This window comes from Faecalibacillus sp. TM498 (genome assembly GCF_020589955.1).
Lineage (GTDB): Bacteria > Bacillota_I > Bacilli_A > Erysipelotrichales > Coprobacillaceae > Faecalibacillus > Faecalibacillus intestinalis.
In genome coordinates, this window is the sequence record NZ_JAJDKB010000023.1 from 1 (window position 1) to 42,994 (window position 42,994).

41 protein-coding genes, 4 pseudogenes and 1 other annotated feature are annotated in these 42,994 nt (G+C 30.4%); of the genes and pseudogenes, 33 read left to right on the plus strand and 12 right to left on the minus strand.

Going from position 1 to position 42,994, the window contains the following annotated elements; all coding sequences use genetic code 11:
- The first annotated feature begins 73 nt into the window (after positions 1-73).
- A complete protein-coding gene (locus LJD32_RS08400) occupies positions 74-460 on the plus strand; it encodes a hypothetical protein (protein ID WP_227392150.1) in 387 nt (128 codons plus the stop codon).
- 23 nt (positions 461-483) lie between these two features.
- On the opposite strand, the gene gdhA is transcribed toward LJD32_RS08400, so the two are convergent.
- Positions 484-1,827, minus strand: a complete 1,344-nt coding sequence (gene gdhA / locus LJD32_RS08405; protein WP_032090200.1) for an NADP-specific glutamate dehydrogenase — start codon at positions 1,825-1,827, stop codon at positions 484-486.
- Positions 1,828-2,273: 446 nt separating this feature from the next.
- Between gdhA and LJD32_RS08410 the strand changes: the two genes are divergently transcribed.
- The 17 genes from LJD32_RS08410 to LJD32_RS08490 all read left to right on the plus strand — a co-directional run bounded on the left by LJD32_RS08410 (position 2,274) and on the right by LJD32_RS08490 (position 18,260).
- Positions 2,274-3,239, plus strand: coding sequence for an ATP phosphoribosyltransferase regulatory subunit (locus LJD32_RS08410; RefSeq protein ID WP_119363490.1), 966 nt, complete (start codon positions 2,274-2,276; stop codon positions 3,237-3,239).
- A 1-nt stretch (position 3,240) separates the two neighbouring features.
- Complete coding sequence (hisG, locus tag LJD32_RS08415) at positions 3,241-3,870, plus strand: ATP phosphoribosyltransferase (protein WP_032090198.1); 630 nt, start codon at positions 3,241-3,243, stop codon at positions 3,868-3,870.
- Position 3,871: 1 nt separating this feature from the next.
- On the plus strand, positions 3,872-5,170 hold the full coding sequence (gene hisD, locus LJD32_RS08420) for a histidinol dehydrogenase (RefSeq protein ID WP_175301716.1): 1,299 nt from the start codon (positions 3,872-3,874) through the stop codon (positions 5,168-5,170).
- A 2-nt stretch (positions 5,171-5,172) separates the two neighbouring features.
- Positions 5,173-5,760 carry an imidazoleglycerol-phosphate dehydratase HisB gene (gene hisB, locus LJD32_RS08425; RefSeq protein ID WP_032090196.1) on the plus strand — a complete coding sequence of 196 codons (588 nt, stop codon included), beginning with the start codon at positions 5,173-5,175 and terminating at the stop codon, positions 5,758-5,760.
- A complete protein-coding gene (gene hisH, locus LJD32_RS08430) occupies positions 5,761-6,369 on the plus strand; it encodes an imidazole glycerol phosphate synthase subunit HisH (protein WP_227392151.1) in 609 nt (202 codons plus the stop codon). It begins immediately after the preceding gene.
- Complete coding sequence (gene hisA / locus LJD32_RS08435; protein ID WP_032090194.1) at positions 6,363-7,088, plus strand: 1-(5-phosphoribosyl)-5-[(5-phosphoribosylamino)methylideneamino]imidazole-4-carboxamide isomerase; 726 nt, start codon at positions 6,363-6,365, stop codon at positions 7,086-7,088. Before hisH ends, hisA begins: the two co-directional genes overlap by 7 nt.
- A complete protein-coding gene (gene hisF / locus LJD32_RS08440; RefSeq protein ID WP_032090193.1) occupies positions 7,070-7,837 on the plus strand; it encodes an imidazole glycerol phosphate synthase subunit HisF in 768 nt (255 codons plus the stop codon). The genes hisA and hisF overlap by 19 nt, the downstream gene beginning before the upstream one ends.
- A complete protein-coding gene (gene hisIE, locus LJD32_RS08445; RefSeq protein ID WP_032090192.1) occupies positions 7,837-8,475 on the plus strand; it encodes a bifunctional phosphoribosyl-AMP cyclohydrolase/phosphoribosyl-ATP diphosphatase HisIE in 639 nt (212 codons plus the stop codon). Before hisF ends, hisIE begins: the two co-directional genes overlap by 1 nt.
- 92 nt (positions 8,476-8,567) lie before the next feature.
- Positions 8,568-10,052, plus strand: coding sequence for a family 1 glycosylhydrolase (locus LJD32_RS08450; RefSeq protein WP_227392152.1), 1,485 nt, complete (start codon positions 8,568-8,570; stop codon positions 10,050-10,052).
- 81 nt (positions 10,053-10,133) lie between these two features.
- A complete protein-coding gene (locus LJD32_RS08455; protein ID WP_227392153.1) occupies positions 10,134-10,919 on the plus strand; it encodes a histidinol-phosphatase HisJ family protein in 786 nt (261 codons plus the stop codon).
- Positions 10,920-10,977: 58 nt separating this feature from the next.
- Positions 10,978-11,319: a hypothetical protein gene (locus tag LJD32_RS08460; RefSeq protein WP_032090190.1), complete on the plus strand. Its 342-nt coding sequence runs from the start codon at positions 10,978-10,980 to the stop codon at positions 11,317-11,319.
- On the plus strand, positions 11,316-12,482 hold the full coding sequence (locus tag LJD32_RS08465) for a cation diffusion facilitator family transporter (RefSeq protein ID WP_227392154.1): 1,167 nt from the start codon (positions 11,316-11,318) through the stop codon (positions 12,480-12,482). Before LJD32_RS08460 ends, LJD32_RS08465 begins: the two co-directional genes overlap by 4 nt.
- 76 nt (positions 12,483-12,558) lie before the next feature.
- The gene (locus LJD32_RS08470) at positions 12,559-13,728 is read left to right on the plus strand and encodes a MupG family TIM beta-alpha barrel fold protein (protein ID WP_227392155.1); all 1,170 of its coding nucleotides are present in this window, start codon (positions 12,559-12,561) and stop codon (positions 13,726-13,728) included.
- Between the two features lie 78 nt (positions 13,729-13,806).
- The gene (rho, locus tag LJD32_RS08475) at positions 13,807-14,973 is read left to right on the plus strand and encodes a transcription termination factor Rho (RefSeq protein ID WP_175301708.1); all 1,167 of its coding nucleotides are present in this window, start codon (positions 13,807-13,809) and stop codon (positions 14,971-14,973) included.
- Between the two features lie 34 nt (positions 14,974-15,007).
- Positions 15,008-16,117 carry a metallophosphoesterase gene (locus LJD32_RS08480; protein WP_227392156.1) on the plus strand — a complete coding sequence of 370 codons (1,110 nt, stop codon included), beginning with the start codon at positions 15,008-15,010 and terminating at the stop codon, positions 16,115-16,117.
- 75 nt (positions 16,118-16,192) lie between these two features.
- On the plus strand, positions 16,193-17,095 hold the full coding sequence (locus LJD32_RS08485) for a LysR family transcriptional regulator (RefSeq protein WP_032090186.1): 903 nt from the start codon (positions 16,193-16,195) through the stop codon (positions 17,093-17,095).
- On the plus strand, positions 17,085-18,260 hold the full coding sequence (locus tag LJD32_RS08490) for a polysaccharide deacetylase family protein (RefSeq protein WP_227392157.1): 1,176 nt from the start codon (positions 17,085-17,087) through the stop codon (positions 18,258-18,260). The genes LJD32_RS08485 and LJD32_RS08490 overlap by 11 nt, the downstream gene beginning before the upstream one ends.
- Before the next feature lie 12 nt (positions 18,261-18,272).
- Here LJD32_RS08490 and LJD32_RS08495 read toward each other — a convergent pair whose 3' ends face one another.
- Positions 18,273-18,551: a hypothetical protein gene (locus LJD32_RS08495; protein WP_032090184.1), complete on the minus strand. Its 279-nt coding sequence runs from the start codon at positions 18,549-18,551 to the stop codon at positions 18,273-18,275.
- 137 nt (positions 18,552-18,688) lie between these two features.
- Positions 18,689-18,921: a binding site (T-box leader), on the plus strand.
- 60 nt (positions 18,922-18,981) lie between these two features.
- Between LJD32_RS08495 and LJD32_RS08500 the strand changes: the two genes are divergently transcribed.
- Entirely contained in the window at positions 18,982-20,682 is a 1,701-nt protein-coding gene (locus LJD32_RS08500; RefSeq protein ID WP_048923931.1) for a carbon starvation protein A, read from the plus strand.
- A 40-nt stretch (positions 20,683-20,722) separates the two neighbouring features.
- Here LJD32_RS08500 and LJD32_RS08505 read toward each other — a convergent pair whose 3' ends face one another.
- A complete protein-coding gene (locus tag LJD32_RS08505) occupies positions 20,723-21,466 on the minus strand; it encodes an SDR family NAD(P)-dependent oxidoreductase (protein ID WP_227392158.1) in 744 nt (247 codons plus the stop codon).
- A gap of 174 nt (positions 21,467-21,640) precedes the next feature.
- Between LJD32_RS08505 and LJD32_RS08510 the strand changes: the two genes are divergently transcribed.
- Positions 21,641-22,837, plus strand: coding sequence for a pyridoxal phosphate-dependent aminotransferase (locus LJD32_RS08510; protein ID WP_032090181.1), 1,197 nt, complete (start codon positions 21,641-21,643; stop codon positions 22,835-22,837).
- Here the strand turns inward: LJD32_RS08510 and LJD32_RS15640 are convergent.
- Positions 22,834-22,962, minus strand: a pseudogene (locus tag LJD32_RS15640) (hypothetical protein); the annotation flags it as partial. The gene LJD32_RS08510 and the pseudogene LJD32_RS15640 sit on opposite strands and share 4 nt — an antisense overlap.
- Before the next feature lie 260 nt (positions 22,963-23,222).
- On the opposite strand from LJD32_RS15640, the gene LJD32_RS15645 reads away from it, so the two are divergent.
- Positions 23,223-23,528: a transposase gene (locus LJD32_RS15645; RefSeq protein WP_412113425.1), complete on the plus strand. Its 306-nt coding sequence runs from the start codon at positions 23,223-23,225 to the stop codon at positions 23,526-23,528.
- Positions 23,519-24,097 (plus strand): transposase, encoded by a 579-nt coding sequence (locus LJD32_RS08525; protein ID WP_175301702.1) that lies wholly within the window; start codon positions 23,519-23,521, stop codon positions 24,095-24,097. The genes LJD32_RS15645 and LJD32_RS08525 overlap by 10 nt, the downstream gene beginning before the upstream one ends.
- Before the next feature lie 43 nt (positions 24,098-24,140).
- Here LJD32_RS08525 and LJD32_RS08530 read toward each other — a convergent pair whose 3' ends face one another.
- The 3 genes from LJD32_RS08530 to LJD32_RS08540 all read right to left on the minus strand — a co-directional run bounded on the left by LJD32_RS08530 (position 24,141) and on the right by LJD32_RS08540 (position 26,224).
- Positions 24,141-24,629 carry a hypothetical protein gene (locus LJD32_RS08530; protein ID WP_032090178.1) on the minus strand — a complete coding sequence of 163 codons (489 nt, stop codon included), beginning with the start codon at positions 24,627-24,629 and terminating at the stop codon, positions 24,141-24,143.
- Between the two features lie 124 nt (positions 24,630-24,753).
- Positions 24,754-25,107: a diguanylate cyclase gene (locus tag LJD32_RS08535; protein WP_081918930.1), complete on the minus strand. Its 354-nt coding sequence runs from the start codon at positions 25,105-25,107 to the stop codon at positions 24,754-24,756.
- The gene (locus LJD32_RS08540) at positions 25,100-26,224 is read right to left on the minus strand and encodes a hypothetical protein (protein WP_227392159.1); all 1,125 of its coding nucleotides are present in this window, start codon (positions 26,222-26,224) and stop codon (positions 25,100-25,102) included. Before LJD32_RS08540 ends, LJD32_RS08535 begins: the two co-directional genes overlap by 8 nt.
- A 114-nt stretch (positions 26,225-26,338) precedes the next feature.
- Here LJD32_RS08540 and LJD32_RS08545 point away from each other — a divergent pair, with 114 nt between their 5' ends.
- The 5 genes from LJD32_RS08545 (at position 26,339) to LJD32_RS08565 (ending at position 32,266) form a co-directional block, all read left to right on the plus strand.
- Positions 26,339-26,944 (plus strand): TetR/AcrR family transcriptional regulator, encoded by a 606-nt coding sequence (locus LJD32_RS08545; protein ID WP_227392160.1) that lies wholly within the window; start codon positions 26,339-26,341, stop codon positions 26,942-26,944.
- Positions 26,945-27,012: 68 nt separating this feature from the next.
- Positions 27,013-28,800, plus strand: a complete 1,788-nt coding sequence (locus tag LJD32_RS08550) for an ABC transporter ATP-binding protein (RefSeq protein ID WP_227392161.1) — start codon at positions 27,013-27,015, stop codon at positions 28,798-28,800.
- Positions 28,800-30,533, plus strand: coding sequence for an ABC transporter ATP-binding protein (locus LJD32_RS08555; RefSeq protein WP_227392162.1), 1,734 nt, complete (start codon positions 28,800-28,802; stop codon positions 30,531-30,533). The genes LJD32_RS08550 and LJD32_RS08555 overlap by 1 nt, the downstream gene beginning before the upstream one ends.
- 134 nt (positions 30,534-30,667) lie before the next feature.
- A complete protein-coding gene (locus tag LJD32_RS08560) occupies positions 30,668-31,909 on the plus strand; it encodes an ammonium transporter (RefSeq protein WP_227392163.1) in 1,242 nt (413 codons plus the stop codon).
- Positions 31,910-31,921: 12 nt separating this feature from the next.
- A complete protein-coding gene (locus tag LJD32_RS08565) occupies positions 31,922-32,266 on the plus strand; it encodes a P-II family nitrogen regulator (RefSeq protein WP_227392164.1) in 345 nt (114 codons plus the stop codon).
- Between the two features lie 209 nt (positions 32,267-32,475).
- Here the strand turns inward: LJD32_RS08565 and LJD32_RS08570 are convergent.
- Positions 32,476-33,378: pseudogene (locus LJD32_RS08570) on the minus strand (aldo/keto reductase); the annotation flags it as partial.
- A gap of 135 nt (positions 33,379-33,513) precedes the next feature.
- Between LJD32_RS08570 and LJD32_RS08575 the strand changes: the two are divergent.
- The 4 genes and pseudogenes from LJD32_RS08575 (at position 33,514) to LJD32_RS08590 (ending at position 36,947) form a co-directional block, all read left to right on the plus strand.
- Positions 33,514-33,693 (plus strand): helix-turn-helix domain-containing protein, encoded by a 180-nt coding sequence (locus LJD32_RS08575; RefSeq protein WP_227392165.1) that lies wholly within the window; start codon positions 33,514-33,516, stop codon positions 33,691-33,693.
- Between the two features lie 85 nt (positions 33,694-33,778).
- Positions 33,779-34,567 (plus strand): LysR substrate-binding domain-containing protein, encoded by a 789-nt coding sequence (locus LJD32_RS08580; RefSeq protein WP_227392166.1) that lies wholly within the window; start codon positions 33,779-33,781, stop codon positions 34,565-34,567.
- Between the two features lie 114 nt (positions 34,568-34,681).
- Positions 34,682-34,912: pseudogene (locus LJD32_RS08585) on the plus strand (TetR-like C-terminal domain-containing protein); the annotation flags it as partial.
- 91 nt (positions 34,913-35,003) lie between these two features.
- On the plus strand, positions 35,004-36,947 hold the full coding sequence (locus LJD32_RS08590) for an oleate hydratase (RefSeq protein WP_227392168.1): 1,944 nt from the start codon (positions 35,004-35,006) through the stop codon (positions 36,945-36,947).
- Between the two features lie 8 nt (positions 36,948-36,955).
- On the opposite strand, the gene LJD32_RS08595 is transcribed toward LJD32_RS08590, so the two are convergent.
- From LJD32_RS08595 to LJD32_RS08610, 4 genes are all read right to left on the minus strand, one after another.
- Positions 36,956-37,474 (minus strand): TetR/AcrR family transcriptional regulator, encoded by a 519-nt coding sequence (locus tag LJD32_RS08595; protein ID WP_032090169.1) that lies wholly within the window; start codon positions 37,472-37,474, stop codon positions 36,956-36,958.
- 238 nt (positions 37,475-37,712) lie between these two features.
- Complete coding sequence (locus tag LJD32_RS08600; RefSeq protein WP_227392169.1) at positions 37,713-38,633, minus strand: alpha/beta fold hydrolase; 921 nt, start codon at positions 38,631-38,633, stop codon at positions 37,713-37,715.
- Between the two features lie 120 nt (positions 38,634-38,753).
- Positions 38,754-39,752: a GGGtGRT protein gene (locus tag LJD32_RS08605; protein ID WP_022001700.1), complete on the minus strand. Its 999-nt coding sequence runs from the start codon at positions 39,750-39,752 to the stop codon at positions 38,754-38,756.
- Positions 39,753-39,769: 17 nt separating this feature from the next.
- Positions 39,770-40,462: an iron-sulfur cluster assembly scaffold protein gene (locus tag LJD32_RS08610; RefSeq protein WP_022001699.1), complete on the minus strand. Its 693-nt coding sequence runs from the start codon at positions 40,460-40,462 to the stop codon at positions 39,770-39,772.
- A 396-nt stretch (positions 40,463-40,858) separates the two neighbouring features.
- Here LJD32_RS08610 and eno point away from each other — a divergent pair, with 396 nt between their 5' ends.
- Together eno and LJD32_RS08620 are read left to right on the plus strand one after the other, a co-directional pair.
- A complete protein-coding gene (gene eno / locus LJD32_RS08615; RefSeq protein WP_032090167.1) occupies positions 40,859-42,148 on the plus strand; it encodes a phosphopyruvate hydratase in 1,290 nt (429 codons plus the stop codon).
- A gap of 480 nt (positions 42,149-42,628) precedes the next feature.
- A pseudogene (locus LJD32_RS08620) lies at positions 42,629-42,994 on the plus strand (PTS sugar transporter subunit IIC); the annotation flags it as partial.

A 42,994-nucleotide genomic window follows, 5' to 3' on the forward strand; every position in this document is an offset into this window, starting at 1 on the left:
ACTGAAAATCCTCGTGTCGGTGGTTCGATTCCGCCCGGAACCACCATTTTTTTATCTTTAAAGGAGAAAAGTTATGTTTAAATATAAAGATTTAAGAATGGTCGTTATTTCAATTATTTTGGTTATTTTATGTGCGTTTAGTGGAATTTATTTTCGCTATGATCGAATGAAATTAGTGGTTGTTTTATTACTAGCGTTAGGGGTACTTCCTACTTTATTAATACGTTTTAACGCTTCTGTTTTTGAAGATGGTTTATTAGTATATTTCTTTAAGGGAATCGGTTTTATGCCTCAAATGATTGAATTTAAGGATTTAACAGCATATTCACTTAACTCAAAACATCGAATTGAATTACAATTTAATAATCATACAAAAAATATTTATTTAATAAACGCTACATCATTTTATGAAGAATTAGATAAAAAATTTAATCAATATAAAAATGGACAAGAGATTTAATCTCCTGTCCATTTTTTTGTTTATTAATAGATTCCTTGAGAAATCATAGCTTCTACTACTTTTTCAAAACCAGCAATATTAGCACCTTTGATTAAGTCAAATCCTAATCCATATTTTTCAGCAGCAGCAACAGAGTTGTTGAAAATTGATTTCATGATATTATGCAATTTTTCATCAACTTCTTCACTTGTCCAGTTATATCTCATAGAGTTTTGAGACATTTCTAATGCTGAAACAGCAACACCACCAGCGTTAGCAGCTTTTGCAGGTCCTAAAGTACCACCATTTGCTGTAAAGTAAGCAATTGCTTCAGGTGTACTTGGCATGTTAGCACCTTCGATGATGTATTTACATCCATTAGCGATCAATTGTTTAGCTTCTTCTTCACCAATTTCATTTTGAGTAGCGCAAGGGAAAGCCATATCTACTTTTAATCCCCATGGTTTTTCACCAGGATGGAATTCGCATCCGAATTTTTCAGCATAGTCTTTTAATTTAACATCATTTGATGAACGAATTTTTAATAAGAAATCAATTTTTTCATCAGTATTGATTCCATCAGGATCATAAACGTATCCATCTCTACCAGAAATAGAAACAACTTTTGCTCCATATTCTTTAGCTTTGATACATACACCCCAAGCAACGTTACCATATCCAGAAACAGCAATTGTTTTTCCTTCATAAGTATCGTTGAAATGAGCTAATACTTCTTTACCATAGTATACAGCACCAAATCCAGTAGCTTCTGGTCTAATTAATGAACCACCATAAGTCATACCTTTACCAGTTAAAACACCGTTTTCATAAGCATCTTTAATACGTTTGTATTGTCCAAATAAATATCCGATTTCTCTACCACCAACACCGATATCTCCAGCAGGTACGTCAACGCTAGGTCCAATGTGACGATATAATTCAGTCATGAATGATTGACAGAATCTCATAACTTCAGCATCTGATTTACCTTGTGGGTCGAAATCAGAGCCACCTTTACCACCACCGATAGGAAGTGTTGTTAATGAGTTTTTGAAAATTTGTTCGAATCCTAAGAATTTAATAATTCCAAGGTTAACAGAAGGGTGGAATCTTAAACCACCTTTATAAGGTCCAATAGCACTAGAGAATTGAATACGATATCCTCTGTTTACTTGAACTTTACCTTGATCATCCATCCAAGGTACTTTAAACATTAAAGTTCTTTCTGGTTCAGTTAATCTTTCTAAAATAGCCATATCTTCATACTCAGGATGAGCTTTGATTACTGGTTCTAAGCTTTCTAATACTTCTTCAACGGCTTGGATAAATTCAGGTTGATCAGTATTTTTAGCTTTTAAGTTTGTTAATACTCTTTCAATATATTCCATTGTTATATCCTCCTAGGGCTATCATACATCTTTAATAATAATAAATGAATAAATTAAGAAAAAATTATCATATAAATAAGTTATCGTGATAATAAAAATACTACACAACGTGTTTTATCACGATAAAAATTGTATACAATCATTATCAAAAAATAAAAAATTACAACTTATGATTTGTATACAATAAAGTGTTTAAAGTATAAAATATTTCATAAAAATACATAATTATCTTTTCTTTGTATACAATCTATGCTAGAATAAAGCACAACAAGAGGTGATTACTATGAAAATACTAAATAACACACAATTACATCACCATCATTGGAAAAAGTAGGGTTATATCATTTATGATACAGCCCATTTTGTCTATCACAATTAAGCTGTATCTAATGATGTTGAAACGAGTCATTAGATGACTCGTTTTTTTAGTAATAAGGGGGATTTTTATGGAAGAGTTTAAATATTTGATACCTGAAGAAAGCATAGATGCAATTATTACAAATGTAGAAAAATTAAGGGAAATTGAAAATCATTTACGACATGTTTTTTCAAATCATGGGTACAATGAAGTGTTGATGCCATCATTTGAATATGTTGATTTATATACAAAATTGGATTGTGGTTTTACGGTTGATAAGATGTTTCAATATATCAATCACGAAGGTAAAAACGTTGCCATGCGTTTAGATTTTACAATACCACTAGCTAGATTATATGCTAATAGTGCAAATGAAGGGGAAGCGCGTTACAGTTATTTTGGAAAAGTGTATCGTAAAGAAACAATGCATAAAGGAAGAAGCAGTGAGTTTTTTCAAGGTGGTGTAGAATTAATGAATAAGCCAGGACTTCAAGGAGATAAGGAAGTTATGACAATGATTCAAGAATCTTTACCAGGAATTTCATTAAAAAATATTCTTTTAGAATTGGGCTCTGCTAAATTCTATAATCGTTTATTAGAATTGGTGGGAAATCAAAGAAATGAATTAGAAGATATTTTAAGATTAAGAGATATTAGTGAAATGAAACGTTTTGTTTCTAAAAATGATTTTGAAGAAAGCTTGAATCAATTGCTGTTATCTTTACCAACATGTTTTGGAAATATTGATTTACTTCATCAAATGATGGATAAATGTCAAGATTCTGTTTTGTTAGGGGCATTACAAGAATTAAAAGATCTTTATGAATCATTAGATAGTAAAGAAGGAATTATTTTTGATTTAGGAATGGTTCCAACCATGAAATATTATACAGGCTTTATGATTAAAGGATATAGTGATCAAAGTGCAAATCCAATTTTATCAGGAGGACGTTATGATGATTTGCTTCCTAGATTTAATGTTGATAAAACAGCTGTTGGGTTCTGCTTTCATATGAATCATATTTTAAAAGCCATTGAAAAAGAGGGAGAGTAACATGATTAAAATAGCTATTACTAAAGGAAGAATCGAAAAACAAGTATGTAAACTGCTTGCAGAAGCAGGTTTTGATATGGATCCTATTTTTAATAAAGATCGAGAATTATTAATTGAAACAAAAGATGGAATTTCAATGATTTTTGGTAAACCCAATGATGTTGTTACATTTTTGGAACATGGGATTGTTGATATTGGTTTTGTAGGAAAGGATACGTTGGATGATGTAGATTTTGAAGATTACTATGAACTTCTTGATCTGGAAATAGGAAAATGTTATTTCGCAGTAGCTGCTTATCCAGAATATCGAAATAAAGTATTTAATCGTCGTAAAAAGATTGCCAGCAAATATACAAATGTTGCGAAGAAATATTTTGCTTCTAAACAAGAAGATGTGGAAATTATTAAATTAGAAGGTTCTGTTGAACTAGGACCAGTGACAGGAATTTCTGATGCAATCGTTGATATTGTTGAAACAGGTTCAACTCTTAAAGCAAATGGTCTAGAAGTAATTGAAAAAGTAAGTGATATTTCAACAAGAATGATTGTTAATAAGGTAGCTTTTAAATTTAAGAAGGATGAAATTATGAATATTGTAAATCAATTAGAAAAAGTAATAGGGGGAAATTAAGATGCTTAAAGTAATTGAATATGATGGGAATTTAAAAGAAATTGCACAAAAATTAAATAATCGAAAAGAAGAAATTTCGATAGAAGTTAATAATGCCGTAAATGATATTATTAATGATATTAGAAAAAATGGAAATCAAGCCTTGATCAACTATTGTCGAAAATTTGATGGTTATCAAATTAAAGATGAAAATGATTTCGTTGTTTCAAATCAAGAAAAAGAAGAAGCTTTAAAACAAGTGGATCAAGATTACATAAGAATCCTTGAAAGAACAAAACAACAAATTACAGAATTCCATAAAAATCAAATTGATAAATCATGGTCATTATATAAAGATAACGGAGTGATCATGGGACAAATGGTAAGACCAATTGAAAGAGTTGCTTTATATGTTCCAGGTGGAACAGCTGCCTATCCTTCAACAGTTTTAATGAATGCCATTCCTGCAAAACTTGCTGGAGTTAAAGATTTAGTCATTATTACACCGGTTAAAGCAGATGGCAAAGTTAATCCTGTTATTGTTGCAGCTGCAAAAGTATCAGGTGTTGATACTATTTATAAATTTGGTGGAGCACAAGGGGTTGCTGCTATCGCTAATGGAACAGAAACAATTGAAAAAGTAGATAAAATCGTAGGACCAGGAAATATCTTTGTTGCGACAGCTAAAAAATTAAGCTATGGGGTTGTCGATATTGATATGGTGGCAGGTCCAAGCGAAGTTTTAGTTATTGCTGATGAAAATGCGAATCCTAAATATATTGCTGCTGATTTAATGTCACAAGCAGAACATGATAAACTTGCTAGTGCAATGCTTGTAACAACAAGTAAAGAACTTGTTGAAAAAGTCAATGTTGAACTCAAAAGACAAATGGCTTATTTATCACGTAAAGAAATTATTGAAGAATCTCTTCAAAATTATGGAGGAGCAATTCTTGTAAAAGACTTAAAAGAAGCTTTTGAAGTATCTAATTATTTAGCGCCAGAACATTTAGAAGTTTTAGTTGAAAACCCAGTCAATACACTTCCTTATATTAAAAATGCAGGTTCTATTTTCCTTGGAGAATACTCACCAGAACCTCTAGGTGATTATATGTCAGGAACAAACCATGTTTTACCAACAGGAGGAACAGCTAAATTCTATTCAGCGTTAGGTGTTTATGATTTCGTTAAATATTCATCTTATAGTTATTATCCAAAAGATGTTTTAGAAACATTTAAAGATGATGTCCAAACTTTCGCAAAAAGTGAAGGTTTAGATGCTCATGCAAATAGTATTGCTGTACGTTTTGAGGAGGAATAATCATGAGAGAAGCCAAACTAGAAAGAAATACAAATGAAACACAAATTAGTTTAGAAATTAATTTAGATGGTACAGGGAAAGCAGAGATTCAAACAGGGATTGGTTTTTTTGATCATATGTTGACCTTGCTTGCTTTCCATAGTGAAATGGATATCAAAATGATTTGTCATGGTGATTTAGAAGTAGATAGTCATCATAGCGTTGAAGATATGGGAATTGCTTTAGGTAAAATTATTTTAGAAGCTTTAGGTGATAAAAAGGGTATTACACGTTATGGGCATTTTACAATTCCTATGGATGAAGCACTAGTAACATGCAATTTAGATATTTCAGGAAGAAGTTTCCTTGTTTTTAATGTAGATATTCCTAAAGTTAATTTAGGAAATTATGAAAGTGAAATGACAGAAGAATTTTTTAGAGCGGTTGCTTACAATATGAATGCAACATTGCATTTAAATGAGGCTTATGGAAATAATGTTCATCATGTAATCGAAGCATGTTTTAAAGCTTTTGGAAGAGCTTTAAAAGAGGCGGTACGCATTGATGAAAAAAATAAAGATAAGATCGTTTCTTCAAAAGGAGTTTTATAAATGATTGTTATTATTGATTACAATGTAGGAAATTTAAAAAGTGTTGTCGGTGCTTTTAAAAGAATTGGACTTGAAGCTGTTGTTTCTAGAGATGAAAAAGTTATTAAAGAAGCTAAGGGAGTTGTTTTACCTGGAGTAGGAACTTTTCCTACTGCAATGAAAAATTTAGAAAAGTATCATTTAGTTGATATTTTAACAGAGCGAAAAGAGGCAGGAATTCCTATTCTTGGGATTTGTTTAGGAATGCAAATTTTATTTGAAAAAGGGTGTGAAGTAAAAGAAACAAAAGGACTAGGATTTATTCCAGGTTCAGTACGTTATATGGATATTGATGAAAAGATTCCTCATATGGGATGGAATCAATTACATATAACAAATCATCAACCAATTTTGAAATATGTACATGAAAATGATGATGTTTATTTTGTACATTCATATATGGCACATTGTAAAGATGAAAATCTTGTAGCGTATACAGATTATGGAACTACTAAAGTTACAGCTTTAGTGCAAAATAAAAATGTCATTGGGTGCCAATTCCATCCTGAAAAATCAGGAATGGTTGGACATAAAATATTACTTGCGTTTAAGGAGATGGTCGAATGTTAGTTATTCCAGCAATAGATTTAAAAGATGGACAAGCAGTACGTTTATTTAAAGGAGATTATAATCAAAAAACGGTTTATAGTGATCATCCAGAAGAACTTGCTCAAACTTTTGAAAAAGCAGGAGCTATTTATTTACATGTTGTAGATTTAGATGGCGCTAAAGATGGTTTTGCTAAAAATTTAGAAACGATTAAAAAAATTAGAAATAGCACAAAAATGAAAATAGAACTTGGTGGAGGAATCCGTGATTTAAAAACAGTTCAACTCTATTTAGATGAAGTAGGAATTGATCGTGTTATTTTAGGAACGGCAGCTTTAAAAGACCCCAAATTTTTAAAAGAAGTATTAAGACAATATGGTAGTGAGAAAATAGTTGTCGGTGTAGATGTTAAAAATGGTTTTGTTTCTACAGCAGGATGGTTAGAAACAAGTCAAATGCCTTATATTGAATTTATTCAATATTTGGAATCTATTGGTGTTGGCTATATTGTAGCAACAGATATTTCTAAAGATGGAACTTTGACAGGACCTAATTTTGAAATGTATGATGAAATCGCTAAAAACAGTCAAATTCAATTTGTTGTTTCTGGAGGAATTAAAGATTTTGATAATATCCAAAAAGTTGCTCAAAAAGATTATTATGCATGTATCGTTGGAAAAGCTTATTACGAAAAGAAAATTGATTTAAAGGAGACAATCAAATGCTTACAAAACGTATAATTCCTTGTTTGGATATCAAAGATGGGAAAGTGGTTAAAGGAGTCAATTTTGTTGGATTAAAAGATGTTGGAGACCCTATTGAACTTGCTAAAAAATATGACGTACAATGTGCAGATGAAGTTGTCTTTTTGGATATTACAGCTTCTTATGAAGATAGAGGCATTATGAAAGATATTATTGAACGCGGGGCTTCAGAACTAACAATTCCTCTAGCAGTAGGAGGTGGAATTAGAACATTAGATGATTTTAGAATGATTCTTGCCTCAGGTGCTGATAAAGTTTCTATTAATTCTGCAGCAATTGCTAATCCTCAACTAATTAAAGAAGCAGCTGATGAATTTGGGGTTCAATGTGTAGTAATTGCTATTGATGCCAAAAAAAGAGAAGACCAAAGTGGATGGGATGTCTACGTTAAAGGTGGAAGAGAAAATACAGGTTTAGATTTAATTGAATGGGTAAAAAAATGCGAAAGTTTAGGTGCTGGAGAAGTATTGCTTACTTCGATGGATGCTGACGGAACTAAAGCGGGTTATGATATTGAAATGCTTAATGTTGTTTGTAAGGCTGTTGATATTCCAGTTATTGCTTCAGGTGGTTGTGGAAGTATTCAAGATATTGTTGATGTTTTTGAAAAAACAAATGTTGATGCAGCATTAGTGGCTTCACTTTTCCACTTTAATGAAGCAACTGTTGAAGATGTAAGAAATGAATGTAAAAAACATGGTATAAATGTAAGGAGAACAAGATAATGAGACCAGATTTTAATAAAATGGAATTAATTCCAGCAATTGTCCAAGATTATCAAACAAAAGAAGTATTAATGTTAGCTTATGTCAATGAAGAAGCTTATGATAAAATGTTAGAACTTAAACAAACTGTTTTTTATTCAAGAAGTAGACAAAAGTTATGGCATAAAGGAGAAGAATCAGGACATTTTCAAGATATTAAAGGAATGTATTTAGATTGTGATTTAGATACTTTATTGATTTATGTCAAACAAACAGGAGCGGCTTGTCATACTGGGGCTTATTCATGCTTCTTTAATGAAGTACAAGCTTATGATGCAAGAGATATTTTTAGAGAATTGGAAAAAACAATTGCTGATCGTAAGATTCATCCAGTTGAAAAATCTTATACAAATTACTTATTGAATGAAGGGGTTGATAAGATTTGTAAAAAAGTGGGTGAAGAGGCAAGCGAAACAATTATTGCAGCAAAAAATGATAATAAAGAAGAATTGGTTGGAGAAATATCTGATTTATTATTCCATACTTTTGTTTTAATGAATGATCGAGGTGTCAGTTTAGAAGATATTCAAAATAAACTTAAAGAAAGACATCAAGTAACTGGAAACAAAAAAGAATTTCATACAAGAGGAGATTATTAAATCTTCTCTTTTTATGTTTCATATTATGAAAAAATGTAAACGAATACATGAAAATGAATATAATAATAATCAATGATAAAGGAGGAATTCAAATGGGATTTAAAGAAGGATTTTTTTGGGGAGGAGCAACAGCTGCAAACCAATATGAAGGTGGATGGAATGAAGGTGGACGTGGTCCAGCCTTAACAGACTTTACAACAGGTGGAAGTGTTAAAGAGCCAAGAAAAGTAACTTGGATCGATAAAGATGGAAATGCACATGCAACACCACAAGTTCATTTTGATGATGCTTTACCAGAAGGTGGAGATCATTATGCTTGTTTAGATGGATACTTATATCCAAATCATGAAGGTACTGATTTCTATCATCATTATAAAGAAGATATTAAATTATTTGCAGACATGGGATTCAAGATGTTTAGAATGTCTATTTCTTGGTCAAGAATTTATCCTCGTGGAGATGAAGAAACACCTAATCAAGAAGGTATTGAATTTTATAGAGATGTTTTCAAAGAATTAAGAAAATATAATATTGAACCATTAGTTACGATTCATCACTTTGATACACCAATTTATTTAGTAGAAAAATATGGAGATTGGCAAGATCGTCAATACATTGATTTCTTTGTAAAATACTGTAAAACAGTCTTTACTGAATACAAAGGACTTGTTAAATACTGGCTAACATTTAATGAAATCAATAATACTTTAAATGTTATTAATATGTTTGGTGATGGGACAACTGATGAAGATTACAAAAAACGTTTAACACATTTACATTATCAATTTGTGGCAAGTGCAAAAGCCGTTAAATTAGGACATGAAATTGATCCTGAAAACAAAATTGGATGTATGCTTGCAGGAGCAATCACATATCCACATACATGTGATCCAAAAGACATGTTATTAAATCAACAAACAATGGAAGAAAACTTCTGGTATTGTGGAGATGTTCAATGCTTTGGTGCTTATCCTCCATTTGCAAAGAGAATTTGGAAAGAACATAACATTACAGATTTAGATATCACTGAAGAAGATTTAAAAGTCTTAAAAGAAGGTGTTGTTGATATGTTTACATATAGTTACTATATGACAAACAATGTGACAACTCATGAAACAGAAGATACAGTACAAGGTAACTTTGCGGCAGGTATTCGTAACCCATATTTAACTTATTCAGATTGGGGATGGGCTTTAGATCCATTAGGGCTTCAATATTCATTAGAAAAAATCTATGACCGTTATAGAATTCCACTAATGGTCGTAGAAAATGGACTAGGTGCTTATGATACAGTAGAAGAAGATGGATCAATCCATGATGATTATCGTATTGATTACTATAGACCACATATTGAAGCAATGTCAGCTGCTTGTGATAATGGGGTTGATTTAATTGCTTATACAACATGGGGATGTATTGATTTAGTTTCTGCTGGAACTGGAGAAATGAGAAAACGTTATGGTTTCATTTATGTAGATAAACATGATGATGGAACTGGAGATTTATCAAGAAGACCAAAAGATTCATTCTATTGGTATAAAAAAGTAATAGAATCAAACGGAACTGATTTAGATTAATTTAACAGATAATTTATGAATAAGAGAAAATAGCAATATTTTCTCTTATTTGTTATAATAAGGAAAAATGGAGGATAAAATATGAGAGTTATAGATTATCATATGCATACACATTTTTCAGGGGATAGTGAGGCAAATCCTAGAGAACATGTTTTAAAAGCAATAGAAATGAATTTAGATGAAATCTGTTTTACAGATCATCGTGATTTTGATTATCCAATAGATTCTTTTGAATTAGATGTTGAAAACTATTATCAAGAGATTCAAAGTTTAAAAGAGGAATTCAAAGATCAAATAAAAATTAAATGGGGTATTGAAATGGGATTGGATTTAGATCATCAAGAAGAAATTGAAAATTTAATTCAACAATATCCTTTTGATTTTGTTATTGGATCTATTCATGTGATTCATCATACAGAATTTTATTATGGTGAATTTTTTAAAGGAAAAACAAAGGAACAAGCACATCGTGAATTTTTTGAAGAAACATTAAAATGTGTAAAAGCTTTCGATTGTTTTAATGTTTTAGGCCATTTAGATTATATTGTAAGATATGGACCTTATGAGGATAAAACTGTTGATCATCAAAAATATCAAGATATTATAGATGAAATCTTTAAAACACTTGTTCAAAAAGGAAAAGGTATTGAAGTCAATACATCGGGATATCGAGATTTAAAAACATGTGGATTTCCTAATTTTGAACAGGTACAACGTTACTATGATTTAGGAGGACGTATTATTACCATTGGTACTGATAGTCATACAAGTGAACGTGTTGGTGAAAATTGTTTAAATGTAGCAAAAAAATATCAGGAAATTGGTTTTGACGATGTCAGTACATTTACGCAAAGAAAAAGAGATTAACACAATGTTCTTTTTTTCTAGATATGGTATAATATAAAAACAAAAGGAGTGAAGAAGTATGGAATTATATACTAAAGAAAGTTTAAAAGAAGTTATTGAAAAATCAAAGGATGAATTTTATATGCCAAAGGTATTATTTGATCATTATAAAAGTTTAAGATTAGAAACAAAACTTGCTTATGTTTCAATTCTAGAAACAATGAAAAATAAAGCAGGTTATACAACTGAAAATACAGCTTATATTAAAGTGGATAATCCCCAAATTCAAGTAAATCTTGCAATACTTGCTAATAAAGAAGTTGATCAAGAAAAAGTAAATAAATATTTAAAAGAATTAGAAGAAGTTGAATTAATAAAGGTAGATAAACAAAATATTTTTGTTTATGATGTTTTATCATGATTCATTTTTTAACACAAAGATTTATTGAAAATTATGATGATTATAAAAATCAAAAAGTAAGACAAGCTTATGGAACGTTATGTTCCATTTTGTCCATTATATGCAATATTGTTTTAGTTATTTTTAAAATAACAATTGGTTTAATTGTTCATTCGGTTGCTATTCAAGCAGATGGTTTAAATAACTTATCGGATGTAGGAAGTAATTTAGCTTCTTTATTTGGCTTTAAACTTGCTAATAAACATCCTGATAAAGATCATCCCTATGGTCATGGACGTTATGAATATATTGCAGGAATGGTGATTGCTTTTTTAATTTTAGTAGTAGGTATTCAATCTTTAAAAGAATCAGTTGTTAAGATTTTTAATCCTGAAAAAGTTATGTTTTCATTTGTTGCAGTAGTGATTTTAATATTTTCTATTTTAGTGAAGCTATGGATGTATTATTTTAATAATCAAATTGGTAAAAAAATTGATTCATCATCTTTAAAAGCTGCAGGACAAGATAGTTTAAATGATGTTGTGACAACATTTGCAACACTTGTTTCTTTAATACTTACATTGATAACTGATTTACCAGTTGATGGAATTATTGGGACAATTGTTTCTTTAATTGTTATTTTTGCAGGAATTAATGTATTTAAAGATACAATCAATCCTTTATTAGGATTGGCACCTGATAAAGCCTTGATAGATGACATTGAAAATTTTATTATGTCATATGATAAACCTTTAGGTATTCATGATTTAATGATGCATGATTATGGACCAGGAAGAATGTTTATGACACTTCATGTGGAAGTAGATTGTCAAGAAGATGTTATGAAAATTCATGAAGAAATCGATGATATTGAAAGAGCAATTCAAGAAAAATATCATATTCATACGACCATTCATTATGATCCAGTGGATGTGCATAATCCAAGGTTATTAGCTTTAAAACAACAAGTTTTAGAAATTGTAAAAGGAATAGATGAACATTATTCGATTCATGATTTTAGAATGGTTCCAGGAAAGAATCATACAAATTTAATATTTGATGTTTTAATACCAGCTAATGATCAAATTAGTCATCAAATTTTAAAGAATAAAATAAGTGCTGAAGTCAAACAAATCAGTGACGAATATCATTGTGTCATTGAAATTGATCATGCTTTTGTTTAAAGAGGAGAAATCCTCTTTTTATTTATTGTGATACTTGTATATACATGATAGAATAATGTTTATGAGGAGGATGTTTATGAAAAAAGTAATGTTAGGTGTTTCTTTATATCCAGAACAAGAAACATTAGAAGAAATTGATGCCTATTTAAAAAAAGCATCGACTTATGGTTTTAAAAAAGTATTTACAAGCATGTTTTCAGTACCAGGGACAAAAGAAGAAATTATTGCTTATTTTAAAGATTTTACAAAAATCGTTCATAAATATGGCATGATTGTTTCTGGTGACTGTAATAGTGAGTTATTTCATAGATTAGAAGCAACAGAAACAGATCTTTCGGTTTTTAAAAATATTGGGGTAGATATTTTAAGAATGGATTTTAGTTTTAATGATGAAAGGGATGCCACTCTTATTAATAATAAAGAAGGCATTAAAATTGAAATGTCTACAAGTTTTATTGATGTCATTGAAACAGCTATTAAAAATGGAGCTAAACCAGAAAATATTTCTACATGTCATAATTTCTATCCAGAAAGATATACGGCTCCAAGTTTAGAAGCTATTAATGATATTAATAATTATTGGAAAGCTAAAAATATTCCGGTAGCTATCTTTATTTCAAATTTAGTTAAAGGAAGTCATGGACCATGGCCAGTGAGTGATGGTCTTCCAACCATTGAAGAACATCGAGATATGCCGATAGAAATTCAATTAAAACACTGTTTAGCTTTAGACAATGTAGATGAAATAATCATTGGAAATGCCTATGCTAGTGATGAAGAATTTAAAGCAATCGATCAAGTAATGAAACAAGTATATGTAGATATTCCTAAAAATGAATCTTTAGGTTTTTTAGCAGATTTTGTGCCCCATGGTTTAACTAAAAGAATACCTTTTAAGATTCATTTAGATAAGGGTATTACTGCTTTGGAAAAAGAAATTTTATTTAATTATCCAAGTCATAGTGATTTAGGTGATTGTATGAATTATATGTTACGTTCACGTTGGACAAGAATGATTTATAAAGGAAAAGAAATTCCATGTCGTCCTTGTGATAAAGCGTACTATACAAGGGGTGATGTTGTAATTGTCAATGACAATCTTGTACATTATCGAGGAGAAATTCAAATCGTTTTAAAAGAAATGAAGGTAGATGGTCAAAGAAATTTATTAGGACATATTGATGAAAATGAAATCTTTATTTTAGAACATATTAAAGCAAAAGATGTTTTTACCTTTGTTGAATAAAGTAGATAGAAATCTACTTTTTCTTTTGTTTTTATAGCTAAAAAGAAGAAAATATGACATAATGGTTGAGGTGATATTATGGAAAATACAAAAAAAGAAAAGAAAGAATATACAAAAGATTCATTAGATGATGGAATCATTACAACAGGTTTTTTAGAAGTATTGCCTGATGGATTTGGTTTTATTAGAAATGCAAATTATTTATCAGATCCTCATGATGTCTATGTCTCTCAATCACAAATTTATAAATTTAAATTAAAAACAGGTGATTTTATTACAGGTGTTGTTAGGGAACCAAAAGCATCTGAAAAGTTTAGATCTCTTTTACATATTCAAAAAATCAATCATTATGATTTAGAAACAGCAATGAAAAGAAAATCCTTTGAAAGCTTAACACCAATTTTTCCAAATGAAAAAATTAGTGTTGGCAAAAATGGAAAAATAGCAATGAGAATGATAGATTTACTTGCTCCTATTGGTAAAGGTCAAAGAGGAATTATTGTTTCTCCTCCAAAAGCAGGAAAAACAACGCTTTTAAAAGATATAGCTTTAGCTGTTAAAGAAAATAATAAAGATATACATATTTTAATTTTATTAATTGATGAAAGACCAGAAGAAGTAACGGATATTAAAGAAGCTGTTGAAGGAGATAATGTGGAAGTTCTTTATTCAACGTTTGATGAAACACCAGATCGACATAAAAAAGTATCAGAAATGGTCATTGAAAGAGCAAAACGTCTTGTTGAACATGGTCAAGATGTAATGATTTTATTAGATAGTATAACACGTTTAACACGTTCTTATAATTTGATTTGTTCGCCATCAGGAAGAACACTTTCAGGGGGATTAGATCCAAACTGTCTTTATATGCCAAAGAGATTTTTTGGTGCGGCCAGAAATATGAGAGAAGGGGGAAGTTTGACGATTCTTGCAACTGCTCTTGTAGATACAGGAAGTCGTATGGATGATGTTATTTATGAAGAGTTTAAAGGAACAGGAAACATGGAACTTGTATTATCTCGTGCAATGCAAGAAAAACGCATTTTTCCAGCAATCGACATAGCTAAATCTGGAACAAGAAGAGAAGATTTATTATTAAGTGAAAAAGAACTACAAGTGAACCATATGATTCATTATTCATTAAATGGGACACGTGCGAGTCAAAATTTAGATGATGCGCTTTTATTATTTAGAAATACTAAAAATAATGATGAACTTATTGAAACAATGTTAAAAAGAAAGTAGGATAGAATTTCTATCCTTTTTAAATAGGTGATATATGATAGAAATAAGACATGAAAAACTAAATATAGAAAAACCTTATAGATGTATTGTCGTTTCTGATATTCATAGTCATTTAGATCGTTTCAAACAGCTTTTAAAAGAAGCACGATATACTACACAAGACTATTTGATTATTGATGGAGATTTTGTAGAAAAGGGAACACAAGCCATAGAAACAGTACACTATCTTCAATATTTACAACAAAAAAGCCCAAGGGTATATGTTTTACTAGGTAATTGTGAATATGCTTTAGATGCATTGATTAATGATGATGGTCTTTGCCAAGAAATGTTACATTACTTACGTAAAATTGGTAAAAGTGGAATGATTGATCAAATTGTTTCTCGAAAACATTTAGATTTGAAGAAAGAAAAACCACAAATCTTACAAAAAATTGTAAGAGAATCTTTACAAGAAGAACTTAATTATATAGCGAGTTTGCCTACTTCAATAGAAACCGATGATTTTTTATGTATTCATGCTGGGATTGAAAACAAAAATGATTGGCAAAATGCACCGCTTTCTTCATTTATCGAAAAAAGAGATTTTCAAAAAGTAGGTCATTGTTTAAAAAAATATGTCATAGTAGGTCATTTACCAACGTCAAATTTTTATCAAGATCAAATTAAAAATGATGTTTTGATGGATTTTGATAAAAAAATAATTAGTATTGATGGTGGAACAGGGGTTAAATTTATCAGTCAATTGAATGCACTTATTATTGAAAATGATGGTAAGAATTTAACTTTTAAGAATCATTTTGTACAACCTTTACCAATCTATAGAATAAAACAAGACAAATTTGTAGAAAATAAGGAAAATCATAAGGTTTCCTGGCCAAATTTTGAAATAGAAATTTTAGAAAAAAGAGAAGAATTTTCATTTTGTAAAGTTATTCATACAAACCAAATGTTATGGATCAAAAATGAATTTATTTATTTGAAAAATAAACACTTTTATTGTTTAGATGATTATATTGATCATTTTATAACGGTTCATGAAAATGAAGATGTTAAAGTAATAGGATTATATGGAAAATTTGCCTATATTATCAAAAATAAAGAAATAGGCTGGATAGAAAGCGGATATTTAGAAAAAATATAATTCTTTAGAAATCTTTAGAATAATTTAGATTTTTTTTAAGAAATATGGGTTAAAATAAAAAGGAAGGTAAAAATCATGGAACTTAGAATACTTCAGTATTTTTTAATGGTTGCGCGTGAGAAAAATATTACACGTGCAGCTAAGCAACTACATATGACACAACCTACATTATCAAGACAATTAATGCAGTTGGAAGATGAATTAGGGAAGCCTTTATTTATTCGAGGAAAAAGAAAAATAGAACTCACAGATGAGGGTGTTTTACTTAGAAGAAGAGCAGAAGAAATTTTATCACTTGTTAATAAAACAGAACAAGAGATTACTCAAAGTGAAGAAGAAATGGTTGGTCAAATTATGATTGGAACGGGTATTTTTTCATCTTCACAAACGGTTCTTTCGCAAGTGATTGAAGAGTTTCATGATGAATACCCTCTTGTAAAATTTGATATCTATGTAGGAAATGCGGATTTGATTAAAGAAAGAGTTGATCAAGGATTAGTAGATATTGGGATTTTGTTGGAACCAGTAGATATTTCAAAATATAATCATTTACGTATACCGCTTCAAGAAAAATGGGGAATCATTGTTTCAAAAACTAATTCTTTGGCTAATAAGCCCTATGTTAAAAAAGAGGATTTAAAAGAATTACCATTGTTTTTAACAAATAGGGAAATTGTTCAAAGTGAAATTTCTAATTGGTTAAAAGGGGATGTTTCGTTGCACAGCATGTTTTCTTATAATTTTGCTTCAGCAATTCTTCCTTTTATTCAAGATGATCAAGGAGCAGCGATTACAGTAGAAGGAGCCTATCAGGTGTTAAATCAAAAGAATATTTGTTTCATTCCTTTTTATCCAGAACTATCAACAAATACCGTTTTTATATGGAAGAAATATACACGTCTTTCACCAGTTATTGATAGGTTTATTAAAAAAGTACAAGAATATTTAGAAAAGAGTAGGAGTCTATATGAAAAATAGAAAAAAATTAGTGATTACTTTGATTGGAGCAATCGTCTTAGGAATAGGTTTATTTGTTTATCAAACATTTATAAAAAAACAACTGCATTTTAAAGAAAATCTGACAGTAGAAATTAATGGGAAGTTTAATCCCAATAGCTATATTAGTGAAGTTGAACATGGAAGTGTTAAAGATGTAGCATGTCAAAGCAAAAATTTAAATATTAAAAAGCTAGGAAAATATGAAGTGACATATACATATAAAAATAGAGAATATACAACAACGATTCAAGTTGTAGATACACAAAAACCTGTATTTAAGGGATTGGATGATTTGACGGTTTCTTTAAATACAACACCTGATTTAAAAGCTGGTGTGGAAGTAAGTGATAATAGTTTAGAAGATATCCAATATAAAATTGATGATAAAAATTTAGATACTTCTAAAGAAGGAACGTATGAAGTTACTTATGTGGCAAAAGATAGTTCTGGAAACAAAATAACTGTTAAAAGAAAAGTAAATGTAATTAAAAAAATTGGTAGTGATAAACAATCTAATGAAAAAGTTGTTTATTTAACATTTGATGATGGTCCATCAGAAAATACTAAAAAAATCATGGATATACTTGCAAAATATGATGCTAAAGCAACATTTTTTGTAACAGGAAGAAATCAAGATTATAATTATTTGATTAAAGATGCTTATAATGCAGGACATACGATTGCTCTTCATACGTATAGTCATGAATATTCAACTGTCTATGCTTCAGTTGATGCTTATTTTGATGATTTAAATAAAATAGGTCAAATGGTAAAAAAAGAAATCGGTTTTGTACCACATTATATTCGTTTCCCAGGTGGAAGTTCAAATACAGTGTCAAGAAGATATTGTCAAGGAATTATGTCAACTCTTACAAAAGAAGTTGTTGAAAAAGGATATCAATATTATGATTGGAATGGAGATTCAACAGATGCTTCAGGAAATCATGTAGCTGTAGATAAGTTGATTAGAAACGGGACATCATGTCATGATAATAATGTCATGATTTTATGCCACGATACACAAGCTAAGGATACCACTGTTCAAGCCTTACCTGCTATTATTGAACACTATAAAAATTTAGGCTATACTTTTAAAGGAATTGATGATGCGACATATGCCCCACATCAAAGTGTTAATAATTAATAAAAGTAATGTTCATTTTTGGACATTACTTTTCATTTTATTAAGTTCTACTTTTATTTTTTCAATACTTTTTTCTAATAAATCATAATCATTTTGATTTTGTTTAGAAAGGGAATTTTGATCTTGTAAATAAGAGATATAAGCACTATTTAAAGAGAGCATATCTCCTAGAGTTGTTAAAAAAGCGCCAATAATGGCCTGTTCATCATTTGAAAAACATTCATTAAATGATTGTGAAATGATAACAATCATCTGATTAAGTAAAACAGTATTCATGTAAGGTAGAGACATATAATCACCAATATATTATATGTATCAAAAGATGAGTTGACTGAACGAAATAAATATTTATTGATAAAAAATATAGTTATTAAAATAAAAAACTATTGACAAACAAAAAAAGAGGTATAATATATAGACATACATATAAATGAGCGATGAACAAGATACGATTTTACATCCGCTTCCTATAGAGAACATTCGGTTGGTGGAAAGAATGTAGGTAATGATATAAGACCATCACTTGTGAGCTATTATCTTGAAATAAAAGTAGGGAAATCGTAATTTCTGCGTTAAAGAAATAGCATTATAAAAAGATGTGAAGGGGCGATTAAATATCGCAATCTAAGTGGTACCGCGGAACAAGGTTTTCGTCTTAGCGTAAAGTTAAGCGAAAACCTTTTTATATGTGATGATTGATTTAAAAGAGGGGGATTCATTTATGAATGGTTTACTATTACTTGGATTAAGTGCTTTAATTTTAGTAGTGGCTTATTTATTCTATGGTCGTTACTTAGTTAAAACATGGGGAATTGATCCAAAAGCAACAACACCTGCTGTTGCAAAAGAAGATGGGACAGACTTTGTACCTACAAACAAATGGTCAGTCTTTGCTCATCAATTCTCATCAATTGCAGGAGCTGGACCTGTAACTGGACCAGTTATGGCAATGATGTTTGGTTGGCTACCAGCCTTTTTATGGGTTATCGTTGGTGGTGTATTCTTTGGTGCTGTACAAGATTTTGGAGCACTTTATGCTTCTGTTAAAACAGAAGGAAAATCAATGGGACAAATCATTGAAAAATATATTGGACGTAAAGGTAAAAAATTATTTTTCTTATTTTGTTGGATTTTTACATTAATTGTTATTGCAGCTTTCGCTGATATGGTTGCTGGAACATTTAATGGAATTAGTGCTGATGGAGCTAAACTTGCACCAAATGCGAGTGCTGCTTCAATTTCAATTTTATATGTTTTCGTAGCAATGGCCTTTGGTTTATTCTTGAAAAAAGTTAAACTAGAAGGTTTACCAAAAGTGATTCTTGGTATTGCTTTAATTATTGCTATGTTAGCACTTGGAATTATGTTTCCAGTATATGCTACTAAAACAACTTGGATTTATGTTGTCTTTGTATATATTTTCTTTGCTTCAGTTACACCTATGTGGTTACTTAAAACACCACGTGATTATTTAACAACATTCTTATTCATTGGAATGATCGTTGCTGCTGTAATTGGTGTATTTGTAAGCAATCCAACAATTACAACACCTGCTTTTGTAGGATTTAAATCTGCTTCAGGAAGTTATATCTTCCCAACATTATTTGTTACAATTGCTTGTGGTGCCGTTTCTGGTTTCCATTCACTTGTCTCATCTGAAACAAGTTCAAAATTAGTAGAAAACGAAAAAGATATGTTACAAGTTGGTTATGGTTCTATGTTACTTGAATCATTACTTGCTATCTTAGTTATCGTTATTGTTGGTGCTTTACCAAACTTAAAAGCATCGGGTGTCTTAGATAGTACACTTGCTAATATGGCTTTAGCTGATACAGCGACACCATTTACTAAATTCTCAGCTGGTGTTACTGGTTTAGTTGCTCAACTTGGTTTACCTCAATCATGGGGATTATGCATTATGACAATGTTTGTTTCAGCTCTTGCTTTAACTTCATTAGATGCTGTTGCAAGAATTTCAAGAATGTCTTTCCAAGAATTCTTTGAAGTAGAAGAAGGACAAGAACCAAGTGGTTTAGTTAAAGTTTTAACTAATAAATACGTTTCAACAATTATTTCTTTAGTTTGTGGATATTTATTAAGTTTAGGTGGATATGTTAATATTTGGCCATTATTCGGATCAGCTAACCAATTATTAGCTGCAATGGTTTTAATTTCATTAGCTGTTTTCTTAAAAGTTACTGGAAGAAAAGGATTTATGTTATATATCCCAATGGTATTAATGTTTATCGTTACAATGACAGCATTAGTACAAGCTATCTATGGAATCGTTATGAAATTATTTGTAACAGGTGGATTTGTTTTAATGGTTGATGGTTTACAATTAGTAGTCGCAATCTTACTTGTTGCATTAGGATTAATGATTGGTTTCAACTCAGGAAGTAAACTTGTTAAAGAAAAATAAAGATAATAAAAAAGCTTCATGATGAAGCTTTTTTTGTGTTTTAGTTCATATAAGAACCACCATTTATATCTATACCTTGACCAGTAATATATTTAGAGGCATCACTTGCTAGAAAGGCAATAACTTCTGCAACATCCTCTGTTTCACCTAAACGTCCAAGTGGGATACCAGCAGCACTGTAATTTGTATTAGCTGTCATATTTGTGTTGATGACACTAGGACAAACAGCGTTAACATTAATATTATAAGTTCCTAAAACTTTTGCATAACTTTTTGTAGCAGATAAAAGACCACCTTTACTTGCAGCATAACTTACAGAAGAAGCGATACCTCCAATTCGTGCAGCCACAGAAGAAATGTTTATGATCTTTCCATATTTTTGTTTTTTCATAGTTTTGATGGCTTCTCTCATACATAAATGAGCACCTCTTAAATTAATATTCATGCACCAATCCCATTTATCAGCATCCAAATCTTCAATAGGGGTTGTTGGACAAACACCAGCTCCATTAACTAAAATATGAAATGTTGGCATTTTTTCTAATGCAAATTCAAATAGATGTTCAATATCTTCAGGATTAGAAACATCTACTTTGCATGGATAACAGTGACATCCTGTTCCTTCTTCTAGTTTTTTAGCACTTTCTGTTGCTTGCTCAATATTTAAATCAGCTAAAACAACACCAGATAATCCTTTTTTTGCAAGTGCTTTTGCAGCTTCGTAACTGATTCCGCCAGCTCCTCCAGTAACAACAGCATATTTTCCTTCAAATTCTTTATTCATAAATATAATCCTCCTTATCTTTATTATAAAAACAAAAAATAGATAAATCTAATAGATATTAAGAAGAAAATTTATAGATATATTTTATAGAAATTAGGTATTTTTATTTAAGATGTTTTGTTGTGTATTTGACGATAATTAGTATATAATAGTTATCAAAAAGGAAGTGTCAAAATGGAAAAAGAAAATATATACGCTAAAAGAATAGATCAAGTACAAATGTCATCTATTCGTGTTGTTATGGAAAAGGTTGAAAAATTAAAAAGTCAAGGGAAAAGTGTTGTATCTTTATGTGCAGGAGAACCTGATTTTAATACACCAGAAGGCATCAAAAAAGCAACAATTGAGGCTTTAAATGATAACCAAACACATTATAGTTCTAATCGAGGATATTTAGGTTTAAGACAAAAAGTATCACAACTTTTAAAACAACAAACAACCATTGATTATGATAGCGACCAAGAAATTATTATGACATGTGGTTGTAGTGAAGCCATCAATAATACGTGTCAGGCTTTTATTGATGAAGGGGACGAAGTTATTATTTTTACACCAGCCTTTGTTTCTTATCAAAATACAGTTTTATTATGTAAAGGAATTCCTGTAGAAATTCCTTTAAAGCCAAGCAATGGATTTCAAATAGATCTAGATGAAGTTAAAAATAAAATAACAGACAAAACAAAAATGATTATTATTAATAATCCAAATAATCCAACTGGAGCTGTTTATCAAAAGGAAACATTAGAAAAGGTATGCCAACTAGCTCGAGAAAACAATATTTTAATATTAGCTGATGAAATTTATAATCAACTCGATTATGAAAAGCAATATGTTTCTATTGCCTCATTTGAAAACATGAAAGATTATACAATTATTGTTAATGGTTTTTCTAAAGCGTATGCTATGACAGGGTGGCGAATGGGATATATTGCTTCTAGTCAAGAAAATATAGAGCCTATTTTAAAAGTACATCAATATACAACAACATCACAAATGACATTTGCGCAAATAGGAATGGCAAAAGCAATTGATCAAGAAGATGTAAAAGAAGAAGTTCAACATATGGTAGATACTTTCCATGAAAGAAGAACATTTATTATGGAACAATTAGATCAATGTGAAAGTCTTTCATACATTAAACCTCATGGGGCTTTCTATATTATGGTTGATGTTTCTAAAACGGGGCTTAATGGGCAAGAATTTGCGGATAAGTTACTTGATTATGGCGTAGCTGTTGTACCAGCAAGTGGTTTTGGTAAGGACTTTATTGATTTTGTTAGAATTTCTTTTGCTTCATCTAAAGAAAATATTGAAGAAGCATTTGTTAGAATTAAAAAACTTTTATCAGATGTAAAAAAAGCTCAAGATTAATTTCTTTGAGCTTTTTTGTCTTTCTTTATCTGATACATTAAAGCATCCGCTTGATTAATAGCTGTTTCAAAATCATCATTTTGATGTGCTAAATAATATCCAATACTTGTTGAAAGTGAAAAAGGATATTTTTTTGTTTTATTAAAAGAAAATTTGAATACCTACAGGTTAGTGAAAATTAAATTCTATAAGCACCGATTGGACGGCGTTCATGAAGCTGAATTGAATACATGGATTTTCCATCCGTTCTATAATTAGATTAGAAATCAGATGGAGGTATAACCACATGTCAAATAAAGTATTAAAGCCAAAGAAAGCTTCTCTTTATCAGTTCACTCAAAATTATTCAAACAATATTGGTAACTGTATTGAATTCTTCAAATCCATGAAATGGCCTGGGGGATTTTCATGTGACCGTTGCGGATGTCATAAGTATTACCTAGTCAAGCGTGTAGGAAAGACCAAGACTTCATATGTTCTTGAATGTAGCTCATGCCATAAGCAACATTCTCTGCTTTCAGGCACTATTTTTCAGAGCTGCAAACTTGATCTATACAAACTTCTGTTAGGTGTTTTCCTTTTCCTTAATGAAAATAAAGGAATCAGTGCAATAAATTTATGTTCAATACTAGATGTTAACCACAAGACTGCACTTCTTCTAGAGAACAAGTGTAGAATCTTATGTCACTAAGCAATTCAGAGAAGCTGCTCAACAGCCTTTTCTATGAGGCGGATGTCTTTAATATTGGTGCAAAATCCAAGAATAATGCGGGTCGTGCAAGTGAGCAACAGCCTATTCTTGGTATTCTATCTACAGATAAAGGGAATAACTATCCCCGATTTATTAAGTTAAGACGCATCAATGATTATACTGGTCTGTCACTTAAGAAAAATATAGAACAATGTTGTATATTAACACATGCTGCATTGCTTAATACAGATGGCGAGAAAGGCTTTAATACATTAAATGAAGAGATTCAGGTAAAGAACGAGAAGATCAGCTACGAAGAAAAGAATCATAGACTACTCTGGTTAAATATAATAATCGGTAATATTAAAAATAATATTACTGGTATATATCATGGAATAACTAAAAGAGAGATGCCTTTATTCCTGAATGAACAGGAGTATAGATTTAACCACAGAAATATGCGAAAGACTGTTATGGATAAAATCAAGAAATACCTACAGAAATCATTTCCTATCAGTCATAGACAGATAGTATATATCCTGAATATTTCTGCTCCACATTTCTCTTAAATCGTCACCTGTTGATTATGGGGATTCAAAAAACATTATCATTTTATAATTTATAACTGTCAATCCGCCTTACAAAAAATGCGTTTTCGATTTGATACACATCTACATGGTGACTATCCTCTAACCAAACTACATTTTCAACATATATTTTATCACTTCTAAAATCTATACTTACACTATCAATGTTAAATGATGATTTATTAAAGAAAGAGTAAACAAAAATAACCGTAAAAGATAACAGTCCTATACCAATTCCTGATAAAATAATTTGAAAAAATTTTATAATAGAATTTTTTTGTGCTTTTAATATATCAATTGCTATAAAAGTAATAGGTATAAAAAATAAATCTATTAAGAGAACTATATTTATTACTATACTAATGAACGGATGAAAGTAGACAAATTTGTCTAGTCTAGAGTTAATAAGATATTCTATCAAAACAATACTCAATGATATAATATACCACACTAAAGTTCTTCTTTTATTATTCATATGACTAAAATAAGCAATTATTTCTTTAAAAACTTTCATCAAAAATTTCCTCCATATATATCATATTCAAAATTAGATCTTTTTAAGAAAAACGTAATTAATATAATTAATTTTGATTAAATTACCCATAATCAACAGGTCAATCCAATTATTGAAACCATTTTTACACATAAAAGCCAAAAAAATTTAAACTATCATTTCTTATTTTGATAATCACCTGTGGAATGTGGGTATTCAAAAAAGAAAACACTTCATCAGTTATTTTTGTAGAAAGATCTTTCGATGAATAATTGGTAATGATAACAAATTCATCACCACCATAACGAATCGCAATATCTTCTTTAGAAATGACTTTTAAAATAATAGAAGCAATTTCTTTAATAGCACTATCACCCATATCATGTCCATAAAGATCGTTTGTTTTTTTCATAAAATCCATATCAATAAAATAAATCAATGCTTGTTGATCTTTTTCAATGAGTTGATAATAAAGTTTTTTTCTAGTTGATTCATAAATTAAATCCTTTCGTTTGCCATAGGCGGAAACCCACTACCTTCAGATGGGTTAATGAATCTTTAACATAAAGATTTTCTAATTCCTTGTTTAATAAACTTAAAACATGTTTTTTTCGTATACTTTTAATAGTAAGACCTAATAGCTTTAAGATAATTGTCATATAATTAATAGAAATATTTTTTGAGTAATTATCAAAAGCTAAATAACCAATAGCGACACCATTATTACTTAAAGAAGTATAAATCATATAACGTGATTTATATTCTTGAGGAAGAACTTCTTTTTTAGAAAATTCTTGATAGATATGTTTTTCATCAGGTGAATTTTTGTGATAAGTCATACCCATTAAATACATTTTATCAGAAAAATGAATAATATTTTCAGACATTTCATCAATATATTTTGAATTCATAACCAGATAAATTTGTTTATATCCAAAATTTTGTGATTCTTTTTCAAAAACATCAAATAAATCATAAAAATGAGATGTCTGAGATAAGAGTGTTTCTAAACGTTCTGTTGATTCAAAAAAACAATTACTATGATAAGTATAAGATAAATATTCTTTTTTTAATTCAGGATCATCTTTTTCATTTGTTGGATAACCACAACTCGCACCTTCAATGATTTGAATATCTTCTAAATCTTTAGTTGCTTGTAAAAAGTCTGCTTTTCTAAGTCGTGCTTCTCTTGAAGACATAGGTCCAGAAACATAAGCTACTTTTTGACAATTTCTTTCAGCTGAAATTGTTTGAGTAAGTTTATAAATGGCTTGTTGATTGTCTGTTCCTACATAAACGCAATCTTTAATAGGATCGTTAATAGAAACAACAGGAATATGATATTTATGAGCTTCATCAATCATTTGTTGGCGATAATCTTTATAAAAATTGGAGTTTGTTTGAAAAATCAAAACGTCATAATCTTTAATATCGGGAAGCTTATAGAGTTTTAATAAGCTATCCATAGGGTGAACAAGACCGTAATTTCCAAAGATTTCAAACATATCAATGGATATATCTTGATAATCATTTAAAAATTGATTGATCGCATTTTGTTTTTCTTGGGCAATTTCAAAAAGCCAATCAGATGAAAAAAAAGCAATTTTATAAGTCATAGAAATGCCTCCTTATCTATAATTATATCATCTTTTTGGTAGCGAAAGAATATTGACGGTTTTAAAATAACAGTGTTATAATAACAGTGTTATTTAATGATGGGGGGGCAATCTATGAGGCAAGAAACCGTAGGTGTTACAGAAAACCTATTAAAAAGTGCAACAGAAGAATTTTTAGAAAAAGGATTTATGAAAGCAAGTCTAAGAAATATATCTGCCAAAAGCGGAGTTAGTACAAATTCTATTTATACTTGTTTTAAAGATAAAGAAGGTTTGTTTTCAGCAATCGTCAAAGAAACAGCGGATGGGTTGATGGATATTTATCTCGAGAGTATTCAAAAAGCAACTTATAGTCCTGATCTTAATCAAGCTAATTATGAAGGAGAGGAAGGCACAGATTTTGTTTTAGATTATATTTATCAACATTTTACAGAGTTTAAATTGATTTTTTGTTGTTCTACCGGTTCTCAATATGAACATTTTTTAGATGAACTTGGAAAAATCGAAGAATCCTATTACCAAGAGCTTGTTGATAAATATGGTAAAGAAGGTTTTACAGTAGATCCATTCTTTATTCATGTATTTTGCCGGGCAGGATGGCAAACGATGTATGAACTTGTTGCACATGATTGTTCCTATAAAGAAGCTCAATCATTTATGAATAGCACAAAGTTATTTAATGTTGCTGGCTGGAAAGCAGTTATGGGAATTGATGAGTAAATAGACAGGGAAACCTGTCTAAAGTTAACATCGATAGTTAGCAAAAACTAACCAATAGGAGGGATTTTATGAAAGAAAAGAAAGAGAGTACATTATCGAAGTTAATGCACTTTGCAGGAAATCATAAGTATTATGTTTATGCTTCATGTATTTTAGCTGCAATCAGCGCCTTTATTGCTTTGGTTCCTTTTTATGATATGTGGCGTATCATCAAAGAGGTATTAGAAGTAAGACCAAACTTTAATGAAGCAATCCATATCAAAAGTTATGGATGGCATGCAGTTTTATTTGCGTTATTAGCTATGGTTTTTTATATCGCAGCCTTAATGTGTTCGCATAAAGCAGCCTTTAGAGTACAAGCGACAATGAGAACGAAAATGATGGAACACATTATGAAACTTCCTCTTGGCTATGTTGAAAGTCAAGGAAGTGGAAAAATTAGAAAAATCGTAATGGAATCAAGTGCGGCAACAGAAACCTTTTTAGCACATAATGTGCCAGATAAAGTTGTTTCTAAAGCAACACCAATTGGTTTACTTATTATGATGGCAATCTTTGATTGGCGACTAGGTTTAATGAGTCTTATTCCAGCAATTATTGCTTTTGTCTTAATGTTTACAGCGATGATGGGACCAAAGATGGCAGAAGATATGAAACAATATCAAAATGCTTTGGAAACGATGTCATCAGAAGCTGTTGAATATGTAAGAGGGGTACCTGTTGTTAAAACATTTGGACAAACAATTTTCTCTTTTAAAAGATTTAAAGAAGCAATTGATGAATATGAAAAATGGACGTTAGATTATACAAAGAGTATGATGAAACCAATGGTATGTTTTACAACTTTTGCTAATGGAATCTTTGCGGCATTAATTATTGCTGCTTATTTATTTGCAGGAAATACTATTACAGATCAATTTATTTTGAATCTCTTTTTCTATATTTTAATTACATCTATTTTAACAACGACTTTAATGAAAGTAGCTTATGCCGGTGAATCGCAAATGCTTGTAGAAGATGCTTTAAATCGTATGAATTCAATTATGAATGTACAACCTTTACCTGAAAGTAAACAAATACAAGTACCAAGTGATGCTTCTATTGATTTAGAAAATGTCAGCTTTACGTATCAAGATGCTTCTACTAAAGCCATTGACAACTTAAGTATGCATATTAAAGCAGGAGAACATATTGCTTTAGTTGGACCAAGTGGTGGTGGTAAAACAACTGTAGCTTCTCTTATTTCTCGTTTTTGGGATGTAAATGAAGGAAGTATTAAAATAGGACATGTTGATGTTAAAGATATTGAACAAAAAGAATTAATGAATCAAGTATCTTATGTTTTCCAAGATAGTCGTTTACTTAAAATGAGTATTTTAGAAAATATTCGTATGTCAAGACCAGAAGCAAGCGATGAAGAAGTCATTCAAGCTTTAAAGGATGCTCAATGTCAAGATATTATTGATAAATTTCCTGATGGAGTTCATACAGTTATAGGTTCAAAAGGTGTTTATGTTTCCGGTGGGGAAAGTCAAAGATTATCGATTGCTAGAGCCTTTTTAAAGAATGCGCCAATTCTTATTTTAGATGAAGCATCAGCCTTTGCTGATCCTGATAATGAAGTGCTTGTTCAAAAAGCTTTTGAAAAACTTGCAAAAGATAAAACGGTTGTTATGATTGCTCATCGTTTATCAACGATTACAAATGCAGATTGTATTTATGTATTAGAAAATGGACATATTGTTGAAAGTGGTAAACATGAAGAATTATTAGAAACAAAAGGTGTTTATGAACATATGTGGCATCAATATAATCAATCTGTAAAATGGAAAGTACAAAAGGGGGATGAAGAATAATGATTGAAAAATTAAAACATAAATATGCTTTATCTTCTAAAGGAGCCAATGACATGGCAAGAGCTTTTGTGGCAGTGACACTTTCTAACCTTGTTTTAATGCTTCCTGTGGGATTACTTTATATATTATCATCTTATTTATTAAATCAACAATTACCTAAAGAAAAATTAACGTTCTTTATTGTAGCAATTATTGTAATCTTGATTTGTATTGCTTTAACTACAATTTTTCAATATCGTGCTACTTTTTTATCAACATATATTGAAAGTGGTGTTAGACGTCGTACACTTGCAGAAAAGTTAAGAAAACTTCCTTTATCTTATTTTGGTAAAAAAGATTTAGCGGATCTTACAAATACGATTATGTCTGACTGTGCTCTTTTAGAAACAGCAAGTTCTCATTGGATTCCTGAATTAATAGGAGCCATGATTTCAACGACAATTATTGTCATTAGTTTATTTTTCTTTGATTTTCGTATGGCACTTGCTGCTGTTTGGGTGATGCCTATTGCTTTTGCGATTGTTCTTTATTCAAGAAAAGCATTACGAAAAACACATGAAAAAACCAATGAATATCGTATTAATTGTTTAGATAGTATTCAAGAAGGTTTAGAAACATTAAGAGATTTAAGATCGAATAATATGTGTGATACGTATATGGAATCTCTTAATAAAAAAATCAAAGCTGTAGAAAATCATGCTATCTTTGCGGAATTTACCAATGCGGCTTTTGTTTGCAGTGCTCAAATGATTTTAAAACTTGGCATGGGAACAGTTGCACTCGTAGGAAGTTATTTATTAGTCAAAGGTGAAATCACAGTTCTTACATTCTTTATGTTTTTACTTGTTGTAACACGTATGTATGAACCTTTACAAATTTCTTTACAAAACTTATCTGCAATGATTAGTCTTGATACTAATTGTAAACGTATGGATGAGATTTTATCCCATGAAGAACAAACAGGAGTTGATACACTTACAAATGAAGGTTATGATATTGTATTTGATCATGTGGCTTTCTCTTATAATCAAAAAGAAAAAGTATTATCAGATGTATCATTTGTCGCAAAACAAGGAGAAGTTACAGCTTTAATTGGACCAAGTGGTGGCGGTAAAACAACTATTTCTCGACTTGCAGCACGTTTTTGGGATGTCGATCAAGGAATGATTACAGTTGGTGGTATGGATATTTCAAAGGTTGAACCTGAAAAGCTTTTAGAACTTTATTCAATTGTTTTCCAAGATGTAACATTATTTAATAATACAGTTATGGAAAATATTCGTATTGGTAAAAAAGATGCAACGGATGAAGAAGTAATTGCTGCAGCAAAATTAGCGCATTGTGATGAATTTGTTGAAAAAATGCCTGATCAATGGAATACAATGATTGGTGAAAATGGTTCTGAATTATCAGGAGGACAACGACAAAGAATTTCTATTGCTAGAGCCTTCTTAAAAGATGCTCCAATTATCTTAATGGATGAAGCAACAGCTTCATTAGATGTAGATAATGAATCATTGATTCAAGAATCTATTTCTAAATTAATTGAAAATAAAACAGTTTTAGTTATTGCGCATCGAATGAGAACAGTAGATGGTGTTGATAAAATTGTTGTTTTAAAAGAGGGTGTTGTTGCTGAACAAGGGAAGCCACAAGAATTAAAACAACAAAAGGGGATTTATAAACATATGGTTGATATGCAAATGCAATCAAATGCATGGAAATATCAATAAATTTAAAAGGAAAACTTGAGTATTTTTGCTCAAGTTTTTTCTTTATATAGATACACTTTGGTAATAAAATACTTGCATGATAATAAATAATCATTTATACTGTATAACAAATTCATGAAATAGGGGGAATTGACATGATTGATACAGGGGATACAGGATTCATGATGATTTGTAGTGCACTCGTACTCTTGATGACACCAGGCCTTGCTTTTTTCTATGGCGGGATGGTTCGAAGAAAAAATGTTGTCAATACGATGATGACATCTATTTTTGTAATTGGTATTGCGACGGTTATGTGGGTTTTATTTGGTTACTCACTTGCTTTTGGAGTGGATCATTTAGGTATTATTGGTGATTTAAGTCATTTAGGACTTGTTGGTCTTACTGGTAAAGTTGGAGAGTATGCTTCAACAATTCCTGATTTGGGCTTTGCAATGTTTCAAATGATGTTTGCAATCATTACACCAGCTTTAATTACAGGGGCAGTTGCTGGTAGAATGAAATTTAAAGCTTTATTTTTATTTATTATTTTTTGGTCTACGCTTGTTTATTATCCAATGGCACATATGGTGTGGGGAATTGGGGGATTTCTTGCTAAAATAGGTTCTGTTGATTTCGCTGGAGGAAATGTTGTTCATATTTCTTCAGGAGTAAGCGCACTTGTTTTGTGTTTAGTTTTAGGAAAGAGAAAGGATTATGGAAAAGCCAATTATCGTATCCATAATATTCCTTTTGTTGTTTTAGGTGCAAGTTTACTTTTATTTGGATGGTTTGGCTTTAATGCCGGAAGTGCTTTAAAAGCGGATGGTCTTGCCATTCATGCTTTTGCGACAACAGCTATTTCTGCAGCATCTGGTATGCTTTCTTGGATGATGATGGATATTCTTATGGCTGAAAAGCCCACACTTGTAGGGTGTGTGACAGGTCTTTTTGTAGGACTTGTTGCTATTACGCCAGGAGCAGGTTTTGTACCTGTTTGGGCTTCATTGATCATTGGTTTTGTAGGAAGCCCAATTTGCTATTTTATGATTTCTAAAGTTAAACAAAAATTTGATTATGATGATGCTTTAGATGCTTTTGGTTGTCATGGTATTGGTGGTGTTTGGGGAGGACTTGCGACAGGCTTGTTTACTCAAAATTCTATTAATTCAGTAGCTAAGTGGAATGGTTTATTCTTTGGTGATACACACCTATTTATTGTACAAGTAATCAGCATTTTAGTAACAATTGTTGTAGCTGTTGTAGGAACACTTATTTGTATTGGACTTGTTTGTTTGTTTACACCTTTAAGAGTTGAAAAACGTGATGAACAAGTAGGTTTAGATTTATCTGAACACAATGAAACAGCTTATCCGTCATTTAATGGTTTAGATTAGGGGGAATGGAAAGTGATTAAAATAGAAGCGATTGTACGTGAAGAAAAATTAGAAGATGTTAAAGAAGCACTTTCAGAAATTGAAGTTCATGGAATTACAATTTATCAAGTGATGGGCTGTGGTAAACAAAAAGGATATCTTGAAATTGTTCGAGGACAAGAAGTTGAAATTAATATGCTTCCTAAAATTAAATTTGAAATTGTTGTAAGTGATGAAAATTGGGAAAAGAAGACAATTGAAGCTATTCAAAAAGCAGCTTATACAGGACATCCTGGAGATGGTAAGATCATCAGCTTTGATTTAAAAAGTGCTCTTCGTATTCGTACAGGGGAAACAGGAAAAGAAGCAATTAATTAAGAAAAATAGAGTTCAAATTGAATTGAACTCTATTTTAATTTGCTATTATAATTTGCAAATGAATGACTTGCTAAAAATTCATCAGCTTCTTTTATAAGATGATTTAACTTTTCATCTTCTACTTCTAAGCTTGAATCTTTTAATAATAAATGATTTTTAGCTTTTTCAATTGAGTAATAATTAAGTTCAGCCGCAAATCCTGGATTAGGTTAAATCATGCAACTGTTATAAGTTTCTAAAAGAGAGGCTAAAGAAATACCATGAGGTTTAACATCTTTGTATTGATTAAAATCAATATTTCCTAAAGGTCCACCTTGTTTATAAGCAACAGTTAATTTTTCAATGTATGCTTTTTCTTCATTTGATAAAGGTTGAAAGTCTTTCATGCTTTCAATATTTTGTTTGACTTGTGTCAAATTAGACATTCCTGATAAAATAGCAAGAACCCCATCTAATTCTCCACAGAAACGTAAGGCAAGAGAAGCATCTGCTGTTAAGTTACTATTTTTTGGCGGATTGGCAAGCATACCACCTTTAACAGGTTCCATAATAATTACTTGTTTTTGATGTTTTCTAATAACTTCAAAACATGCTTTTGCTTGAATAAATGCACTATTCCAATCATAGTAATTTAAAGCAATTTGAACCGCTTCAATTTCTGGATGTTCGCTTAAAATCAAATCAAGAACATCGGCACTATCATGGAAAGAAATAGCGATATGTATAATTTTTCCTGCTTTTTTCCATTCTTACATATGTTCAAACATTTTACAGCTTTTAACAACACTATTGTAATGATGAATATTCATATTGTGTAATAAGAAATAATCAAAATATTCAACACCACAGTTTTCTAATTGTTGATTAAAAATTTGGACAACTTCTTCCTTTTGAATAGAAAAAACTGGAAGTTTAGAAGCAATCCTATAACAATCATGAGGATGACGTTCTACTAAATATTTTTTAATAGCGTTTTCGCTATGTCCATTATGATAAACAAAACTTGTGTCAAAATAGTTGAATCCAACATCTAAAAAAGTATCAACCATTTGTTTTACTTGATCAAAATCAATATTTGTTGGATCTTCTAAAAGTTGAGGTAATCTCATCCAACCAAAACCTAAATTTTTTTCATTGAATTTCTTCCTTTCTAAGACTTTTCAAATAAATTATAAATTATTCTCTATTAATTAGAATAACCATCTAGGATACAATGTATTTACCAAAAGTAAATACTGAAAGATACCGTGTATAATCCTCTTTTAAAAACCTTTGTCTATGTAGTGAAATTGGGAAGTTTTTCTAAAGCAGCGAAAAAGATGTATATTACACCAGCAAGTGTCATGAAACAAATAAATGCATTAGAAGAACATCTCCATGTAAAATTAGTCAATCGTACCCATCGTGGCATTAAATTGACAGTATAGGGACAAAAAAGTTTATGATGAAGCTAAAATACTTATCGAAAATTCAGATAATTATTTAAATAAAATCCAAGAGAAAACATCTTCTATGATTCATATTGATTTATGTCATAGTATACCAACCTTATCTCAACGTTATAAATTGCGTGTTGTTCCTTATGAAGGTGATTATGATAAAATTATGGAAGTGTATCAATCATTAGGGACAAAATTTGATTTTTTAATTGGTGTGTTTAATTCAAATCCAATTCTTTCTTTTGCTTCTTGCAAACAATTAGGAACTTATAATGTTTGTGTAGCTCTGCCTAGAAGTCATCCACTAGCAAAAAAGAAAAAACTTTCAATTACGGATTTATATAATGAAAAACTTTTATGTGTCAGTAGTGGGGATTGTTTAAATATTGATGATTTTAGAAAGAATATGCAAATGTTTTATCCTCAAATTATTTTAGAGGATGTCGGTTACTTTTATGATTTAGATACATTCAATCGTTGTGAAGAAGAGGGCTGTCTTTTATTAACATTGGATGCTTGGGATAATATCCATCCTTCTTTAATTACTTTACCGGTTGAATGGGACTATCAGATGCCTTATGGTTTGCTTTATAAGAAGAATCCACCAAAACAAGTAAAAGATTGTTTAAAGGAATTGATAAATATGTCAAATAGAACAAAATTACAATTAGAAGATGCATTTAAAGAACTTTTATTAGAAAAAACATTTCGTAAAATAACGATTAAAGATCTTACGGATAAATGCCATATAAGTCGCATAGCTTTTTACTGTCATTTTCAAGATTTGTATGATTTAATAGAATGGATTTTAATAGAAGATGCTCGAAAAGCTTTGAATGAAAAGAAAAATTATGCGCATTGAAAAGAAGGACTTTCTAATATTTTTGAAGCGGTTTATATTAATAAACCATTTATTCTAAATGTCTATCATGATATTTCTCGAGATAAAATTGAAAAGATATGATTCAAACTTGTTCATGAATTGATAGAATCTGTTGTTGAAGAAAGAAGTAAAGATGTTTTGATTTTAAATCAACAAAAGGATTTTATTGCTCATTTTTATAAATATGGGTTTGTTGGTGTAATGTTGGATTGGATTGATTCGGGAATGGATGAAGATTATCAAATGATTCTAGATGATTTAGGAATGACGGTATTAGGAACAATCGATTTATCGATACAAAACTTTACAAATAGGAAGAAATGATAAAAAATTTATCATTTCTTTTTTATTGTAAATTTTATCTAAAATAAGGGAATGCTATGATTGAGGTGTAAAAAGAAAGGTGGAGTTGTTTATGAATCGTAAAAGTTTAACGATTGCTGCAACAACAGTGACGGCCGTTTCATCAGCAGTCCTTGTTGCTAAAAAAGTAAAGAATAATAAAAAGGATGAAAAGGTAAATACGTATCGAAATACAGAATTAGGAAAGTATGATAAAAATGATAAAGGAATTTATTATACAAATGGAAATTATGAAGCTTTTGCCAGACCTAAAAAACCAGAAAATGTTGAAAATAAAAATGCATATTTAATAGGAAGTGGTCTAGCAAGTTTAGCGGCAGCTTGTTTCTTGGTAAGAGATGGACAAATGCCTGGAAAAAATATTCATATTTTAGAAGCAATGGATATTGTTGGTGGTGCCTGTGATGGTATTTTTGATCCTTCTAGAGGTTATATCATGCGTGGTGGTCGTGAAATGGAAAATCATTTTGAATGTTTATGGGATCTATTTAGAAGTATTCCTTCACTAGAAATCAAAGATGCCAGTGTATTAGATGAATTTTATTGGTTAAATAAAGAAGATCCTAACTATTCTTTATGTCGAGCAACTATTAATAGAGGACAAGACGCTAAAACCAATGGACAATTTAATTTAAGTCAAAAAGGTTGCATGGAAATCATGAAACTGTTTATGACAAAAGATGAAGATCTTTATGATAAAACGATTGAAGATGTTTTTGATGAAGAAGTTTTTAATTCAACATTTTGGATGTATTGGCGTACCATGTTTGCCTTTGAAAATTGGCATAGTGCTTTAGAAATGAAACTTTATTTTCAACGTTTTATTCACCATATTTCGGGCTTACCTGATTTTAGCGCTTTAAAATTTACGCGTTATAATCAATATGAATCACTTATTTTACCAATGCAAAAGTATCTTGAAAAACATGGGGTTGATTTTCAATTTAACACAGAGGTAACGAATGTTTTATTTGATATTAAACCTGATAAAAAAGTTGCTAAAACGATTGAATGTAACGTAAAAGGAAAAGAAAAAAGAATTTCCCTTAGCGAAAATGATTTGGTTTTAATTACCAATGGAAGCTGTACAGAGGGTACAATTTATGGAGATCAAAATCATGCTCCTAATGGAAATGCAGAAATACGAACAAGTGGATGTTGGAATTTATGGAAAAATATTGCTAAACAAGATAAATCTTTTGGTCATCCTGAAAAATTCTGTAGTGATATTCAAAAAACAAATTGGGAATCGGCAACAGTTACAACATTAGATGATAAGATTATTCCCTATATTACGAATATTTGTAAAAGAGATCCTAAAACAGGACATGTTGTTACAGGAGGAATTGTCAGTTGTCAAGATTCATCATGGCTTTTAAGTTGGACCATTAATCGTCAAGGTCAATTTAAACAACAAGATAAAGATAAAGTCTGTGTGTGGGTTTATGGATTATTTACTGATACAATAGGAGATTATGTTAAAAAGCCAATGAAAGATTGTACAGGAAAAGAAATTACCATGGAATGGTTGTATCACCTTGGTGTTCCAGAAGAATTAATAGAAGACTATGCAACCAACAGTGCTATCTGTATACCAACTATGATGCCTTATATTACAGCTTTCTTTATGCCAAGAAGAAAAGAAGATCGTCCGGATGTTATTGTCAAAGATGCAATTAATTTTGCCTTTTTAGGACAATTTGCACATACACCAAGAGATACTGTATTTACTACAGAATATTCGGTAAGAACAGCGATGGAAGCTGTTTATGGTTTATTAGGTGTTGATCGAGGCGTTCCAGAAGTATGGGGCAGTGTTTATGATATTCGAGAACTTTTAGACAGTTCAGTAAAATTAATGGATGGTAAATCACCCTTAGAGATGAATTTAGGTCCTTTAAATATAATCAAAAAGCCTTTAATAAGAAGTATTAAAGGAACGGTTATTGAAAAATTATTAAAAGAGCATCAAATTTTAAAAGAAAATGAAAAGTAATTGATTTTTTACCATGAAATTTTAAAAACGTCAGGAAACATTTGATAAAGTATTTTACCAGCTTGTTGAGGAGACAAATCAAACTTACCAAGAATATAATGTTGGTACATGATAGAAGCGCCACCACAAAAAACATCTAATAAAAGAAGATCTTTATCTTCAAATTGGATGTTTTTTATTTTACACATCTCAATAAAGGTATTATAGGAATATTGGTAGATAAAATCTCCTAAAGAATTAATACCGGTATAATCAAAAGCATTTTTTAAATAATGAAGCTCTTTACTCATATTAAATAAATTAATGAAGACATCTTCATAATTGTGATTTTGACTACTATGCATATATTGGTCTAGAATCCTTTTATAATTATCATTCATTACGTCATATTTATCTTTATAGTGACGATAAAAAGAGGATGTTGAAACATGAGCTTCTTTATCTTCTCCTAAAACATATTTATCAATATATTTTTTTATTTCTTCTTCAAAAGGAAGAACATCTTTAGGAAATTCTTCATCGTTCATGTTTGAATTTTTATAACGATAAATGGTAATACTTTTTGTTTGTCAATCAACTGTATAAATTTTGCTGAAGTTATTTTCCAAAGCGTTAAAAATATCAATTATATTAAGAGGAAGATTATTATTTATTTCTTTGTTCATCTTAATCGCCACTTTCAAGTCATTTTTATTTAATTTATTATATCACGGTATGATTTGAAAAATAATCTAAATGATTAATAAGTATTTCAAATTACAATTTTTATATATTTGTTTGCCATGCGTTTAAATTATCTAATATATATTGATATACAAGCTGATTTTGCTTTTCGTTTAAAATTTCATGACGCATATTTTCAAAAAGATAGGAATCTACACACATATAACCTTTAGATTTTATGTTGGAAACAGCTTTGTTGAATTTTACTTCATTTGTAATGCAAGGATCATCTTTACCAGCAATAAATAAAATAGGTAAAGAGGGATTAGACATTGTCCATTTTTCATTATGATATGTATTTATTACAAGATTAAAGAGAGATTCAAAGCCATTTGCGGTAAAGGTAAAATAACATAAAGGATTTTTGTTATAAGAATCTACAATATTTTCATCACTACAAATCCAACTGTTAGGAATATCTGTATGAAACCTTTTATTAAAAGCTTGAAAACTTAAATTTTGAATTAATTGAGGACGATAATGATCATCTTTGACTTTTGAATAGATACGAGCTATTTTTGTTCCTATAGGAGCAAGAGGATTATCACTAGGACTTCCACAAACAATTAAACCATCAATATCTTGATCATACTTTTGGCAAAAACAGCGCACGACTAAAGACCCCATACTATGTCCTAAAAGATAGAGTGGGAGATAAGGATATTGTTGTTTAATCATCAAAGTAATTTGATGGAGATCTTCAACAATTGCTAGATGACCATTATCATAAAAATACCCCAAATCATTTTTGTCTTTTATACTTTTTCCATGCCCACGATGGTCATGAATAATACATAAATATCCTTGATTTGATAAGAAATTCATAAAGTCGATGTATCTCTCTTTATGCTCACACATACCATGAGAAATTTGTACAATTCCTTTTGGGCTTTCACAAGAAATAATAATGCCATCTAATTTTAGTTGATCATAATTTGATTTTATTTGAAAACTTTTGTACATATTTATCACCTAACTATATTATAACTAAAAAACAAATATTTTGATATGATAAAGAATTAATATAACAAAAAAAGTCTTGATAAAATCAAGACTTTTTAGCTTTTTTTAAGAAAATTCTAATTATTTACAAGCTTCTTCAATTGCAACAGCAACAGCTACAGTAGCTCCAACCATTGGGTTGTTACCCATACCGATTAATCCCATCATTTCTACGTGAGCAGGAACTGATGAAGAACCAGCAAATTGAGCATCACTGTGCATACGTCCCATAGTATCAGTCATACCATAAGAAGCAGGACCAGCAGCCATGTTATCAGGATGTAAAGTACGTCCAGTTCCACCACCAGATGCAACTGAGAAGTATTTTTTACCTTGTTCAATACATTCTTTTTTGTATGTTCCAGCAACAGGATGTTGGAAACGAGTAGGGTTAGTAGAGTTACCAGTGATTGATACATCTACACCTTCTTTATGCATGATAGCAACACCTTCACGTACGTCATCTGCACCATAGCAGTTAACTTTAGCACGTGGACCATCACTATAAGCAGTTCTAGATACTTCTTTAACTTCTCCAGTGAAATAATCGAATTGAGTTTCTACATAAGTGAAACCATTGATTCTTGAGATGATTTTAGCAGCATCTTTTCCTAAACCATTTAAGATAACTCTTAATGGATTTTTTCTTACTTTGTTAGCTTTTTCAGCAATTTTGATTGCACCTTCAGCAGCAGCGAAAGATTCATGTCCAGCTAAGAAAGCGAAACATTGAGTATTTTCGTTTAATAACATTGCTCCTAAGTTACCATGACCTAAACCTACTTTACGATCATCAGCAACAGATCCTGGAATACAGAATGATTGTAATCCAACACCGATTGTTTTAGCAGCATCTTCTGCTTTAGTATCACCATTTTTAATTGCCATAGCAGCACCAACTGTATATGCCCAACAAGCGTTTTCGAAACAAATTGGTTGTGTAGATTTTACGATATCATAAACGTTGATACCTTTTTCATCACAAATAGCTTTTGCTTCTTCGATTGATTTGATATCATATTTAGCTAATGCAGCGTTAATTTGATCAATTCTTCTTTCATAACTTTCAAATAATGCCATTTTTTCGTATCCTCCTATTATTCTTTTCTTGGATCGATGTATTTAGCAGCATCGTTGAATCTACCGTAGTTACCTTTAGCAGCTTCTAAAGCTTCATTAGCATCTTTTCCATCTTTAATCATTTCCATCATTCTACCTAAGTTAACGAATTCGTAACCGATAATTTCATCATTTGTATCTAAAGCGATACGAGTAATGTAACCTTCAGTTAATTCTAAGTAACGAGGTCCTTTTAATTTAGTAGAGTATGATGTACCTACCATTGATCTTAAACCTTTACCTAAGTCTTCAAGACCAGCACCTACAGGTAATCCACCTTCAGAGAATGCTGATTGAGTACGTCCATAAACGATTTGTAAGAATAATTCTCTCATAGCTGTGTTAATAGCGTCACAAACTAAGTCAGTATTTAAACCTTCTAATAAAGTTTTACCAACTAATGCTTCACTAGCCATAGCAGCAGAGTGAGTCATACCTGAGCATCCAACAGTTTCGATTAATGCTTCTTCAATGATACCTTCTTTAACATTTAAAGTAAGTTTACATGCACCTTGTTGTGGAGCACACCAACCAATACCATGTGTTAAACCAGAAATATCTTTGATTTCTCTTGAATATACCCATTTTCCTTCTTCAGGAATAGGAGCACATCCGTGTGATGCACCACGATTTACAGTGCACATTTCTTCAACTTCATGTGAATAAATCATTTTTTATTTTCTCCTTTCATCACATTAATGATCACAAACATTAAAAAAGAAATAACGTAAAACTACATAAATTTCTTCCTTCAGGTGAAGGAATTCACCTGAACAAATTATAAAGTGTCGATTAAAGAAAGTCAATGAAACAAGAAAGATAAATAAATGAAAAAAGAAATTTTTTTGTATCTATCAAAGAATATTTTATAAAAAAAGGGACAAAATAGTATTTGAAGTTGAAAAAAAGTAGTCAAAAAGGGTTGACACATAAGGTTAGTATATGCTAACTTATAGACAGTTAGTTACAGCTAACTTCGTGTTAATAAATCATTTTTTATTGATACCAGATCACAAACAAAAATCACAAACACAAACAAAACAAAAATGAAAGAAGGAAGTATTAAAATGGATTTAATTCAAAGTATTAAAGCACGCGAAGTATTAGACTCTCGTGGAAATCCAACTGTTGAAGTTGAAGTTAGAAGTGAATGTGGAGCTTTTGGTAGAGCAATCGTACCAAGTGGAGCTTCTACAGGAATTTATGAAGCAGTGGAATTAAGAGATGGAGACAAATCACGTTATTTAGGTAAAGGTGTTTTACAAGCTGTTAAAAATGTAAACGAAGTGATTGCTCCTGAATTATTAGGGTATGATGTTTTTGCTCAAAGAGAAATCGATCAGGCAATGATTGAATTAGATGGTACAGATAATAAAGGAAAACTTGGAGCAAATGCTATCTTAGGTGTTTCTCTTGCCGTTGCTAAATGTGCTGCTGATTCATTAGGTATGCCATTATATCGTTATATTGGTGGAGCAAATGCTCATGTTATTCCTACACCAATGATGAATATTATCAATGGTGGAGCACATGCTGATAACAACATTGATTTCCAAGAATTTATGATTATGCCAGTTTCAGCTCCTACATTCAAAGAAGCGATTCGTATGGGTGCTGAAGTATTCCATAATTTAAAAGCTGTATTACATGATAAAGGATTAAATACTGCTGTAGGTGACGAAGGTGGATTTGCTCCTAACTTAAAATCAAATGAAGAAGCTATTCAAACAGTTATCGAAGCTATTGAAAAAGCAGGTTATAAACCAGGTGTAGATGTTAAACTTGCAATGGATGTTGCTAGTTCAGAATTCTATAAAGATGGTAAATATGTTTTACCGGGTGAAGGAAATAGAACATTTACTTCAAAAGAGTTAGTTGATTTCTACGGTGAACTTGTTGAAAAATATCCAATTATTTCTATCGAAGATGGTCTTGATCAAGATGACTGGGACGGATGGAAATATTTAACTGAAAAATTAGGTAAAAAAGTACAATTAGTAGGGGATGACTTCTTTGTAACAAATACAAAACGTTTACAAGAAGGTATTGCTAAGAAAACTGCAAACTCTATCTTAATTAAAGTTAACCAAATTGGTACTTTAACTGAAACACTAGAAGCTATTCAAATGGCTCAAAAAGCAAACTATACTGCTGTTGTTTCTCATAGATCCGGTGAAACAGAAGATACAACAATTGCTGATATTGCTGTAGCTACAAATGCTGGACAAATTAAAACTGGTTCTGCATCAAGAACAGACCGTATTGCTAAATACAATCAATTATTAAGAATTGAAGATGAATTAGGAAAACAAAGCTTATATGGTGGCGTTGATTCATTCTATCAATTAGATAAATAATTTTGCTATTAAAAGATAATGTTGTTATATCCCTTTAACGATTAAATCGTAACTTCCCAATTTTAGACTAAATCATATAAGAAATATTATCTTTTAATAATATAGATAAAAAAGGTGATGTAAGTCATCTTTTTTGTAAATAAATTACATTCTTTATTTAATTAGAAGAAATTAATGAAAATAACTCTCTAAATATTTTAAAAAGGTATACAATTTTTATCCTATATATAAAATAAAGATTGTCATTTACTTAATAAATTAAATACCTTCCGTATTTTTTTGACTACTTGCGGAAATGACACGAAAATCATTTGCAGCTGCAAATGATTTTTTATATATAGACATGTAAATAAATTACATCATTTTAAAAAGTTAAAAAGAATGTTGTAAATAAAAAACAAAAACTAATGTAAGCCTTTAACAAAGAAAAATGTCACGTTATGATAATCATGTCAAAATTAATTAAGGGAGGAAATAATTATGGACAAAATGGCAGATGTCTTAGGTCGTGCTGGTGCATGGTGCGGTCAAAACAAATATTTATCTGCAATTAAAAATGCGTTCCAAAACTTCATGCCTTTAACAATCGCTGGGGCAATTGGGGTTTTATGGTGTAACGTATTGGTTAACGAAAGTACTGGGTTAGGTATCTTCTTCAAACCAATTATGGCTTTAGAATTCTTAAACCCAGCATTCCAAGCTGTTAACTTCTGTACAATCAGTTGTATCACAGTTGGTATCACTCTTGGTATTGCCCAAGAAATCGGTGTTTGGAACATGGGAGCTGAAAAAGCTGGTTACATTCCAGGTTTAGTAGGTTTAGCTGCATGGTTATCAGTTACAAAC

Excerpts from the sequence above, each read along its gene's own strand:
- LJD32_RS08400 (WP_227392150.1), top strand. The coding sequence starts at position 74 with ATGTTTAAATATAAAGATTTAAGAATGGTCGTTATTTCAATTATTTTG.
- gdhA (WP_032090200.1), bottom strand. The coding sequence starts at position 1,827 with ATGGAATATATTGAAAGAGTATTAACAAACTTAAAAGCTAAAAATACT.
- LJD32_RS08410 (WP_119363490.1), top strand. The coding sequence starts at position 2,274 with ATGGAAGAGTTTAAATATTTGATACCTGAAGAAAGCATAGATGCAATT.
- hisG (WP_032090198.1), top strand. The coding sequence starts at position 3,241 with ATGATTAAAATAGCTATTACTAAAGGAAGAATCGAAAAACAAGTATGT.
- hisD (WP_175301716.1), top strand. The coding sequence starts at position 3,872 with ATGCTTAAAGTAATTGAATATGATGGGAATTTAAAAGAAATTGCACAA.
- hisB (WP_032090196.1), top strand. The coding sequence starts at position 5,173 with ATGAGAGAAGCCAAACTAGAAAGAAATACAAATGAAACACAAATTAGT.
- hisH (WP_227392151.1), top strand. The coding sequence starts at position 5,761 with ATGATTGTTATTATTGATTACAATGTAGGAAATTTAAAAAGTGTTGTC.
- hisA (WP_032090194.1), top strand. The coding sequence starts at position 6,363 with ATGTTAGTTATTCCAGCAATAGATTTAAAAGATGGACAAGCAGTACGT.
- hisF (WP_032090193.1), top strand. The coding sequence starts at position 7,070 with ATGCTTACAAAACGTATAATTCCTTGTTTGGATATCAAAGATGGGAAA.
- hisIE (WP_032090192.1), top strand. The coding sequence starts at position 7,837 with ATGAGACCAGATTTTAATAAAATGGAATTAATTCCAGCAATTGTCCAA.
- LJD32_RS08450 (WP_227392152.1), top strand. The coding sequence starts at position 8,568 with ATGGGATTTAAAGAAGGATTTTTTTGGGGAGGAGCAACAGCTGCAAAC.
- LJD32_RS08455 (WP_227392153.1), top strand. The coding sequence starts at position 10,134 with ATGAGAGTTATAGATTATCATATGCATACACATTTTTCAGGGGATAGT.
- LJD32_RS08460 (WP_032090190.1), top strand. The coding sequence starts at position 10,978 with ATGGAATTATATACTAAAGAAAGTTTAAAAGAAGTTATTGAAAAATCA.
- LJD32_RS08465 (WP_227392154.1), top strand. The coding sequence starts at position 11,316 with ATGATTCATTTTTTAACACAAAGATTTATTGAAAATTATGATGATTAT.
- LJD32_RS08470 (WP_227392155.1), top strand. The coding sequence starts at position 12,559 with ATGAAAAAAGTAATGTTAGGTGTTTCTTTATATCCAGAACAAGAAACA.
- rho (WP_175301708.1), top strand. The coding sequence starts at position 13,807 with ATGGAAAATACAAAAAAAGAAAAGAAAGAATATACAAAAGATTCATTA.
- LJD32_RS08480 (WP_227392156.1), top strand. The coding sequence starts at position 15,008 with ATGATAGAAATAAGACATGAAAAACTAAATATAGAAAAACCTTATAGA.
- LJD32_RS08485 (WP_032090186.1), top strand. The coding sequence starts at position 16,193 with ATGGAACTTAGAATACTTCAGTATTTTTTAATGGTTGCGCGTGAGAAA.
- LJD32_RS08490 (WP_227392157.1), top strand. The coding sequence starts at position 17,085 with ATGAAAAATAGAAAAAAATTAGTGATTACTTTGATTGGAGCAATCGTC.
- LJD32_RS08495 (WP_032090184.1), bottom strand. The coding sequence starts at position 18,551 with ATGTCTCTACCTTACATGAATACTGTTTTACTTAATCAGATGATTGTT.
- LJD32_RS08500 (WP_048923931.1), top strand. The coding sequence starts at position 18,982 with ATGAATGGTTTACTATTACTTGGATTAAGTGCTTTAATTTTAGTAGTG.
- LJD32_RS08505 (WP_227392158.1), bottom strand. The coding sequence starts at position 21,466 with ATGAATAAAGAATTTGAAGGAAAATATGCTGTTGTTACTGGAGGAGCT.
- LJD32_RS08510 (WP_032090181.1), top strand. The coding sequence starts at position 21,641 with ATGGAAAAAGAAAATATATACGCTAAAAGAATAGATCAAGTACAAATG.
- LJD32_RS15645 (WP_412113425.1), top strand. The coding sequence starts at position 23,223 with ATGAAATGGCCTGGGGGATTTTCATGTGACCGTTGCGGATGTCATAAG.
- LJD32_RS08525 (WP_175301702.1), top strand. The coding sequence starts at position 23,519 with ATGTCACTAAGCAATTCAGAGAAGCTGCTCAACAGCCTTTTCTATGAG.
- LJD32_RS08530 (WP_032090178.1), bottom strand. The coding sequence starts at position 24,629 with ATGAAAGTTTTTAAAGAAATAATTGCTTATTTTAGTCATATGAATAAT.
- LJD32_RS08540 (WP_227392159.1), bottom strand. The coding sequence starts at position 26,224 with ATGACTTATAAAATTGCTTTTTTTTCATCTGATTGGCTTTTTGAAATT.
- LJD32_RS08545 (WP_227392160.1), top strand. The coding sequence starts at position 26,339 with ATGAGGCAAGAAACCGTAGGTGTTACAGAAAACCTATTAAAAAGTGCA.
- LJD32_RS08550 (WP_227392161.1), top strand. The coding sequence starts at position 27,013 with ATGAAAGAAAAGAAAGAGAGTACATTATCGAAGTTAATGCACTTTGCA.
- LJD32_RS08555 (WP_227392162.1), top strand. The coding sequence starts at position 28,800 with ATGATTGAAAAATTAAAACATAAATATGCTTTATCTTCTAAAGGAGCC.
- LJD32_RS08560 (WP_227392163.1), top strand. The coding sequence starts at position 30,668 with ATGATTGATACAGGGGATACAGGATTCATGATGATTTGTAGTGCACTC.
- LJD32_RS08580 (WP_227392166.1), top strand. The coding sequence starts at position 33,779 with ATGATTCATATTGATTTATGTCATAGTATACCAACCTTATCTCAACGT.
- LJD32_RS08590 (WP_227392168.1), top strand. The coding sequence starts at position 35,004 with ATGAATCGTAAAAGTTTAACGATTGCTGCAACAACAGTGACGGCCGTT.
- LJD32_RS08595 (WP_032090169.1), bottom strand. The coding sequence starts at position 37,474 with ATGAACGATGAAGAATTTCCTAAAGATGTTCTTCCTTTTGAAGAAGAA.
- LJD32_RS08600 (WP_227392169.1), bottom strand. The coding sequence starts at position 38,633 with ATGTACAAAAGTTTTCAAATAAAATCAAATTATGATCAACTAAAATTA.
- LJD32_RS08605 (WP_022001700.1), bottom strand. The coding sequence starts at position 39,752 with ATGGCATTATTTGAAAGTTATGAAAGAAGAATTGATCAAATTAACGCT.
- LJD32_RS08610 (WP_022001699.1), bottom strand. The coding sequence starts at position 40,462 with ATGATTTATTCACATGAAGTTGAAGAAATGTGCACTGTAAATCGTGGT.
- eno (WP_032090167.1), top strand. The coding sequence starts at position 40,859 with ATGGATTTAATTCAAAGTATTAAAGCACGCGAAGTATTAGACTCTCGT.